Here is a 53,900-nt window from a genome sequence, read left to right as displayed (position 1 = left end):
AGAAATTCTGCGCGGGCCGCCTTGGGATCCCCGATATCGGAAAGCAGAAAGCTTTCCCGATCGCACAGCCGCCCCTGCTGAAAGCGGAACACCTCAAAGCATGCGTTCGACGGCCCCTGTGCCAGCGCGATTACGTCCTGCTCCGGCACGCGCACAGCCACCACCTTCTGGCGCTCCCGGATCTTTTTCACAGCTTCCAGGCGGTCCCGGATCCGAGCGGCTCGCTCAAATTCCAGCGCTTCCGCGGCCTCGTTCATGCGCTCCGTCAAAGTCCGCACGCTGTTTCCGCTGCCGCCGCGCAGAAATTCCACCGCCTCATTTACGATCTCATTATACTCTTTACAGCTGATTTCGCCCCGGCACGGAGCGCAGCACTGCTTGATATAATAATTCAGGCAGGGCCTGGCCTTTTTGATATCCTGCGGAAACCGGCGTGTGCAGGAGGGAAGCCGGAAGATTTTAAGCGTCTCGTCGACGCTCTCCTTGGTCGCCCATGAACTGACATATGGTCCCAGGTAGGTGGCGCCATCGTCAAGCACCTGCTTTGCCTGGGAAATACGCGGCCATTCCTCCCGGGTGATGCGGATATAATGATATCCCTTGTCGTCCTTGAGCAGGATATTATACTTGGGCGTGTGCTGCTTGATCAGGCTGCACTCCAGAACAAGGGCTTCAAACTCGCTGTCAGTAATGATGTATTCAAAATATTCAACATTGGCAACCATCTGCCGCACCTTGCGGTCGTGATGGCGTTCACTGCCGAAATACTGGCTCACACGGTTTTTCAGCGCCTTTGCCTTGCCAATGTAAATAATCTTCCCTGTTTTGTCATGCATCAGATAGACGCCGGGAAGCAGCGGCAGGCGCATCGCGCGGGCCCGCAGCTCGCGGATATGGCGGCGGTGCTCATCCATGGGCTTTCCTCCTTTCTCACAGAACAGCAAAAAGGCCGTCCCCTTCCGCGCGCGGCCCGCACCGGCGCGCACTGAGAGACAGCCTTATACTTCACAGGGATTTTTGCCGCTGTGCGCCAAATTACTCAGCAAAGCCGGACTTGACCAGCTCCACCAGACTGCTGACAGCTTCCTCTTCATCGGAACCGTCCGCAATGATGCGGATATTGGTGCCCCCCACAATACCGAGAGACAGGACACCCAGAAGGCTCTTCGCGTTGACGCGGCGCTCTTCCTTTTCCACCCAGATGGAGGATTTAAACTCGTTCGCCTTCTGGATGAAGAACGTTGCCGGACGGGCATGGAGGCCCACCTGATTCTGAACCATAACCTCTTTGACACACATTTTAAATCCACTCCTAGCTTATCAAGATTCTTTCCGCACATCCAAATGCTGCTGTTGAGAGCAATCACTTTTATGATTTAAGGCTATTATATCACAATTCATTGCCTCGTCAACAGCCCGGAGGAAAGTTTGGCTTACTCACCGAATCGGCCGCTTTATGGAAAGTTTTGCTTTGTGCATATTGTGGTGATTGTTGAAAACTTTATATATTGTTTGACAACTCTCTGCGTTTTTTCCATGGGAAAATTTGGTGAACGAAGACGAAAAACAGGGAAATTTTAACTGGAAGTTTCGCTTTCCGAAAGCAGGGAAAACCCCTGTTTTATCAGAAAATCCAGATCCTCCTGGGGCAATTCGGCAGTTTTGAGCAATTCGGGTCTTTTTTCCGCTGTCCGCAGGAGAGACTGCTCATGCCGCCAGCGCCGGATGTTGGCATGATGGCCTGTCAGAAGGACAGGAGGAACCTCTCTGCCGCGCCACACAGCGGGGCGCGTATACTGCGGATACTCCAAAAGGCCGGAAAAGTGGCTTTCCTCCTCAAAGCATTCGTCCGCGGAAAGGACACCGGGAATCATCCGGCTGACGGCATCCGCCAGAGCCAGAGCCGGGATCTCCCCGCCTGTCAGGACAAAGTCGCCCAGGGAAACCTCTTCGTCGACATAAGCCTCCAGCACCCGCTCGTCTACCCCCTCGTAATGGCCGCACAGGATAATCAGGTTTTCCTCCTGCGCCAGCTCACGCACACGCTGCTGGGTGAGAGTTTTTCCCTGCGGGGACATATACAGAATATGCGGGCGCTTGCCGAGCTGTTCCATCACGTCGTCCAGACAGGCGGCGATCGGCTCCGCCATCAGAAGCATGCCCATGCCGCCCCCAAAAAGGTTGTCGTCGACACGATTATGCTTGTTGCCGGAAAAATCCCGGAATTGATGGCAGCAGACCTGGAGCACACCTTTCCGGCGTGCGCGGCCTACAATGCTCTCCGCCATGACGGTTTCGCACATTTCAGGAAACAGAGTGAGCAAATCAATCCGCATCGTCAAAAATCCCCCTCATCGGCCGCAGTTCCATGACGCCCGCGTCCACATCCACGCGCACCACTACACCCCGAATAGCCGGAACCAGATAGTTTTTCCCATCCTCATCCGTGACCTGATACACATCGTTGGAGCCTGTCGGAAAAACATCCGTCACCTTCCCGTACACGCGGCCGTCATCCGCATCCACGGCGGAAAGCCCGATCAGGTCCTGCACAAAAAAGCGGCCCTCGGGCAGCTTCACATCCTTCCGGTTCAGAAAGAGGACACGGCCGCGCAGCGCGTCCCCCTGCTCCACGGTATCAATCCCTTCCAGCTTGAGCAGAAGAAGATTTTTGTGCGGGCGGGAAGACGCCACCTTCACCTTTTCTTTGCCGCCATCCCAGTAAAACTCGGAAAAACCTGTCAGGAAGCGGGCGGAATCACACCAAGGCTCCACACGCAGCTCGCCGCGGATGCCATGCGTCCCAACAACGCGCCCCGCTTCAAGAAACGGGTTCTTCATTTCATTTCCCCCTTTTTACCGAAATCATACATGAAAAAAGCACAAAAGGGCCGGCGCTTGTGCGCCCGCCCTTTTTTCCAAGGCCGGCAGACGGATCCGCGGCCCCGGATTCAGTCGATTTCCACGGAAACCTTGTCGTTTGTACGGGTAGCGGCCGCGCGCATAACAACGCGGATCGCTTTGGCAATGCGTCCCTGCTTCCCGATCACACGCCCCATATCGTTTTCCGCGACATGCAGGTGGTAAACGACGGCGCCTTCCTCGTCGGGCTCGTCAACCGTCACGGAGACAGCGTCCGGATCCTCGACAAGGCCGCGGGCAATCGCAGTCAACAATTCCTTCATTGCTTCCTCCCGATTACAGGACGCCGTGCTTCTTGAACAGAGCCTTCACGGTATCCGTCGGCTGAGCGCCGTTGGCAATCCACTTCTTGGCCTTCTCGGGGTCAACCTTCACAACGGAAGGCTCCTGCATCGGATCATAGGTACCGATCTCCTCGATGAAACGGCCGTCGCGCGGGAAACGGGAATCAGCCACAACGATACGGTAGAACGGAGCCTTCTTGGCGCCCATTCTGCGCAGTCTGATTTTAACGGACATGGGATTCACCTCCACTATACGAATCTTAATTTATTCCAACCGGGATTTCCCGGATGAATACGAATTCAGAACGGCAGGCGCATTTTGCGCTTCATGTTTTTGCCGCCCATCTGCTTGACGACTTTCTGCATCTGCTCGAGCTGCTTGAGCAGGCGGTTCACATCCTCCACCTGCATCCCGGAGCCAGCTGCAATGCGGCGTTTGCGGGAAGGGTTGATGAGAGAGGGCTTCTCCCTCTCCTCCGGCGTCATGGACAGGATGATAGCGGCTGTGCGATCCATAATGCGATCGTCAATCTCAACGTCCTTGAGCTGCTTTTCCATCCCCGGAAATTTATTGAGAATATTCTTGATCGGCCCCATTTTCTTGACCTGCGCGAACTGTGCCAGAAGGTCGTTGAAATCCAGCTTGTTCTGCATGATCCGGCGGGACATCTTTTCGGCTTCCTTCTGGTCAATCTTCAGCTGTGCTTCCTCAATCAGAGAGAGCACGTCACCCATGCCCAGAATACGCGAAGCCATGCGATCCGGATGGAAAACCTCCAGATCCTCCATCTTTTCGCCCACACCGGCGAACTTGATCGGCTTGCCGGTCACGGAGCGCACAGAAAGCGCCGCGCCGCCGCGCGTGTCGCCGTCCAGCTTGGTCAGAATCACACCGGTGATGTTCAGTTTCTCGTCAAAGGTTTTCGCCACGTTGACGGCTTCCTGGCCGGTCATGGCGTCCACCGTCAGCAGGATCTCATGGGGACCGATCTTTTCCTTGATCTCCTGGAGCTCCTCCATCAGCGCCTCATCAATCTGCAAACGGCCGGCGGTATCAATCAGCACAAAATCATTGCCGTAATCCTTCGCGCGGCGAATCGCTGCCCGGCAGATTTCCACCGGCTTCTCCGTTCCCATCTCAAAAACGGGAACCCCGGCCTTCGAGCCGAGCACCTGAAGCTGCTTGATAGCGGCAGGGCGATAAATATCGGCGGCGACGAGCATCGGGCGGTGGCCCTTGCTCTTGAGCATCGCGGCAAGCTTGGCGCAATGCGTCGTCTTACCGGCGCCCTGCAGGCCGCAGAGCATCACAATCGTCGGCGGGGACGGCGGGGACGCCAAACGCGATTCGCCGCCGCCCATGAGCGCCGTCAATTCCTCATTGACAATCTTGACCACCATTTGTGCGGGGGTCAGGCTCTCCATCACCTCGGCGCCCACGGCACGCTCGCTGACCTTTGCCGTAAATTCCTTGGCGACCTTATAGTTGACGTCGGCTTCGAGAAGTGCCAAACGGACTTCCCGCATCGCTTCCTTGATATCGCTTTCACTCAGCTTACCCTTGGATTTCAGCCGCTTGAACGCAGCCGAAAGCTTGTCTGCAAGGCCTTCAAATGCCAACGGAATCTCTCCTTTTCTTTCTTACTGATTCAAACGGCCGGCCAAATCGCGGATCAGCACGGCCCGCTGGTAAATATCACGCGAATAGGCAAAGCTCTCATTGCAGGCGATAATCTCCCTGGCTGCCTTCTGGATTTGCTCCAGCCCTGCCTGCATCTCACGGAACCGCCGGGCCAGGCCGAGCCGCTCCTCCATCTCCAAGAGCTGCGCCTCGGCGCGTTTGATGGAGTCGCGCACCCCCTGCCGCGTGATCCCCTCGTTATCGGCAATCTCCGCAAGGGACAAATCATCATTATAATAGTATTCAATCACTTCCCGCTGCTTCTGCGTGAGCATTTCCCCATAAAAATCCAGCAGGAAGGAGATTTCCAGATTCTTGGCCACGTTGGCGGCCTCCTCGCGCATTACTGTAAAGCATTTCTCTTTACAGTTGTGAATTATACCGCATTCCCACTCCCCTGTCAAGGGAAAAACCTTGCTCTTTTTCGTTTTTGCACACTTTCCCGCAATTTCTGTGATTTCCACAAAAGCGGTTGTCTGGACAGGCGCAATGTGATAAAATGATCAAAAAACAAACAGCCGGGCGAAGCACGTCTTGCAGACAGGCAGACGCCCTTCTCCGCGGCAGAGGCCGGGAGAGCCGGCCAAAGGGGGAAACTCGCGATGGAAAAGGTTATCATCAGCGCCGACAGCACCTGCGATATCGGGCCGGAGCTGCAAAAGCGCTATCATATCCAGCTGCTCAACTGGAGAATCCTGCTGGACGGAAAAGAATACCTCGATAACGTGAACATCACGCCGGACGATCTGTACCGTGCCTGGCGCGAGCGCGGCATCCTGCCGAAATCGACCGGGGCCACCTGTGAGGAATACAAGCAGCATTTCCAGCCGCTGATCGATCAGGGCTACAAGATCGTTCACATCGGCCTGGGGTCCGGGATCTCATGCTCTTACCAAAATGCCGTACAGGCAGCGCGCGAGACAGGGCATGTTGTCACCATTGATTCGCAAAACCTCTCTTCCGGTTTCGGTCTGCTGGTGGTGGAAGCCGCCGAGCTGGCGCAGAAGGGACTCTCCGCACAGGAAATCCAAAAGCGGATCGAGGAGCTTCGGCCACGTTCGCACGCCAGCTTTCTGCTTGACACACTCGAATTCATGAAAGCGGGCGGACGGTGCAGCGCGCTGGCAGCCTTCGGAGCCTCCATCCTCCAGCTCAAGCCATGCATCGAGGTTGACAACAGCGACGGAAGCCGGATGCATGTGGGAAAAAAGTACCGTGGAAAAATGGATCAATGCCTGGTTCAGTATGTCCACAACAAACTCGAGGGGCGCTCCGACCTGGATCTGCGCCGCGTCTTTATCACCCACTCCGGTTCCCCGGAAAGCGATATTCTGGCCGTAAAAAAAGAAGTGCAGCGCTGTGCGAATTTCAAAGAAATTTATATCACTCGCGCCAACTGCACCATCTCCACTCATTGCGGCCCGAGAACGCTCGGTGTGCTTTTCCTGACAAAATAAGGTACCATCGCAAAAACGGACCTCTCGCAGGGTTTCCCCCTGCAAGAGGTCCGTTCTGTTTTCCGCAAAACAGCAAGCTACTGATTCAGCGTTATGGTGACCACTGTTTCATGTCCCGCAAGATCCCGGGCATAAAAGCTGTAGGTATCCGATTCTTTAGCGAAAAAAATGTTGGATCCTCCGCCGTCCACTACAAACGGAATACCGTTCGCTCCGCCCTGGAATTGCTCAGCGGTCAGCGCTCCTTTATTGTAAACTGTTGTGCACAGATCCCCATCCGCATCCGTAACCCGAATGGCAATCATAACTGTTTCGCCCATATTCAGCTGCGAGGTGACAATCTGGGGCGCGTTCGGACCGGAAGGAAGCTGAAAGGCCGCACCGGTCATCTGCTCGCGAGGTACAGACAAGGCGGCCGCCAAATCCAGCATCCCGCCGGTTGCCGTCTTGCCCTGCAAAGCGGGAAGCGGAGCCGTCGTGGAAAGAAGCGTCCGCTTCACATCCGCCGGAGAGCTCGTATCATAATAAGTGTAGACCATAGCCGCGGCAGCCGTCACCATGGGGGCCGCCATGGAAGTACCGGACATGAAGCCATAGCTTCCCGGCACCGTGCTGAGAATGTAGGTCCCGGGAGCCGCCAGGTCCACCGACACCACGCCGTAATTGGACGTGGTGTGCAGCATCCCATTGCTGGTCAGATTGCCCACGGAGATCACATTGTCCAGATTGTAGGAGGCAGGATAGCACGGTGTAACGTCCGTATCCATTCCATTATTGCCCGACGCCGCCACAAACAGCATGGAGGATTTCGCAATCGTCTCATACAGAGCCGGATCGTTCGAGAGCGTCCCCAGACTCAAATTGCAGATAGTCGCACCATTCGCCTCGGCGTACCGGATGGCCTGGATCACGGACAGGCTGCTTCCAAGCCCACTGTTTCCGCCCAGGGCCTTGAGAACCATCACCTTGACACGTCCCGCGCGTGCTATCCCGGAAATGCCAATCCCGTTCCCGGACTGCGCCGCGATCGTTCCGGCCGCGTGGGTCCCGTGGCTGTCCTCTGTACCGGCATACAGCTGATTGTTGTTCGCGTAAAAGTTCCATCCGTTCGTATCGTCTATGTAGCCGTTCCCGTCATCGTCGATGCCGTTCCCCGGAATTTCGTCTGCATTGACCCAAAGAGAGCCCTGCAAATCCGGATGACTGGTATCAACACCGGTATCGATCAGCGCTACCACCACATCACGGCTGCCGTTTCCGTAAATGGACCATGCCTCCTGCGCACCAATATCCACTCCCGCCATCGAAGGCAGCTCCGACGCGAGCGGCATCGGCGTGGAAGCTCCCGCTATATCCTGAATTCCTGAAATGGTCCAGGGAGAGCCGTAAACCGGATAGGAAGCCGCATCCTCCATGGAAAAGCCTCCGTCATTGGAAAGTGCCCACTGCAAGGAAGAAAGTGTGTCGCCGGTGGAAAGAGCTGTGCTTTCATACGTATAGTTGGGCTGGATCAGGGATACCTCCCCGCTGTCCGCCCATTCTTTCAGAGCGGTCTCCAGTTCTGTCTGCCCGTCAAACGTCTTGACCTCAAAGGTTCCATCGCGATACTGCACCAGCACGTCGCCGCCGCTGTAATCCTCCGGATCCATGGAGACCACAAGAGCCGGAGCCGTTTCCCCGGATTGGACATTTCCCTGTGCCTGCACCGTCTGCGCACCCATTCCTATCACGGTCACACAGGCCAGCAGCAGGGAAAGCACACTTCTCCGCTTTTTCATCCTCTGCACCCTCCTTTTCCCACTTTTTTGGGTATCTTTTAAGAACAGTATAAATCATTTTTCTCAAAAAGCAGAGGAAAATAAGGATAAATTTACAAATTATTCACAATCAAAAAGAGGAAAGATCGGTGAAACCAAGCAAATTTTCGAGCCAATCCTTTCCTTCTTCCAGCAGAGAAGAGGTTCCGTCTGCGTTAACCGCAAGGGCAAAATCCACTCCATCCGCTGTCAGGGACAGCTCCCGCACCTCCAACGATGCCAATGGACGGTCATCCCCCAGCGCGATCACCGAGAGCTCAGCCGGAACGCTGAGCACATTCCCTTCCAGCTGCACTCCGGCAGGCAGGTGATCCGCAATCCGCTCCAGCACCCAATCTACCGGAACAGGAATCCTTCCCACCGTCAGCGACAGCACCTGTGCCTCCAGGCGCTTTTCCACTGCGTCGCGCCGGACCTCCAGCTCCGCTGTGAGATAGAGCGTCCTTCCGTTCCACACAGCCGGCACATACAGTGTCAACTGCTGGCTGTCCTGCGTGCGGATACGCATCCCATCCGCTCCCAGCCAGGAAACAGGGTTCTCCTTTGCCGCTGAGACAAGCAAGCCGCACAGCTCCGCCGTTTCGAGATGAAACGAATCTCCCGTTATCAGAGATTCCGTCACCCGGGCTTTCGCATCCTCCGGCATCGGCGACGGTTCCGGACCATCAAAACCAGGATCGGAAAACAACAGAACAACAGCGGTTATCACAAGCAGCACCAGCGTACCCAAAACCGCACCGGCGGCGACCCATCCCTTTTTGCGCATAGGCTCCCCCTTTTTCCACTATTATTTCAGTTCGACCACCGTGACGCCCGCTTCACCTTCCCCGTACGCTCCCAACCGGAAGCTTTTCACCATCGGGTGGTGGCGCAGGTGCGCCTGCACAGCGGCACGCAGACGGCCTGTTCCCTTGCCGTGAATGATCGTCACCTGGTGGACGCCCGCCATGGAAGCGCTGTCCAGGAAACGGTCCACGTTGAGGATTCCCTCCTCCACCATCTGACCGCGCAGATCGATCTCCATGGCGCCGCGTCCTGCGGAGGAAAGCTGCTTCGTCACATTGCGGGAGCGGGCACGGGGATCCTTTTTCTCCTTTTCCGGTTCCGAAAGGCGCAGATTTTCCTGCGGCACCCGCATCCGGATGATTCCCGCCTGCACCAGCACCGGCCCTTTCCCATCCGGCGGTACCTCCAGCACGGAGGCTTTCTTGTTGATGTCGTAGATCAACACCGTATCTCCGGCACGCAGCGGGCGGGGCAGAATGTACTCCCCTTCCTCCTGACGGCGGCGGCGGATGGGATCGGCTTCCTCCTCCAAACGCTTCATGCCGCTTTTCAGCTTGGCTTTCTGTTCGGCGGTGAGCAGCTTATTCTGCTTTTTGCGCAGCTCCTCCACCTCGTTGAGCATGGAATCCACCTGGGCGCGTGTGCGGGAAATCAGCTCCGAAGCCCGCTGGCGCGCCTGCTCCATCTCCTTTTCCGCCTGCTCCTCCAGCTGCTCCAGCTTGTGGGCAGCTTCTTCATTGGCGCGGCGGGCGGCAAGTTTTTGCTCCTCAGCCTGTGCGCGCTCGGATTCCAGGCGCTGGCGGCTCTCTTCCAGGCTTTGAACGATATCCTCAAAGCGCGTGTTTTCGCTGGAAACCAATTCCCGCGCGCGCTCCACAATCGCTTCCTCCATGCCCAAACGCAGCGAAATCGCAAACGCGTTTGAGCGGCCTGGCACGCCGATCAGAAGGCGATAAGTGGGCTTGAGCGTCGCCACGTCAAATTCACAGCAGCCGTTCTCCACGCCCTCGGTTTGCAGCGCGTAGGCTTTCAGCTCTGCATAGTGCGTCGTGGAAGCAATCCGCGCGCCGCGGCGGCGCAAAGCCTCCAGAATCGCTGTGGCAAGCGCCGCGCCCTCGACGGGATCCGTACCCGCGCCCAGCTCGTCAAGCAGCACCAGGCTGGAGCTGTCCGTCTCGCTGAGAATGCGGATGATGTTCGTCATATGTGCGGAGAAGGTGGAAAGGGACTGCTCGATGCTCTGCTCGTCCCCAATATCCGACAGCACCTTTCCGAACACAGAAACTCGGCTGCCGTCCGCCACAGGCAGCAGCAGGCCGCACATCGCCATAAGCGTCATCAGGCCGATCGTCTTGATCGAAACCGTCTTGCCGCCCGTGTTCGGACCGGTGATCACAAGCGTATCAAAATCCAGGCCGAGTTGGATGTCTGTCGGCACCACCTTTTCCTTCGCAATCAGCGGATGGCGGGCGCGCTTGAGTTCGATCTTCCCCTCGTCGTTGACCTCCGGGACGGTCGCTTTCATCTTATAGCCCAGGTTCGCCTTTGCAAAAATCAGGTTGAGCTGCACAGCAGCCTCATAACTGCTGACAATGCCGGACGCAAAGCCGCCCGCTTCCGCGGAAAGCTCTGCCAGGATGCGCTCGATCTCCGCCTGTTCTTTGGAGAGGAGAACGCGGATTTCGTTGTTCGCCTCCACCACAGCCATCGGCTCCACAAAGACGGTCGCACCGCTGGACGAGGTATCATGCACAAGGCCCGGCACATCACCGCGGCACTCCGCCTTGACCGGCACCACAAAGCGCCCGCCGCGCATGGTGACGATCGGATCCTGCAAATACTTCTGATACATCGGGGAGCGGATCATTTTGTCCAGCTGCTCCCTGGCACGGGCGGAGGCATTGCGGATCTTGCGGCGAATGGAAGCCAGCTCCGGGGAAGCCTCGCTGGCCATTTCCTCCTCCGAAATGATGGAGGTGTTGATCCGATCCTCCAGGTATTTGTTGGGCATCAGTGCGTCAAAGCGCCAGTCCAGCACCGTTTTGACACCCTCGCTCCGCGCGCGCCATTCGACAATTCCCCGCAGCGTGCGCAGAACGCCCGCCACACGCAGCAGCTCACCCATCGTGAGCAGGCCGCCCGCCTCCGCGCGGCGCAGGGAGGCCGTTACATTGCGCAGGCCACTGAAGGACGGCGAGCCAAACCGCGCCATCATGCCGTGTGCTTCAAAGGTATCCGCCAAAAGGCGTTTGACCTCCTTGAGCGAAGAGGAGGGCTCCAACGTGCGCGCCAACTCCGCGGCGTCTTCGCAGGCCGTCTCCTCCGCGAGAAGAGACAAAATTTTATCCAGCTCCAAAGAGCGGATATTGCGTTTCATCATATCTGTCATAGGTTTCCTCCAAACAGGCCGCGCCCTTATGTCGCAAGCCCGTGAAAAAAGTCAAGTGTCCGGAAGCTGCGATCCAAGGTGCAGAGCATGTATCGCTCACTTGCCGCCGCCAGAGCCTTTTGGCCCGCGGGCGGCAGCGTAAAGGAAAACAGCTTCTCAAAATCCGCATAAATGGTATGGCGCAGCGCCGTCAAAACGCCGGGCCCCAGCGGCATTGGCGCGCCGCCGTGCTCCCGCGCACATTCCGGGCAGCAAATCGCGCCTTCACGCGGGTAAAAAAGCATCGGATCCGCCTCATAACAGCCGCAGCCGCAGCATCCCACCAGATCCGGCATGTATCCCGCAAACGAGAGCATCCGCATTTCCACCACCGCCTTGAGCAGCAGCGGAGGGCGCGTCCCCTTGCTCAAAAAGTGGAAGGAATTGAGCAGCAGGCGTAAAAAATCCCCGGCCGGTGCTTCCTGCGGAGCCAGCGATCGGGCCAGTTCGCAAAAGTACTGGGCCAGGGCCAAGCGCTCAATATCCCGGCGCAGATCGAAAAACAGCTCGATCGGCCGCGCGTCATCAATGATGTATTTGTCCCGCCCCTTATACAGCGTGAGGCGGGAATAGCAGAACAGCTGCGTCGCGGAAACCTTTGTGCTACCCGTCCGCTTCGCCTGCCGGGCAAAGGCGCGCACCACACCCTCATCACGGGTGAGCACGGTGACAAGGCGGTCGCTCTCCCCCACACTCTGCTCCCCGATCATCAGCCCATCCGTTTCCATCTGCATATGTGTCCTCCCGGGCCAAACGGAACTCCCCGGGCTGCCCCCGGCACTGGACATACCGGAGATAATCGCCCACACGCCCCGTCTGCGCAAACCGTTCCCAAGCCGAAATTTCATTCATTTCCCACACATCCCCCTTTCGACGGAAACTACCTTTTTCAGTATTCTCCGCCATGCATGGAGTATGTCAGGGAAAATCTGTCTTAGCGATTATAAATTAAAGTCCGTTTTATCATAACCCAGGCTGCGGAGCACGGCTTCACGGTTGCGCCAGTCCTCCTTCACCTTCACCCAAAGCTTCAGATTGATTTTGCAGTCAAAAAAACGCTCCATATCAGCGCGGGCATAGCTTCCAATTTTTTTCAGCATCGAGCCGCCCTTGCCGATGATGATCGCCTTGTGATTTTCCTTCTCACAGAAAATCGTGGCGTCCACGTCGGTGATCCCGCTGCCATCGTCGCGTTCCCGCATGCGCTCCACCGCCACGGCCGCGCCGTGCGGAATCTCCTTGTCCAAGAGACGGAGCAGCTTTTCGCGGATCATTTCCCCTGCCAGAACGCGCTCCGGCTGATCCGTGAGCGTATCAGCATCGAAAAAGTGTCCGCCCGGCTGGCAAAGCTTTTTCAGCTCCGGGATCAAATCACTCTGGATCCCGCTGCCGTCCTGCGCCGAAACAGGGACAACCGCTTCAAAAGGATACAGCGTGTTCCATTCCGCAATCTGCGCCATGAGGGCCGATTTATCCTTCAGGGTATCAATCTTGTTGATCGCCAGCACGGCGGGAAGCTGCTGCGCACGGCAGCGCTCGAGCAGATCGCGGTCCGCGTGAGAAACCGGCGCGCCCGCCTCCGTGACCAGCAGGCAGACGTCAACGCCCGCCACCGATTCTGTCACCGAGCGGGCCATATATTCGTCCAAACGGCTGTGAGGCTTATTCAAGCCCGGAGTATCGAGGAACACCAGCTGATCCTCCCCCTCCGTCAGCACGCCCATGATGCGGGTGCGCGTCGTCTGCGGCTTGCTGCTCACAATGGCCACCTTCTGGCCCAGCATCCGGTTAAGCAGGGAGGATTTCCCCACATTTGGGCGGCCTACAATGGCCAAAAATACCGACCGGCCCTCCCGGTTCGGTTCCAACATATTCCAGTCCTGCGGCAAAGCTTCCATTCCTTTCTGCATTTCACTTTTCCGTCCCGCCGTTTTTTGAGCTTTCCCAATCCTCTCCCGGCTTTTCCGGTTTATCCCCGCGTCCGGGCAATACGACAAACAAAGCTGCCGCCAGGAGAGAAGCAGCCAGAAGCGCCAAACGCCACGGCGCATCCAAAAACCATGCCGTGATTACAGAAAAGCGCTCCGGTCTCCAGAACAGAACGACTCCCACACCCACAGCAGCCATTGCGCTCAGCAGAACAGCGCCCGCCGCCAGATCCTTGACGGAACCGATCCGCCGGGCAAAGCCGGGGGACACATAATCGCACAGATCCTCCGCGGCCGTATTGAACACCTCCGCTGAGAGGACCGCACCGATCGTCACAAACAGAACGGCAAGCTCGGCGCGGCTCAGACCGAAAAAGCCCGAGAAAAACAGGACGTACAGCGCCGCCATCGTATGGAAGCGCATATTTCTTTCGTTTCTCAGGCAGCGCACAATCCCTCGGATCGCACACCGAAGGCTCTTATGAAACGGAAAATTCATTCGTCGCCCAAAACATAGCTGCTGGTGCTGGGCAGGCCCAGCTGAGACATGACCTGCTCCTCCTTCTCGCGCATCCGCACGCGATCCAGGCCTGATTTCTCGTGATCATACCCCAGCAGATGCAGCATGGAATGGGCCGTCAGATAGCCGACCTCTCGCTCCAGCGAATGGCCGTAGCGCGATGCCTGCTCCACTGCCTTCTCCATTGAAATCACAATATCTCCAAGGATCTTTGCACCCGTATCGTGATTGACGTCGTACTCCCCATTTTCTCCCATCGGGAAGGAGAGCACGTCCGTCGGCATATCCTTGTCCCGGTACTGGCGGTTCAGCTCATGGATCTGCTCGTTGTTCACAAACGTCACGCTGATCTCCGCAGGGCCCTGAAAATTCTCCATGCGCAGCACGGCGTTGCAGCAGCGGCGCACCAGCATGCGCAGGCCTGTTGGGATTTTCACATTTTTCTGCTTGTTGTCGATGACCACTCTGATTTTTTCCATTTTCCGCGTCCTCCGTTTACTCCTCCCCGCCCGGTGCTTTTCTACTTTTGCATTCCCGGCAAAGGGTATTCCTTTTCATTTACTCTGATTTTACTGCAATTTTATGAAGAAATGAAGAGAATTTGTTAAACAAATCTAAAAATCAGCGTCTTTCTTCCACCTTCTCATACGCCTTGATGATATCCTGCACCAGACGGTGACGAACCACATCGCGGCCGTCAAAACGCACCTGCGCGATGTCATCAATATCCCGCAGGATCCGCATAACCTCCTTGAGGCCTGATTTGCGCCCGTCCGGCAAATCAATCTGCGTCACGTCGCCGGTGATCACCATCTTCGAGCCAAAGCCCAAACGGGTAAGGAACATTTTCATCTGCTCCTGCGTGGTATTCTGCGCCTCATCCAGAATGATGAAGCTGTCATCCAGCGTCCGGCCACGCATGTAGGCCAGCGGCGCGACCTCGATGTTCCCGCGCTCCACATATTTCTGGTACGTTTCCGCGCCCAGCATATCAAACAGGGCGTCATAGAGCGGGCGCAGGTAGGGGTCTACCTTCTGCTGCAAATCGCCCGGCAGAAATCCCAGCTTTTCTCCCGCCTCCACCGCCGGGCGCGTGAGGATGATACGGTTTACCTCCTGCGCACGGAAAGCGGTTACCGCCATCGCCACAGCCAGATACGTCTTACCTGTGCCGGCAGGGCCTACGCCGATGGTGATGGTGTGCTCACGGATGGCGGTGCAGTACCGCTTCTGTCCCAGTGTTTTGGGTTTCACGGGCTTTCCCTTGCTGGTAATGCAGATACAGTCTCCCGCGAGCGCTGTGATCTTTTCTTCTCCGCCCTCGCGCACCAGGGAAATACAGTAGCGGATGTTCTGTTCCGTCAGCCCTTCGCCCCGGTTGATCAGGCCCAGAAGGCTTTCGATCGCCCGCACAGCCAGCGCCACGTTTTCCGGCTCACCGGACACCTTGATTTCCGCGTCCCGCGCCACAATCGAAACCTGAAACTCCGCGCTCAGCAGCCGCACGTTTTCATCCATACTGCCAAAAAGGGCGGCCGCTTGATCCATTCTTTCTATATTGATCCTTTGTTCAAACATTCCATCGCTCCCATAGATCCTGACAATCTATCCAAACATCCGTCCGTGCCGTTTCTGTTTTTTAGGCAAATCAGGACGCAGGAATTATTGTATAGTGTTCACATAAATTTAATAAATTATTATTCAATTTGTTCGTAATGATTATAGCACATTTTCTTCCTTCCGTCATCTGCTTTCCCGTTAAAAAAGTGATGAAATACACGCCTTCAATTTGGTGAATTTACAAGGATTTCCGTCTCCACCGCAATATCTTCCTCACACTGGGCATGAAGCGTATAATACAGCACGCCGTTTTCCTGTGAAATGCTCTCCTTTCCGTTGAGAACCGTGAGACCCTTCAGAGCGCTTTTCTGTCTCTCCACCTCGGCCCGCGCTGCCTCCAGGGCTTCCTCCGGCGTAAGCAGCCGTTCCCGGACAGACACCTCCCTCCAGGTTTCCTCCAGCCACGAAACAGGAAGCTCCACACCGTTGGCGCGAAGCACGGTCCTCACCGATTCCTTTTCCCAGCCCTCGCCCGGTTCCTCTGTGAGCGTCAGGGGCAGCCGCAAATCGAAAAAGGATGCGCTTCTTCTGCTGATTATCTGTCCCGACGGTTCCTCAATCGTCTCCGTCATCGGGATCTGTGCGGAAAACTCCCGAACGGTGGAAGCGATCACACGGCCCGAAGCGTGCCGCAGGGAGACGTTTCCATAGGGATCCTCCATCACCCCGCTGATCAGAAGCTGATCTGCCGTCACCGCGTCTCCCACATTGACCACGGGCGTTCCGGCATACACCTCCAGGCGCACGATTTGGCCCGATGCGGCAGCTTTTACGTTGCCGGGCTGCTTCCAGGTGTCCATGTCCGGTTTCTCCACGCCTTCAGAAAGCTCGATATAGACCGCGCTGCCCTGTGTATTCACCGTCAGCCAGGTCACATGCGGAAAACGGAGCATCAGCTGCTGCTCCGCCTGCAAGGGATCCACACTGCTGCGCCACGCACCCGGTACAAGCCCAATCTCCCGGCAGGCCGCCTGCAATTCCTCCTGTGTGATGCTTTCCAGCCCCTGCGCCTGCACACACCAGACCTGCTGCGAGAGGATCGTCAAAATCACCGCGCCCAGTACAGCTCCTGTCACAAGCCCTTTTCTCCGGCGGAGCCAGTAGGTGCGGAAAGGAAGCCCTCTTTTCTCCTCTACCCGAAGGCGGCAATGCGCGCTGCGGGCACACCCCAGGAGCTGGGAATACTGCCCCGCGCGAATCCACGCACCCGGCGTTTCTCCTGCCTGCATTCCCCACAGAACAATCCCACACCGTGCGCAATGATTGAAAAAACGCTCCGCCGAACCCTCGATCCGAAACCGCACCGATCCCCAAAACCAGCGCGTGAACTGTACGAGCATACCGGCGCCCCCTTATATCATAAATTCCATTCCCAGCAAAAAGCCTTCCACCACCAGGGAATCCGCCGTCATACAGCGGATTTTCAGGCCTCGCCCCGTAAAGCGCACCACAAGCCTTCCGGCCCGCACGCGAACCACACCGTCATCGTATTCCAGAATTCCCTGGCAGCCCTCCACCACCGCTTCCCGGTTGCCCAGAAGCTCAATATGCGGGCCGCTGACCGCACGGTGCAGCAGCGTCAGCCCTCCCTTTTGTGCGCCGCTCTGTTCCCCCAAAGCGTTTCCGCCTCCTTTATGCCGTATCCGCCGCCCATGGCGGGCCGCTGCCTCATTCCTATGCACCGTGCTTGTCATGTATGCCGCCCTGTCCGCATAGGATCCGGTAAACGGCTATTTCAAAGAGGAGGAAAATCTATGAAAAAAAAGACGGAGCTGCTGCGCTGCACCATCCTGCTTCTGATCTCGCTGGGGGCGGGACTGGCCCTCTCACTTTTTCCGGACACAGCGGCGCGCGGTGCGGCTCGTGGGCTGAACGTCTGTCTGTCCGTTCTGGTTCCTTCGCTGTTCCCTTTCCTGGTGCTCAGCGTCTTTCTGGTCCGCTCCGGTGCGGCTGCCCTGCTGGGGAAGCTGCTGGAAGGACCCATGCGCTTCCTGTTTCGCCTGCCCGGATGCTGTGCTCCCGTGATCCTGATGGGAATGGCAGGCGGCTACCCCGTCGGTGCGCGGGGGACCGCCGCTCTCCTGCAAGCGGGAGAGATCGATGAAAAACAAGCCCGGCGAATGACCCTATTCTGCGTCAACGCCGGTCCCGCGTTTGTGCTGAGCGCCGTGGGAGCCGGTTTTCTCCACAGCCCCAGAGCGGGAGGGATCCTTCTGGCTTCCAGCCTTTCCGCGGGTCTTGTACTTGGCGTTCTGCTGCGCGGTCATGACCCTCTCACGGTACAATCCCGCTCTATCTCCCGTGCGCCCGCAAAAGCCGGAGACGCTTTGGTCGCTTCCGCGTTTGACGCCTGCCGTTCTCTCGCCGCGATGTGCTGCTTTGTCATCCTGTTCGCCGTTATTCTGGAGTTTCTCTCCATTTTGATTGCCCCGGGAATGATGCTGGCCTGCCTGTCCGCAGTTCTGGAGATCACAGGCGGCTGCCGCGATCTCACCGCACAAGGGGCGCCTTTATGGCTCTTTGCCGCCGCACTTGGCTGGGGCGGTCTGAGTGTCCAGCTTCAAATCCTCTCTCTGCCCGGCGCACCCCGTCTTTCCTACCCACGCTTTGCGCTGGCGCGCCTTGCACATGCCGTTCTGGCTGTTCCGTTCGCCGTTGTGCTCAATGCCATTTTCCCGCCTGAAATCACCGCACAGGAGGTTTTTTCCAACACCTCTTCCCAGCCTGCCGCCGATTTGGGAGGCTCACCCATCGCAGCAGGAGCACTGCTTGTCTGCTGCGCCGTTTTTCTGGCGGCCTGCTATTCTCCCCGTTTTGGGGCAGGACGCGGCAAAAAAGAAGCCCATGGAAGATTATGAAACAAAAAGGACGTGCTTGCAGGCGAAAAGCCTGCAAGCACGTCCCATTCATCTATGAGAGTCAGAAGAATTTCCGAATCAGCGCGACCGCGAAGTCCCTGATGGTAATTCTTCTCTTGCGAACAATAAAGAGCGTCGTGGTCAGCAATGCACCGAACAGCACAACCGCAAAGGCAATCACACCGTTTCCGATGTCATCCGTCTGCCCGGCCTGCTGATCCTTCGTGGCAGCATGAACCGTCTGCACGAAAATACCGTTCGTCACCTCTGCGGCAGAGGAAACACTCCCCACCACCTTGGCGGCGGCTGCTTCTGCCGGATCGTCGGAAGAAGCGGAGCGGGCGGCAGTGTTTTCGCCGTCATCGGTCGTGGCGGCAGCTGCGGCAACCTTGTCTTCACTCTCGGAAGCCGCTGTATCCTCCACAGGCTCTTCCTCCGTCTCCTCGGGCTCTTCGGCCTTCGGAGCGGGGATGGCATCATCGGAGAAGATGACATTCTGCTCATCCATCGTCAGGATTCCATCCGGCTCCATCCCGGCAGCCGTCTGGTAAGCCAGAACCGCTTCCTTGGTGGTATCGCCGTAGAAGAAGGACGTTTCACCCTCCATATAGCCCAGCTCGATCAGGCGTTCCTGAAGCTGACGAATGATGCTGCTGTGGTAACCGGGATACACGGTGCCGGGCTCCTCGTTCAGCGGAGCGCTGGAGGAGAACAGACTCTCCTGCGTCGCCACATCCGCGATACCGGTCACTTCCAGGCCCGCGGCCTTCTGATACAGGGAAACGGCATCCTTGACCATCTGGTCATAGTAGTCGTTGATCATCTCATAGTAATAGTCCAGCTCGCTCAGACGGGTTTGCAGGCGGGTTACAGCCGCGCCCTTGCTGTCCAGTCCCAGATCCACATACGTTACCGTCTCGGTCTGTGTGGAGCCGCCGGAATTGGACGAGCCGGTGCTGGTGGACGGCGCCGTATAGCTGTTGCCCGAGGAAGGCTGCTGAACGGGAGCTTCCACCTGCGGGGCCTGCACAGCATTTTCCGGAGCGCTGCCCGCAATGCGGCCGCTTGCGTCAAAGGTATAGGAAACACCGTCAATCTCTTTGGTGCAGCTCACCACATACTGTCCGTTTTCATAATAATAATCCGCGCCGTTGAAGGTCACCCAACCGGTTGTCGGATAGGAAACACCGGGAACCTTATACCATTTCTGCCAGCCGTGAGCGCTTGCGGCTTCATAGACCGTGTTGCTGCTCGTATCCCGGCAGTCAACCGCCATGCCGCCGCCAACATACACGCCAACGTGACCCGGCTGCCACAGCCCCAGCCCATGGATGCGGGGCAGCGAAGAGAAGGAGCCGGATTCCGCCGCGCTGCTGATCTGCATGCCGCTGCTTCTGGCCGTGCCGCTGTAGGAATAAATCAGACCGGAGCAGTCGCTGTACACCCGGCCGCCCGAGGTCTGGCCGCTCGCGCCGTAGCGGTAGAGCCATCCATTCGAATACGCGGCAAGCGCATGCTCCGCCAGACCGACGCCCGTTCCCGCCGCCGAAACCTGCGGGGTGGGAAGCTTTCCTACTATCATCATGGCTACCAGAGCCAGCATCATCACAAACGAAATCCATTGCTTTCTTTTCATCCGTTTTCAGCCTCCTGTGCTATGTAGATCCTTTTCTATCTTATTATTATCCGCATACCCATTCTTCGCGGAGAAATCTCGCAAAAAGATTACAATTAGTAACAAACTGGTTACAGTTTAGCACAGCTTGGTTACAACTTCAACCCCTAAAAAGCGGAAAGACGTAAAAATTCATAATTTAGACAAATATTTTTGCTTTTTTCACAGAAAAGAAGCGCAAGAAAAAAAGACCGGTGTTTCTTCGAGCCTGATTTGCTCTTCGAAACACCGGATTTTCATCTGGATTTCAATTCTTATGACACTATTTCGAACTTACAGCAAACCCTTTACGATCTCATCGGTATGCATGCCGCGCGATCCTTTGACAAGAACCACATCCCCGGGCTGCAGATGGGCGCGCAGGAAAGCAAGGGCTTCCTCATTGGTGCGGAAGCTGTGGCAGGCCGGAGGCGCGGCATACGACCGCGCTCCCGCCGCGATCCATCTGGCCCGCTCGCCAACCGTCACCAGAAGGCTGACACCGCCGCGCGCCGCGCAGAGACCTACCTCCTCATGCGCTTTTTTCTCGATCGCGCCCAGCTCCAGCATATCCGCCAGAACCGCCACATGGCGTCCCGGGATGCCGCCGAGCACCTCTAAGCTGCTGTAGATGGCGTCCGGGCTGGCATTATACGAATCGTCGATCACCGTCAGGCCATGTGCGGTGCGGTGGATCTGCTGGCGCATCGCCAGCGGGGCGTATCCGGCCAGAGCATCCGCCGCCTCCTGCAAATCGCCGCCCAGCTCCTTCGTGACAGCCAGCGCAGCCAGCGCGTTGCGCACGTTGTGCGCGCCGGGAACCGGAAGCTCCACGGTTACGCTGCCCCATGGAGAGTGGGCTGTAAACTTTGTCCCATCGCCCTGGCGCTCGATCTGCTCCGGACGGTAATCACACCATGGAGCCATACCGAACCAGACCTTCCGCACCGCCGGCATCCGATGGCGCAGCCCGGCCAGATGCGGGTCGTCACCGTTGAGAAACAGAATTGAGCCAGGTAAAAAGGCGTCCGTAATATGCAGCTTTTCCGAAAGAATATTTTCCTGCGAGCCAAGCTGCTGGATGTGGGACACACCGATGTTCGTCATCACCGCATACTGCGGGCGCGCAACCTGTGCCAGACGTGCCATTTCCCCGAAATCGCTCATACCCATCTCAATCACTGCCACCTCATGCTCAGGAAGCAGGCGAAACATGGTAAGGGGAAGGCCGACCTGGCTGTTCTGATTTCCCTCGGTTTTCATGGTGTTCCAACGGGAGGAAAGGGCAAGAGCCACCATTTCTTTTGTGGTGGTTTTACCCACACTGCCTGTAATGCCGATCACGGGCAGTGTAAAGCGGGAGCGGTAAGCCGCCGCAATCCGGCGCAAAGCCTCCACCGTGTCCGGCACGGCAATCCACACGTGATTATCCTGTTTTTCCGTGTCGTTCTGCGTCAGCGTTGCGGCGGCTCCCGCCGCGAATGTCGCGGAAATGTAGGCGTGCGCATCCGTTCTCTCTCCCCGGATCGGCACAAACAGGGCTCCGGGTGAAATCTTTCTGCTGTCCGTACTCACGGAGGTAATCATAGTCTGCGGATCGCCGCAAAGGATTCGCCCCCCGCAGGCCTCGGCAATTTCCAGCGCTGTCATTTGCATGCTGCTTCCCCCTTTTCCCCGCCAGCCAGAATCGCGGCAATCACTTCGCGCTCATCGTAGTGATGGCGCTCGCCCCGGATCTCCTGATAATCCTCATGACCCTTGCCCGCCAGCACCACAATATCTCCCTCCTGCGCATTCTCAATGCACCAGCGGATTGCGTCCGTCCGGTTGGGGATCACGATATATTCTCCGTCTGTTTTGTCGAGTCCTGTGCGGATATCCGCAATGATGTCCATCACATCCTCAAAACGGGAATTGTCCTCCGTCACCACGGAGAGATCCGCCAGCCGCCCGCTGGCCTCTCCCATCTCATAGCGCCGGGCACGCGGCCGGTTGCCGCCCGCACCGAACAGACAGATCAGGCGGTGCGGGTGGTATTCCCGCAGCGTCGTCAGAATGCTCTCCATGCTCACAGCGTTGTGTGCATAGTCGATCAGCAGCGTATAGTTCCCCGGCACCGGAACAGGCTCCACGCGCCCCTTGACCTTGACGCGCGCCAATCCGCGCCGGATCGCCTCATCCGGCACATCAAAAAGCGTACAGACAGCCGCCGCTGCCAGTGCGTTATAGACGTTGAAATGGCCTGGAATGTCTACCTCCACATCCAGATCGCGCCGGCCCTTCATCGTGAACCCGACGCCAAGGAATCCCGGACGTGTGACAAGATGTTCGTTTTCCGCGTAAAGCTCCGCCTGCCGGGAAAAACCGAAGGTCTGGAGACGGCAGGTGTGCCCCTGTGTCACGCCCTCCCAGGCGGGATCGTCAAGGTTGACAACGCCCGTTTCGCAACGGGTGAAGAGCATGCTCTTGCAAGCGAGGTATTCCTCCATGTCCTTGTGCTCCTCCCCGCCGATATGATCCTCCGAAAAATTCGTGAACACACCAGCAAAAAAGGGCAGCGAATCGAGACGGTGATCACGCAGGCCGATCGAGGAGGCCTCCAAAACAGCAGCTGTGCAGCCCGCGTCAATCATCTGACGCAGCGCCCGCTGGATCTCATAGGATTCCGGTGTGGTGTTTACCGTGTGGATGTGTTCTTTTCCAATCTCAATACCCACCGTGCCGATCATGCCCGTGGCAATTCCCGCTTCCTCCAAAATGGCGCGCACCATATGGGCTGTCGTGGTTTTCCCCTTGGTACCGGTGATCCCCACCACGCGCATATGCTCAGCAGGGCGGCCAAACAGGGCGGCGCTCATCTCCGCGAGAGCCGGACGGGTCTTTTCCACCAGAACAAGCGGCACGCCATCCGTTTCCACTTCACGCTCCGCAATCACGGCGCAGCAGCCCGCCTTTACAGCCTGGGCAGCATAGCTGTGCCCGTCGGCGCGTGTGCCGCCCAGGCAGACAAAAGCCTTACCCGGCCCGGCCTTGCGCGAATCATAGACCAGATCGGAAATCTCCGTATCCAGATCGCCGTGAGCGGTATACGTCAGGTTTGTCAGCAAATCTTTCAGTTTCATGAAACGCCTCCTGTCCGCGCGTCGGATCGTGGGATCCCACCGCATGGATCATAATCTATAGATAAATGGATCTGAAACAAAATAGATAAAGCGCATACTGTTTACCAGATGGTACTCAGGGCAAACAGAAAGACGGCAGGCTCATACAGGTGCATAATCACATGATCCCGCAGACGCGACTGCTTCTCATGAACAACGCCATCTCCCAGCACCATATCCGACACACAGAAGCACGCGGCCCCCAGCGCGAGACAGACAGACGAGGGACCGGGCCGCAAAAACGGAAGGGCAACCGCAAGAGAAAACATGCCGAACAGAAAAGCCGGATACAGACACATTGGCACAGCGCGTTTGCCAAGCGTGGGAATTTCCTTTCCATAATAAAGCCAGAGCAAGCCATACAGCACCGCCCAGGGCAAAAGGCTCCACAGCGTAGGCGGCGCCTGGCGCACAAGATACACCATCAGCAGAATATGGGCGGTGAGGAACGAAAGCACACCGGAAACAAAATGGACCCCAATCAGGACATCGGAAATCAGGCAGACGCACAGAGCCGCCAACAGCAGATAGTGCTCTCCCCCGCTGCGCAAAGAGCCGGACAAGCACAGAAGCACCGGCATCAGCGTCGCACAGGCTTTCCAGAACAGACTGCCCCGTTTCGGGCTGTCCAGGTACAGATACAGACAAGCTTCCATGCCAAGAAACAGAACAACAGCGAGCACAATCTCCGTCACAGCCATTCAGCCCCTTTCTCAGTCACCGGGAAACGGCGTCCCATCGATCAGCGCATACAGCTTTTCGATCTCCTTTTCGTTGGTATAGTCCTGCGCCGCAAGGGCAGCGGTAAAACGATCCCGCAGCTTCGTATCGGAAAGCAGACGCTGCAGCCCCTCCGCGATCCCCTCCGGCGTCATGGGAACAATCAGCCCGTTTTTCTCCGAATCAATCTGATCGGCCGCCGTGGAAAAGTCGGTGAGCAAAATCGGACGCGCCATCACCATCGCCTCGTCCACCGCAATACTCTTTCCCTCAAAACGCGAGGTCTGCGCGTAGATATCGCAGGCACGGAGGAAGGGATACGGGTTGGCCTGCTCCCCCAAGAAGAAAACGGTATCCTCCAGACGGAGCTGCTCCCTCTGCATGCGCAGATCCTCCTCCTCCGGACCAACGCCGATGATATACCAGCGGAACGAATAGCCCCGCTTTTTCATAAGCATGGCGGCCAGAAGCGCCAAATCCAGCCCCTTTTGGTGCGAAAGCCGGGCAATGGTCAGGATTCGCGGACCGGAAAAATCGTCTCCAAAATCAGCCGGCTCCTGCGCCATCTGCTTCATAAAACCCGCCGAAATGATGTTGTAAATCACATGAAACCGGTTTTCCCTGCCCGGGAAAGCCTCGCACAGCGCGTCCCGGCAGGATTCCGAAACCGTACAGAGAGCGTGAAGGCGATCGACATAGCGCCGGTCGAGATCCGCGTTCAGGCCCATGGCTCCATAATCTCCATGGATAAATCCAATCTTTCGCTTGGCCTTCACCCTTGAAACGGCATAATAAATCGGCTGGCCCTCCATAAAGGCCACCACCGCGTCATACTCCTTCTGCGAAGCACGGATAAAATGCTTTTCAATCCGCCACATGCGGAACAGGCGGTCGCCCATCCCGCCCTGCGTTTTTCCCGCAAAGGTGACAAGCAGGCGGCACAGCGCGATCAGAGGATGCTTCTGCCGGATCAGAGCGGGGAATGCTTCCCGGATGTTTTTGCGGTATACGCCGGGAAAGAGCGATGGCAGATGGTTCACCTGCTCCGGCACACGGCCGAGAAATAACCCCTCGTCCGCGAAAAGCTGCAAATCCACCTCATAGCGATCATAATCAAACAACCCCAGCAGAGTGACCAGGCTTTTTTCGATCCCCCCGCTGTGCAAGCTGAAATTAACAAACAGGACCTTCTTTTTCTCCACAGAGCATCCCCCTTATTTTTTTCCCGCGTCGCGCCGAAGGGAGCGGGAATAAGCGCTGTAAAACACATAGGCCGGCAGCGTCATCCCCGTGCGGATCACCAGGCGGATCAGGCGATCCGCCTTTGTGCACGCCTTGAGATATCCGGACGCGGCCGCTCTGCGCACAAGCGGCTGGCGCAGGATACCGTGCACTTCTTTCCAGCGCCCCGGGAAGGAAGCCGGATTGTTTGGAGAAAACACATTCACCAGCGCGCTGTGGGCGCCGCTGCGCAGCAGCCACGCGAGATGGCGTTCCCCATACTCCTCCTGCAGGCCCTGCGACACCAGAAAATGCTCCACCACCTCATAGCAGCGAAGCAGCATCTCCATTTTCCCCGGGCGGTAGCGCGTGCTCAAAGAGTCCGGGTTATAGCGGTAGTGGTAGTATGCCCCATCCACAAAGAGAACACGCCCTGCCAGCACATGCGCCTGAATGGAAACCGGCAGATCCTCCAGCATAATCTCCTGCTCTTTATAATAGGAAAGGTGGTTCCTCATAAACCATTCCCGGCGGTACAGCCTGCGCCACGCGCAGCCGAGCATTTCCACGCTCCTCCAAACGCCGGAATCCGGACCGGGTCCGATCAGCTCCGCCAGTACACGGTGCGCGGTTTCCTCCTGTGAGGCTGCCGGATCGATGGGGAGGGAGCAGACGCGGCTCACACCATCCGTCACATTTTCGCGGACAAACTGAAACACGGTGAGATCCGCCCCATTCGCGTCCGCCGCGGCGGACAGTTTTTCAAAAGCGTCCTCCTCCAGCCAGTCGTCCGAATCCACAAAGGCGAGATATTCACCAGTTGCTTCCCGCGCACCCCAGTTCCGTGTATCGCCCAGCCCGCCATGCGGCTTGTCGATCACCCGCACCCGCGGATCGCTCTCAAAGCGGCGGGCAATCTCAAGGGAACGGTCGGGAGACGCATCGTTCACCAGCAAAATCTCCAGATCGGTGAGTGTCTGCCGCAAAAGGCTGTTCACGCACTGCTCCAGATACTGCTCCACCCGATAGATCGGGACCACTACACTGACCTTTGCCAAATCAAAATCCTCCCCTCTGATTCTCCTAAATTATAGCATCCCGCTTTTGCGAATACAAGCAAAAGCGCACTTCCCGGAAAATCGACAGGAATCTTTAAGATTTGATATTTTTAATAATTTATGAACTCAAATACTGTCATATCCACTGATCTCCTGAAATAGAATTGACAAGGGAAATAAAATCAGGTAAGATGGATTTGTTTCCGATCCGTGAACAAGGATCAGAATAATTGAAGGAGGGTCTTTTTCAACATGGATAACGCAAAGAATATGTCTATCGCGGCTCTGATTTGCGGAATTCTGGGCATTGTCGGTTCCTTTATCCCGGTTGTCCAGTATTTCACTCTGATCCTGGCCATTCTGGGCATCGTGTTCGGTGTGAAGGGCCGTAAGATGGCTGCCGACAACGAGAAGGGTCTTGCCACTGCGGGTCTTGTGCTCGGCATCATCGGCACCGCTTTCGCCGCTATCGGCGTGATCTGCGTGGTCTGCGCTGCCGGCATTTTTGCTGCTGCTGGTATGGCTGCCTGATTTTATCACGACATCCGTTGAAAATGCGATGCGTCCGCGGGCGCATCGCATTTTTTCTTGACCTGTAAAAAGGAAGGTGCTTCTTTGATTCCACCGTTTGAGATTTTCGGCAAAACCTTTGCCATCTATCCCCTGATCGCGCTGGCAGGCTTCTTTGTCAGCGGGATCTTTGCCTGCGTCCAGATCAAAAAGCGCGGCTTCGATGAGAATGACATGATTTGCGTGCTTCTTTTCTGCGGTGTGGGAGCCCTGATCGGCGGCCATATGCTGTACGGTCTGACAAATCCCACGCTTTTTTTCCAGACCTTTTCCATGCTGCCGCAAACCGGCTTTTCCGAGGCCTTCTGGCAGTCGGCGGCCGCTACCTTCGGCGGTTCCGTCTTTTACGGCGGCCTTCTCGGCGGGATGGCCACAGGCGGACTGTACTATCGGAAAAAGCGCTTCCCCAACGATTTTGTGGATGTGATGGCGGTCAGCGTGCCGCTGTTTCACACCTTTGGCCGGATCGGCTGCTTTCTGGGCGGCTGCTGCTATGGAATCGAATGCTCCGTTGGTTTCACCTACACCCAGAATCCCATTACTATCGCCAACGGCGTGCGCCGTTTCCCGGTTCAGCTTCTGGAAGCGTTGTTCTGCTTTGCGCTGTTCCTCGTACTGTTTTCCCTGCTGCGCCGCGGGCTGTACAAGGGGCGTCTGCTCGCCGTCTATCTCTGCGTCTACGCCGTCGGACGGTTTTTCCTGGAATTTCTGCGCGGCGACTCCTATCGCGGATTCCTGTTTGGCCTGTCCACCTCGCAGATCATCAGCATCCTGCTGCTGATCGGAACCGTTGTATTTCTTTTGACCGATCAAAAAAGGAGAAAGCGGCCCGCTGCATCGTGACCCTTTCCCCCTGCTCCCCTGTCTTCTGTGAGAGACAGGGGAATTTTTCTTTTTCCGTTTTCCTGACAAATGCAAAAATCCCAGTCGCAAATGCAACCGGGATGCATGGAGCGAACGACGAGGCTCGAACTCGCTACCTCCACCTTGGCAAGGTGGCGCTCTACCAGATGAGCTACGTTCGCATATCAACTTTTTCTTCCGTGTCGCTTTCTCTCTCGGCGACGTGTGTTATTATATTACACGTTTTCAAAAATGTCAACACCTTTTTTCAAATTTTTTCTGATTTTTTTCGGGGCATTGAGCTTACCCCCGCAATGTGCTACAATAAACGTTAGAGAAACACCGCTTTGCGCGGCTCTGTGTTTTGGATCACAATGGAGGAGGCCCCGTTTTGAGCTATCTGTTAAATCTCGGCGCATGGAATTCTGTATTCGCCGTTCCTACCGAGCTGGTTGACCGGCACCTGAAGCTGGCCGGATCCGTCCAGCTCAAAGCCCTGCTGTGGCTGCTGCGCCATGGAGGCGAAAACATCGGGGAGGACGCCCTCTCCGACGCGCTTGGCGTGTCAAAAGCCGACGTGGCGGACGCCATGCTGTATTGGCAGGAGTGCGGCCTGCTTGTTCGGGATGAGGACGGCCGTTTCACCCCGCCCGCCCCCACTGCCCGGACAAGCTCTGTTGAGACACCTGCTCCAACGCCGGTCTCCTCAAAGCCTTTGACAGTGCAGACGGCGCAAGTGCCGTCCCCGCAGGAGACTGCCGCACACAAGCCTGCTCCCTTGCTGCCTACTCGTCCGCAAAAGCCGGACAACGCCTTTGTGGCCCAGCGCATTGCGGAAAGCCCGGAGATCGCCATGCTCATGCAGGAATCCCAGGTAATCCTCGGCCGTCTAATCAACAATGGGGACTCTTCCACCCTGCTGATGATGCACGATTACCTTGGCCTTCCCACCGACGTGATTCTGATGCTCCTGCAATATACCGTCAGTATAGGAAAATCCAATATGAGGTATATTGAAAAGGCTGCGATGAACTGGGCGGACGAAGAAATCAACACTCACGAAAAGGCAGAGGAGAAAATCCGCCGCCTGAGCGAAAGCTCCCGGGCCTGGGGTGTGGTCGAGCAGACGCTTGGCATTTCCAGACGTTCTCCCACCAAGCAGGAAACCGAGCTGGCCTCCCGCTGGATCAACGAGTGGCGCTTTTCTCCCGATATGATCCGGGAAGCCTATGAGCGCTGTGTGAACCAGACGGGCAAGCTGAGTCTGCGGTATATGAACAAGATTCTGGAACGCTGGCAGCGCGAGGGGATTCTGTCGCTGGATCAGGCGCGCCGGGAGCAGGAGCAGAAAGCTGCCGCACGCCAGGAACAGGAGGAAAACCGTATCTCTTACGACATCGATTCCTTTGAGCGTTCCGGCGCATTCGACAGCTTTACATCCTGAGAGGAGGGGCGCACTTGGGTTACAGCAAAGAGGTTTACCGCAATGCCGCCGCAAAACTCGCGGATCAGCGCGCCAAAGCGGAGCGCGAGGCGGAAGAACGCCGTTCTGCCTTTTTCAGCGCCTGTCCCCGCGCCGCGGAGATTGAACGCCAGCTTTCCCGTACGGCGCTGGCGGCTGCCCGCGCCGTTCTGGGGGGCGGAAATGTGCGCGAAAACCTTTCCCGGCTGAAAGAAAGCAACCAGGCTTTGCAGCGGGAACAGCAGGAGCTCCTGCAAAAAGCAGGGCTGCCAGGCGATTTTCTTACCGTGCATTACTCCTGCCCCAAATGCGAAGATACCGGCTATGTGGACGGGATCCTGTGCTCCTGTCTGCGCCAGGCTCTGCGGGAGGAAGCCTGCCGCCAGCTGAACGCTCTCACGCCGCTGTCTTTGTCCACCTTTGAAAGCTTTTCGCTGGACTATTATCCGGAGCAGACCCGCGCCTCCATGGAAAAAATCCTCTTCAACTGTATGGACTACGCAAAGAATTTTTCCTTTTCCTCCCCCAATATTATTATGATGGGGAGCACCGGCCTGGGAAAAACTCATCTTTCCCTCGCCATCGCCCGCGCCGTCATTGAAAAAGGCTTCGGCGTGGTGTACGGCTCCGTCAACAACCTGATTGAAAAGCTCGAGCGCGAGCATTTCGGCCGCGATGAGGAAACCTCCACCCGGCAAAGCCTGATGGACTGTGATCTCCTCATTCTCGACGACCTTGGAACGGAATTCCGCACCGCCTTCTCGGTGGCGGAAGTTTACAACCTGATCAATACACGTCAGATGACGCGGCGTCCCACCATCATCAGCACCAATCTGACCATGAAGGAGCTGGAAGCGGCCTATACCAACCGTTTTACTTCCCGCATCATCGCGGACTATGTCCGCTGCCTCTTTCAGGGAGACGACATCCGCCAGAAGAAGCGCATGCAGGCCTCCCAGCCCCGGCGGGCATAGCATCCATAGAACGGATCCGGCGGCATTTTTCAAATGCCCGGATCCGTTTTCTGCGGAAACACACGGGCGTTTTCCCCTTGCCCTTTGCGCCTGAATTTGAATGACAGGGAGATCTCCATGAACTACGAAGCACTTCGGCAGCAAATCAATCAATCCGATGAATACTCCACCAAGATCGGCCTGGTGGTCACAGAGCTTAGCGCGGACGGCGCACAGACAGAAATGCCCATCACGCCCGAATATCACAACCCCTTTCACACGGTACACGGTGGAATCCTCTTTACTGTGGCGGATGTAACAGGCGGAGTGGCAGCCTTCGCGCAAGGCTCTGCCGTCTGTACGGTGGACAGCAGCTTTCACTATCTCAATGCGGGCCTGGATACAAAATGCCTGCATGCCTGCGCCAAGGCATTGAAAATCGGCAAACGCCTGATGGTATACGATGTATTCGTTCGCGATGACCAGGGAACGCTGTTATGCAAGGGAACCTTCACATACTCCAAACTGAAGATCCCTGCTTCCTTCCCCAACTAAACCGGTTTTTGTGGAATCTTGGATTTTACTTTTTGTTGTATTTTTAATTATTTATCCAATTTGTATTTTAAATCGGCGGTGGTTTGATAAACCTCCGCCAGAAAGGTCGGAAAATTCCATGAAACTCTTCAAAAAGATTTGTTCTCTGTTCCTTGCCGCAGCATTTACCGTGTCAGCGGCTTCCTGCTCAGCAGGAACCTCCTCCTCTTCCTCCCCGTCCTCGTCCGACACTTCCTCGTCAGAGGCTGCCGTTTCACAGGCCGCCGAAAGCACTTTGGAAGATTCTTCGGATGCTGTGACGATTCGGATCGGCGCTTTGAAGGGGCCAACCGGTTTGGGGATGCTGCAGCTCATGCAGGAAGCAGCCGACGGTGAAAAGCCGTATACCTTTACTCTCGCGGGCGCGGCTGACGAACTGACCGGAAAAATCACAACAGGTGAGCTGGACGCTGTGGCTCTCCCCACTAACTCTGCCGCAGCCCTCTACAACAAGACAGGCGGCGAAATCCAGATCGCCATGGTAAATACGCTTGGCGTGCTCTATCTTGTCACCGCCGGTGACGAATCCATTTCCACTGTCTCCGATCTTGCGGGAAAAACCGTTTATTCCTCGGGTCAGGGAACCGTAGCCCAATATGCCTTTGAGTATATTCTGTTCGCCAATGGTCTGGAACCCGGCAAGGATGTCACCGTTGAATACAAGACGGAGCATTCTGAAATCGCCACACTGATGGCCTCCGGGCAAGCAGAAATCGCTGTTCTGCCGCAGCCCTTTGTCACACAGGCCACAAGCCAGAACAGCGATCTGAAAATTGCACTTGACCTGACCGAGGAGTGGGACAAGGCCGCCGGAGGAACAAGTATTCTGACAATGGGATGCCTGGCGGTGCGCCGTGAATTTGCGCAGGAGCACAAGGAAGCTCTCGACGCATTTCTGGAGGATTATCAGGCTTCTGTGGAATTTGTGAACGCAAACCCGAAAGAGGCTGCCGCAATCTCCGGTGAAATGGATCTGATTCCTGCCGCTGTGGCGGAAAAAGCTATTCCGGAATGTAATATCGTATACCTCGATGGAAACGACATGAAAGAAAAGCTTCCAGGTTTTCTTCAGATTCTCTTTGATGCCAATCCCAAATCCGTAGGCGGCGCCATGCCTGAGGATGACTTCTATTATGAAAAATAAGCCGAAGCTCCGCCGATTTCTCTTTTCCGCTCTGGCCGTGCTGTTCTGGCTTATGGTGTGGGAGATAGCCAGTCTCCTGGTTCATCTGGAACTCCTTCTTCCCTCCCCGGTACGGGTGGCGGAACGCTTGCTCACCCTTGCGGGAGAAACGGACTTCTGGGCAGCCGCGGGGGGCTCCATGCTGCGAGTCCTCTGCGGCTTTTTTCTTGCCCTGCTCACAGGGCTCTGTGGGGCGGGGCTTGCGTTCCGCTTTCCCGCCGTCGCCGCACTGCTCCGCCCGCTGCTGAGTATCATCAAAGCGGCCCCGGTAGCCTCATTTATTCTTCTGGCGTTGGTTTGGATCGCCTCTCCTGGCGTACCGGTATTTACTTCCTTTTTGATGGTATTTCCGATCGTGTTTGAAAATGTTCTGGGCGGTATCCGCAGTGCCGATCGGAATCTGGTGGAAATGGGACGGATGTTCCATCTTTCTCCCGTTTCGATGTTTCGATACATCTATTTGCCCTCCGCCGCCCCCTATCTCTCGACCGCCTGTACCTCCGGGCTTGGTCTGGCCTGGAAAGCGGGAGTGGCAGCGGAAGTTCTGGCAAACACCCGCTTATCGCTCGGTGGGCAAATCTATGCTTCAAAAATTTATCTGGAAACGCCCGATCTTTTTGCCTGGACCGCCGTTGTCATTGCCATGAGCGTGGCGCTGGAAAAGCTGGTGCTTTTGCTGATGCGGCGGCTTTTGACACTGCTTCACCTGGAGGCTGCTCATGCTGACCATTCAACACTTGACAAAAAGCTTTAACGGCATACAGGTTCTCCAAGACTTTTCCTGTTCCTTCCCAGAAACAGGCATTGTCAGCCTCGTCGGTCCATCCGGCTGCGGAAAAACGACGCTTCTTCGCTGTATAGCCGGACTGGAGCACCCGGACAGCGGCATTGTGTCCGGCATACCGGAGCGCATCGCTTACTGTTTTCAGGAGGATCGGCTTCTTCCCTGGCGGACAGCGCTCGGCAACCTGGAAGCTGTACTGGGCAAGCGTGCCAGACGGGAAGCCCTTCGATGGCTTTCACTTGTTGGATTGGAGGAGGCTCAGCGGAAATACCCTGGAGAACTATCAGGAGGAATGCGCTCCCGCGTCGCTTTTGCCCGAGCGCTGGCTTTCGACGCTCCTCTTCTTCTTCTCGACGAACCGTTTCATGCGCTGGATTCCGGCACACGCGCCCAAATGGAACATCTGCTGGAGCAAGAAACCAAAAACCGCCTTGCTCTGCTTGTGACTCATCACACGCCGCCTGAGGGCTCAAGGATTATTCAGATGGGATTATAAGGCTTCCTGCGCTTCCTGTTCCCCTTTGCTGAACATGAGCAGAAAGCCGATCAGCAACAGAACAGCGGCGATCCAAATGGCCCCCCGCCCCAGAGCGATGGTAAGCACAGCTCCCAGCGCGGCGCCCACAGCAAACACCAGGATAATCACATAATAATGGATGCTGCGCCGTTTCTGCTCCGGATCATGGGTACGAAGGTAATGATAAAGATGCTCCGTAGCGCTGCGCATGTTTCCGATACACATCGTTGTGGCGCATGGGATACCCCGAAATTTGCGGAAGCTCTCGACCTGCATGGCGCAGGCAAAGGAAAGCAAAACGTTCGCGAACGTTGCCATGGTGTCCGGAAACAATCCGGCAAACACCAGCAGAATAATTTCTCCCAGCAGAATCACCTGACGCCAGTGCAGCACACGCACGCGCTCACAAAGGCTGCGGATCCATTCCGCGGCAAACACACCGAGCAAAAAGGATAACAGGGGAAACAGATAATGGAGAGCGGTTTCCCATCGTCCCATCGCCAAATTTTGCCCCAACAGAACGATATTTCCTGTCTGTGCATTCGCAAACACACCGCCTCGCCCATTATAAGAATAGGCATCCTGAAAACCTCCCGCGAGTGTCAGCACAATCCCAAGGATCATAGATTCCGACATTTGTCTTTTCTGCTGCAAAATAAAACACCTCTGTCAAACAAACGCACGCTCACGCCGCCTGCATAAGCGCTGGAATATTTGTCCATACTGTTTGCATAAGATTTACCGAAAGGCGGAGGATACGATGGAAAACGTACTCAAGCTGATCGTGCGCGGCAATCCGGAAACAGTGCGGGCAAGCCAGGAAACGAAAGCTGGAGAACAACGGCGCAAAGAGCTTCTGGATGAGCTTCGCGAGGTCCACAGAAGGCTGGCCTGCAACGAAGCATGGTTCCAGCTGGAAACCGATGAAGATTTGGTGGAAGCCTGCGTTTATGAGCGGCAGTCCCTGCTTGCACAGGGACGCAGTCTCTTTGAACGCGCAAAAAGAGAGCATGTGCAATGCGCGCCCTTTCTTTGAAAAAGGAAAGGGCCTGTGTACGCAATCGCACAGGAAATGGAGGAATATTCTATGCCGCAGGAGCTTGTGCCATGGCTGATTGCTTTGGGGATTTTTGGACTTTTGGTGATAATCCAAGTGGCTGTAAAAGCCAAAAAACCAGTGCAGAGGGCTGCCGGAGGAGTTTTAGTTGGGCTCTGTGCTCTGCTCGCTGTCAACGTGACAGGCGCATTCACCGGCGTGTCTCTCCCCCTGAGCCCCTTAGCCATTGGAGTTGCCGGAACGGCTGGGCTGCCTGGTGTCACATTGCTGCTGCTGATGAATCTCCTCTTGGGGGCATGATCTATGAAAAGCCGCACCCAAAAAACGCAGAGGAAGGCGCCGCAAAAGCGGCGCCTTCCCTATTTTGTTGCCTTTTTGATGACAGCAGGAATCTGCTCCACCTGTCCTGTCATTAACAGCAGCATCACCTGATAAACCAACTCCGGAGAGCGATGAAAATTTTGCTTGATCATATGCGCCTGGTTCTGATCAGGTGCATAGAGGCTAAAGCTCATCAATTCCACCTCGCCCCCTGAAACATGGCATGTCACTGTATAACCAGCGGCATTTTTCACGATCTCGACCTTGTTCTCCTGCTCCCTTTTGGCACGAGCCAAAAGACTCAGCGCAGCGGCAACCGCTTTTTCCCTTACGGAAAGCGGTACAGCCGTATCAAGCTGTTTGGAGATCATACGCCCCTGTGGAGCTGCCGTATACAACGGCGGCTGATCGCCGGAACAAACAAGATTTCCATTTTCGGTAAGTTCTGCAAGAGAATCTGTCACCTCAAAATAATTGGCGAAACCATTTTCCTGCATAATGGAGAGAATATCTTCCCGCGAAAGAGGAACCGAAACGCTCGAAAGCAGGTAGCAAATCAGAATACGGATTTCATCCTTGCTGCGCAGCCCACCGGGCTCAATCCCGCCTGTAAATACATCAAACGCCATTCCGGCTTCCCCCTTTGCTGTAGGATGCAAACCATCCTGCGCTTTATTGTATCACAAGCCGGAATCGGTTTCAAGCGTGCCCTTTGTTTTCCTTCTTCTCACAGTTTACATTTTGGGCAAAGCGCAGAAGCTCCTCCTTTTCCTGACTGGAGGCAGCACGAAAATACCCAATCAGCAGCATTTCATCCGCGCTCAGTTCATAAATATGACTGCTGTTTTTTCGATCCATGGACAGCTTGCCTGAGTCGGAAAGAACAGTCGCACTGCCCTCCTCCGCCAAAAGCGATTCAATTGACACATTATAGATTTTGGAAAGCGTGACAAGAGTGGAAAGATCCGGCGAAGACTTTCCCGTTTCATAATAGGTATAAGTCGATCGGGAGCAATTCAAAATCTTCGCTACCTGGCTCTGTGTATAACCACTGTTTTCTCTCAGCTTTCTCAGCTTTTCCCGAAGTTGCAGCTTTGGCTGAATGATCGTTCCTCTCCTTTCCCTAAAGACTCTGACCTAACGGCTGTTTATAGTCTCTATATCCATTACAATCAAGATATCAAATATATCTTAATGAAAGCGGGGCGATTCCGATCTATTTTGTGAAGAATATTCACAGCAAAAGGCTTTCCAAAAAATATCGCAATATTCCCCCTTCACCCCCTTGACAAGCTGTTCATGTTTCGATATAATAATCAAGTCATTTGACAGATGCTGGCATAGCTCAGTCGGTAGAGCAGCTGATTCGTAATCAGCAGGTCGAAGCAGGCCCAAAAGCCCGCAAACCCGCATGAAATCAGCGTTTTCCCGTTTGCCACTCGGCTCGTTCCGGTCGGTTTGGTGTTTATTTGGTGCTTATTCTCAAAAACAAGGTTTTTGCCTTCATTATGCTGGTGTAGCTCAGTCGGTAGAGCAGCGCACTCGTAATGCGCAGGTCAGGTGTTCGAGTCACCCCACCAGCTCCAGCCTGCCCCGCCTTTTGGCGGGGCTTTTTCTTTTGCCTGTTGCCTGACAATCCTCGGGAGTGGTCACAACGTCGGCAAACTTCTCGGCGATCTGTGCGGCCTTCTCGTCGGCCGACGCTATGGCGTGGGCGTAAATATTGGCCGTGGTGCTGACCTGTGCATGGCCCAGTCTGCGAGAGACCACGGGGAGCGGAGTGCCGTCGGCGATCATCAGGCTCGCGTAGGTGTGGCGCAGGCTGTGAATGTGGACGTCCGGCAGCCCGCTCCGCTTCACGAAGGCGGCAAACCATTTTGTCAGAGAGTCGGGGAACACCGGGGCGCCGTCGTCTCCGGTGAATACGCGGCCGACCGTGTCCTTCCAATAATCGCCGCAGGCGTCGCGCTGGTCGTCCTGCCACCGCTTGTACTCGAGGAGCATCGAGAAGGCGGTCGGTGAGAGCTTCAGCGGCCGGGCCGACGTGGTGTTCTTCGGCGTGTCGACATAGACGCCGGCGCCGGGCGCATAGTTCAGCGTGTTCACGATCGTGATGGTCTGGTTTTCAAAGTCCACATCCTGCCAGCGCAACCCGAGCAGCTCGCCGCGTCGCAGGCCAGAGAGAAGGTCGAAGGTTATCATCGCCCGGTACTTGATGGGCTCCTGATGCAGAAGCACCAAAAGCTGACGGGCCTCCGCTTCGTCCAGATATGCCGCCTCCTGTTTCGGCATCTTCGGCAGCTCGGCGTTGACGGCCGGATTGTAGGGGATGTAGCCCCACTTGACCGCCTTCCCGAGGCACGAGCTGATGATCCGGTGGTAGGAGCGGACGGTATTGGAGGACAGCAGCCGATCGGGCTGCTCCAGCCTGAAGGCGTCCGAGAGCTTCAGACCGAGCTCCTCGCTGATCGCCGTGGCCGTTTCCTTGCTGACCCTCTTGCCGGAGATGGCGATCCGCAGCGTGTTCCCCGCGACTCCGGCCGCCTTCCCGAAGGCCGTGCGCGTGACACCTGCCTGCTCGATGGCCGCGCCGATGTCGATCTTGCTGGTGTACTTCAGGTCGGCCCGGATCCCGGTCTCCTCGAGGTTTCTGTAAAACTCGTTGAGGTGGCCGGTGCGCAGATCTTTGAGCTTGATGTGGCCGATGGCCTGATTGATCCGCACGAGGCTTTTCTCGTAGCCCGTGTAGGTCTTGACCTTGAGCTGCTTCTGAGCGAAGTCCTTCATCCAGATCGCGGCGAAGTCCTCGAACCGGATGTTCCCGTCCTTTGTAGTGCCGGAGTTCACCCGCTCCTCGAATAATACCTTCTGGCGCTCCAGCTCCTTCGCGATCTGGCGGGGAGTCATCCCGGCCGGCGGCGTCCATGTGGTGTGCTTGCGGATCTGCTTGCCGGAGATGTCGTAGCCGCATGAGGCCGTGATCTTGTAGCTATCTCCTCGTTTTACTGCTGTTGCCATGGCGTTCCCCTCCTTTTGTCGGCTTCGTGGATGTACTGAGGTCGGCGGCCGCCGTCAGCTCCTCGCATAGCTCATCCAGCGCCCTGTCGAGCAGCTTCCTTTTGTAGCTGGTGAGCATCTCCAGAGCGACATGATCAGCCGAGGCGCTCCTGTTTATGTGGTCGGCCATCGGCAGCAGCTCGGCCAGATCCTCGGGCCCGGGGCTGCACGCCATGACATAGGCGCGAAGATCCTCGAAAAACTCCGTCGCGGCCGACGCCGAGAGCACTGAGCTAATTGTGGATAGTTCCGCGGCGTCATATCCTCGCAGGGCATCAATGGCGTCATCGGATAGCGGGATGACTTTCCCGACTGCGTCGTACTCTGCTGTCTGGTGTTCGCTGATACCGATCAGATAGTCGGATGTGACGCCGAAATACTCCGCGATCCTCCTGATCGTTTCGATATTTGGCTCTCGCGCATTTCTCTCATACGCCGATAGCGTTCCCTGCTTAATTCCGAAAGCGGGATCCTGAGCAATTTGCTGCTGCGTCAATCCTTTGGCCTCTCGCAGTAGTTTAATCTTGTCGCCGATCATAGCGTCGCCTCCTTTACTATAAACATACACCTTTATACTACAAAATGCAAGAACAAAAATAAAAATTAAAATATTTGCACAAATTGTTGACAATCTGGCATAGAGGTGATATATTACAGTAAAGCCCGATAATGAATCGGGCGCATGGATAAACGGGAATTAGTAGCCCAGACCCTACACCACCAACTATCTGTTAAAACCGGATGACATCACCACACACCACGTCGGTGACTGTGTGGCCGAAATCAGCCGCCCAAACAGACAGACCCCAACATGGGAAAAGTGCGTCTGTTTGGAAAGTGTATCGTTAAGATGCGGCTGAAGCCAAGAATTTTCTGGCTCCGCATACGGAGCACCGGAACTCGGGCACCACCATCGCAAGCCGATGGTCGAAGAGACCGCCGAGAAGACCATTTTCCACCTCGGGAGAATGAGTCCGCTCGGCGGTCTCTTTCCGTCTCCCGACACCTGAGAAAGGAGCAAAAAAATGATTAAGGCAAAGGCCGAAGCGCTCAGAGCGTCTCGAATCGAGCGCGGGTGGGACATGACCAAGCTCGCTCATGAGGCGAAGGTCACACAGGCGACGATCAGCCGTGTGGAGCGGGGCAACTCAACATCCCCCTCGACCGCAAAAAAGGTAGCCGATGCACTCGGCAGACCCGTCGCCGAGCTGTTCACCATATTGTAAGGGAGGCGGCAGCATGAATACGATGACAGCCGAGCGGGCTCCCGCAAAGGCGCCGCGCATGAGATACCCGGAGCAGGCTCTCGCCGAGCTCAAGCTGGAAGATCCCAACACGCCGGTCACGGTTTACATGATCCGCAGGCTGGTCGCTGCCGGCACGATCCCCTCGATCAAAATGGGCCGCCGGCGGTTGCTTAACTACGACTCGCTGCTGGAGTACCTCGCGCACCCTGTTTCTGAGGAGACCGAGGCGCGGCCGACCGGGATCCGCAGGATAGGCGTTTGATAGCCGGCGGCTTCATGGAGAAAGGAGGCGATGCTATGGCGTGGATCGAAAGCCACCAAGAGTTATGGCGACACCCCAAGACGAAAAAACTTGCCCGGCTGCTGGGGGTGTCAGTTCCAACCGTGGTAGGCCACCTTCACGGGATCTGGTACTGGGCCCTCGACTTTGCGCAGGATGGAGACCTTCATCAATACGATCCCGAGGAAATCGCTGATGCTGCTCTGTGGGAGGGAGATCCCGGGCAGTTCATCGAGGCCCTCGTGGCGGCTGGCTACCTCGACCAAACCGACGACGGCCTCTCGCTTCACGACTGGTATGATTATGCCGGCCGGCTGATAGAGCAGCGAGAGGCACGCAGAGAGCAGGACAGGGCTCGGAAGCAGAGACAGCGGGAGAGGAAAAAGGCAAGGGCACACGAAGGTCACGGAGAAGTCACGGAGGAGTCACGCGGGACGCCTGACGATGTCACGCCCCTACCGTACCTAACCCAACCAAACCAGACAGAACAGGACAATACAGAGACCACTACTCCCCCTTCCCCCTCGAGCGAGGGGAGCGACGGGGCGAAGAAGTCACCCGTCGAGCTCAGGTTTGACGAGTTCTGGAACGCCTACCCCAAGAAGGTCGGCAAGCAGTACGCCCTCAAGGCGTGGAGGAAGATCAAGCCGACGGCCGAGCTGCATGAGGCTATCATGCAGGCCGTCAACGCTCAGAAGCACTCCGAACAGTGGCGTCGGGACAATGGCCGCTTTATCCCCAACCCGGCCACATGGCTCAACGGCGGGTACTGGGATAACGGTGAGGAGGTGAGCATGGATGCAGGCGATCAGCGAGAACATGGGCGCGATCCAGACGCCGGCCGAGACTGGGGCAGGGGCTTCAAGCCGGCCGATGATGGATGGGTATAACGAGCTGACACAGTGGGCGAATGACGCGATAAACGCCAATAGCTGGAGGATCAGCCCGGATCAGGTGCTTTCTGGAGAGAGCGAACGGCTCCTCCTCGAGCTCGCAGCTGAAAATAACCGGCGCCTCCGGGAGATCCAGCAGGAAGTCGCCAAGAACAACACCGAGAGACTTCTGAAGCGGCACAGGCTCGAGACGCTGGAGGTCATCGCTGCATACCTCAAGCTCAGGCTGGAACAAAACCGAAAAGGATCCTCGGAGACGATCGAGTGGCCGGACTGGAGCGACGCAGCCATCCAAGGCGCCAGCATCCCGACGTCGGAGATCGGCAGGCCGCGCGGGCGCGGGATCCCGTTCCCGTCGATCAGCTGCAAGACGATCGGGCAGTCGAGCGCCGGCCGGACGGTCATCGGCAAGGCCGGTATGGTCAATAGGAAGCCGGTCGTCCTCTGCCGCTGCTCATGCGGCCGCCGATTCCTTGCCTTCGAGCTCGACGTCATCCGAGGAGGAGCTGAGCGCTGCGGGCCAGACTGCCCGGACGGGAAGCCCAAGCCTCCCGCTCACAAGCTCCTCGAGGTGTTCCGAAATATGCACGACCGATGCAGCAATCCGCGGCACAAAAACTTTGACAGATACGGGGGACGCGGGATCCGCGTCTGCCCCGAGTGGAGCAGCTTCGACGCCTTCGCGAAGTGGGCCACTGGCAGCGGCTACGCTGAAGGCTTAACCATAGACCGCATAGACAACGACGGAGACTACACCCCGGAAAACTGCCGATGGGCCACCAGATCGGAGCAGAACAACAACCGGAGCACCTGCATCATGGTCGAATATGACGGAAAGAAAATGACCCTGAAGCAGGCAGCGGCGGCGGCCGGCCTCCCATATCAGGCGCTGCGGCAGCGTTATCGGGCCAAAGGGGAGCAGGATCTGTTCAGACCGATACAGAAGCGGAAGGGGGTGAACAGAAAATGAGCTATTACCATGTTTGCCCAAACTGCGGCAGCCACCTCGACCCCGGTGAGCGCTGTGACTGTAAAACTTCCGAGAAGCCAAGCGATCATCGGCAGCCTATCCAGTGGGCCCGGGACTCCCCTGTCCCCGACTTCCGCACCGTGATAGGAAAGCGGCAGAGTATTCCGGTAAGACCAAAAGCCAAAGTATAGAAAAACAGGACAAAACCAAAGGAGGCAACACCATGAGAATTATTAAAGCCAATACTCCCGGCGATGAGTTGATCGACGCTAAAGCCGGCGAGAATGTCATCGAGAAGCTCGGGTATGAGAGATTGAGCTGGATCCGCGTGGTCACGGAAGGCCCCGTAGACCTGACGATCAAAACGCAGGCGGGAGATGACCGCCGCACGACCAGAAAGGATCCCGATTACAACTGTTTCGCAACAGAAAAAACCGCGAAGTATTCTAACCCGTCCGGAACGTTCGGCAGCATTACCGGCCTTGTGTTCGACGAGGACACCCGTGCGCGCATTTACTACCAAGGGTAAGGAGGAGATACCATGCAGGAATTGAGCAGGCTGGAACACATGAGCAAAGAGCAGCGTGAGGCGTACATCCTTGCCATGAAGCCTCCGGCCACCGCCACCGAGGAAGAGCGTCAGCGCTTCGAGCTGCTGCGCCAGATTGCACTCGGCAGGAAGCTGACCGACGCAGAAAGGGAGGCTATTGACGCGGCCGCCCTCTACAAGCAAATGCAAAAAGGCGCCCAAAACCGTCGATGAGGGGGCTGCTGCATCATGAAAATATCTAAAATCCAGCGAGGAGAACACTTCAGCTTTTCTGGCTTCAGATGGCTCGCCATTGAGCCGACGGGCAGCGGAACCTATGCGCTGCTGGACAGCGTGCCGGAGTTACTCAAGCGTCGGCCGTTTGCCAATCTCAGCACTCGCCGGGGAAAAGACCTTTCCGACTGGAAAAATAGCCTTGCCCGCTATGTGCTCCGGCACACCTTCCTTCCGGAGCTTTTAAGTCAGAACGACCAGCACGCGGAGCTCCTCGAGATGACCGTGGATCTGACCGCCCTCGACGGCACCGGCAGCTCGACCTTTGAGGACACCATCGCGCTCCTGAGCCTCAGCCAGTACCAGAAGCACTCGGACGTTATAGGCGAGACTCACGCGGAGTTCTGGACGCTGACGAGGGCCAGCAAAAAGATCCTTGACGAAATGCTCACGATCAAGAGCGACGGCACTGTCAGGGTAAACGCCGACCCCAAGTTCTCGGCATCCGAGCTTCGTCCCGTCATCCTTCTGGCGCCTGAGTCTGAAGTAGAGAAGGAAGTCCAGACGGAGGACGCGCAGGCATAAGGGGCGAAACAGCATCAAAAAAGTGGAACGGAGGGCGGCCCGATCGCGGGCCCTCTCCTGTTCTGCTATCTTCGAGGAGGTGAAGGGATGGGGCCTGAAGAAACAGAAAAGAGCATCGAGGAGATCGTCGGCATGATAAAGCAGGGCGACCTCTCTCTGGCGCCGAAGCTATACGAGCAGACCAAAGGGATCATCTGCTATGTTGTTTGGCGAGAGTGGCGGCGCGAGCACATCAGACGCGGAGCCAAAGCGCGTGGCATGGAAGTCGAGGATCTCCTGCAAGAGGGCTACTTCATGATGATCCAATCCGCGCAGCTATACGACAGCAGCATCGGCGCGAGTTTCAAGGCATACCTGTTCGCCCATATCCGGGGCCGGCTCAAAGCCATGACCGCTTTCCGGAAAGTGGACAACACCCGCAGCCTATCCGAGCCCTTCGGCGCTGGCGATGACGCCGGCCCGCTGGAGGAGATTGTTGAGGATCCGACCGCTCTCCGAGACTTCGCCGCAGTCGAGGATCGCGACTATCTTGATCGCCTTCGCTCGGATTTGAATGACAGCATCGAGGAGCTCAGCAGCGAGCAGGCCGAAGTGATCCGCGGGAAGTACATCGAGAGCCGGCTGGTGAAGGATCTCGCCTCCGACCTGAAGATCGCGGAGAAAAAGATCGCCCTCATAGAGGAGCGGGCCCTCCGAGAGCTCAGGAAAAGCGAGAGGCTCCAGATATACCGCGAGGACATCATTTCGCGGTACAGCCTGCGGGGCACGTTCTCAGCCTTCAAAAACAGCAGAGTGAGCGCCGTGGAGCTGGCGGTCATAAAACTCGACGAGCTGGAGCGAAAAGAGCTGCGACACCTTGAGCGCAAAGAGTGGAGTGCCGAGGCGCACCGCCAAAAGCGGGCAGCGTGGGCAGACGTGATCCTGAACACGAAAGGAAGGGAAGAACATGGCGAAGATCAATAAAGTCGGCAGAGCAGCTCACCAGCTCCACAACCCCGCCCGGGATCTGCTCTATGAATACGCAGACCTGCAACGGGAGCTTGACCTTCAGATCAACGAGGTGGAGGAGCTGGAGGGAATGGAGCCGGACAGACTACGCGACGAGCTGATCGCTCGCATCCAAAAGAGGATCGAGTGCGGCATCGAGCGGGAGCGCCTTCTCCGCGAAAAGGTCGACGCCATGCTGGCCGGGATTAAAATGCCGAAGCACCGCGAAGCCCTGACCCGCCGATACATCGACGGAGAGGACTGGCCGGAGATCCTTGAGGCTCTCGGCATAAAAGAAAAGCGGAAGGCGCCCGCCCTTCACAAGTGCGCGCTGAGGGCGGCAAACAGAAGCCTCGAAAGACTGGGGGGATCCTGCCGTGAATAGAAACCCGATATTTGTGACAACCGGCAGAGCTGCCGGCCATAGCTACCCGGCGCACGAGCTCCTCGAAGGCTACGCCGTCACGCTTTACGACCTCGATGTGAGCCGCGAGCGGCAGCTCCGGGCCGCCACATCTTCGACAGAGCAGGCCAACCGGGCGCGAAATGCGGGGCGGCTCCAGATCCTCGAGGAAAAAGAACGCGATCTCCGGGAAAAGGCTGAGGCGCTGATCCTGAAGTGCCAGACGCCGGACGAGCGGGAGATGCTGCGCATGAGATACCTGATGCTGATGGACTGGGCGACGATCGCCCGCGTACTCTATGGCGATGAACCGGACTTCTACGACGGCAAAGCGTACCGGCATCGCGCCCTCTGTTTGCATCAAAACACCATGATCTGGCTCGAGAAGGAGCTGCGGACAGAGGAGGAGCGTGAAGATGAAAACACATGAAGCGAAAAACTGGGGCGAGCTCGCCATGATCCTGACCGCGCGGCTCCGGCTTCAGTATATCTGCACTGGAGCGGCCGATAAGCGGCGCGCTGCGTTCTTGATGGAGATCATGCAGCGCAGCGGAGAAGCGGATCCGGCGGCCGCACTTTCCTACATGGTCATGGCAGACAGCGCCGCAGGCGACGACGTTCTTCGGTATTGGACGGCCCTGTACGAGCGGGGGCGCATAACCGAGGATGGCGCCCTCGAAGCTGCTTGCCGGCATGGGATTTTTACCGAAAGTGAGGGGGCAATATGCTCGGAAGAATTGACGTAAAAGTTGCAGGTTTCACCGTCTATTCCAAAGAAATCGGATTTAAGAGCGTAGACCGGGCAATAAAAAATTTCACTGACAACATCGAGAAGATCAAGTCCGTCGCTGATGGGAGTGCGTTCGATCCCGAAAAAATCGCAAAAAAAGCAAAGTCCCGCGCGATCAGCTCCTTCCGTGCAAAATTGCCGAAGGGCTCCTTGAAGGTGTACGACGATTTTGTCGGGCTGAGCAAAAGCGTAAAAAAAGCCAGAAACGACACAATAAACGACTCCCGGCGAAGGATCCCTGGAAAACTGGCGACCATCGTCACGCAATACTACGGGATAAAAAAGAGCGAAATAATGCCCAACAAGGGCGCAAAGGCGGCAGCCAATATCTCGAACGCATACGAAAAAGGCATTGTTTACACTGGCAGGCTCTTGACGCCGACCCATTTCAAAATGAAGGCCAAAACGTCTATTGTGCCATTCCAAAGGGCCGACGGATCGACCGGGCGCCGCAAAGTTCAAACTATCAGCGCCGAGATCATAAAGGGGCAGCGGAAAATACTCGGGAGCAGCCTATTCCTTGCAAAGTCTGGAGCTGCCGAGGGCGCGCCAATGATCCCGTTCCAGCGGAGAGGAAAGGCAAGAACGCCGATCGACGTCTTTAAGACCTTGAGCGTCCCGCAAATGCTGACCGGAGATCTGGCACGGCCCGAGCTCGAGGCGTGCATCGTCGAGGTCATGAACGAGAGATACACACACAACCTCAACCGGCACATGAGCCGATACGTCAAAGGCAAGGTGGGGCTGTGAGCATGGAAGGAAACGATCGCATCATTCTGAAAAGCTGGGCCGAGCTGGCCATGGTTGTCACGATCGAGCTGAGAGCTCAAGCCGCTGAGGGGCAGCCAGTAGACGACAGCCGGTTTGCTTTTCTCCTGAGCTTGACAATATGCGCGGGCGCTGCCGGATCCGTCGAGGCGCTCCTCGCCTTTGTATTTGACGACGAGCTCGACGTCGGGGACGTGTGTGAGTTTTGGAGCCTGTTGCACGACGCCACCACTCTGAGCGAGGAGGACGCGGTAAAGATTGCCGAACAATACGGGATTTTGCAAAAAGGAGGAGAACATGAGCAAGAGAGTGAACCCTAAGAACAAGGGCTACGGAGACGCCGGCGCGAGCTGGCATAAGCGGGCGACCAAGGGCTTCAGGGCCTTCAGCGGCAGCCCCAAGGAGGACATCGACGCCCACAACTGGACGCTCAGGCAGAGAGCTCGGATGCTCTACATGGCCGCACCGATCGCCACCTCAGCCATCCGAACCAACCGCACCAACGTGATCGGCATCGGCCTCCAGCTCAAGAGCCGGATCGACCGCGAGGCGCTCGGGATGACTCAGGAGGCAGCGGACGCATGGCAGGCGCAGGCTGAGCGGGAGTTCTCCCTGTGGGCCAACAACAAGCGGGCGTGCGACGCCACCGGCGTCAACAACTTCGCAGCCATGCAGCAGCTCGCCCTCGCCTCGTGGCTGGTCAGCGGCGACGTGTTCGCAGTCGTCAAGCAGTACGACCCGACGCCCCTCATGCCCTACTCGCTGCGCATCCACCTGATCGAGGCCGACCGCGTGGCAACCCCGACGAGCTCCGGCATCGTCACCCCCATGCTGCTGACCACCGGCAAGGCGGCCAACGGCAACACCATCTTCGACGGCGTCGAGGTGGATGGCAACGGCCAGATCGTCGCCTACCACATCCGCAGCACCTACCCCTTCGAGCTGGGCGCAGCGGCGACCAAGTGGGCCCGCGTGGAGGCATACGGCCGACGCACAGGGCTCTCGAACATCCTGCACATCATGGAGAGCGAGCGCCCGGATCAGTACAGAGGCGTCAGCTACCTCGCGCAGGTCATCGAGCCCCTGCTCCAGCTCCGGCGCTACACCGAGAGCGAGCTGACCGCGGCCGTCGTGGAGAGCTTTTTCACGGCCTTCATCAAGACCGAGGCCGGCGCCGGCGACAACCCGTTCAACGAGGTGGGGAGCAGCCTGCCGGAAGTGAGCCGGGATCCCAACGAGTACGAGATGGGCCCGGGGCAGATCAACATCATGGAGCCCGGCGAGGATGTCACCTTTGCCGACCCCAAGCGACCGGCCAGCGGCTTCGACAGCTTCCTGCGCGCAATCTGCGAGCAGGTGGGCGCAGCCCTCGAGATCCCGGCCGACCTGCTTCTCAAGGCGTTCAACAGCTCATACAGCGCCAGCCGGGCCGCTCTGATGGAGGCGTGGAAAGCCTTCCGCATGAGGCGCAAGTGGTTTGCCGACGACTTCTGCACCCCGATCTATGAGACATTCATCGCCGAGGCCGTGGCCCGCGGGCGCATCGTTGCCCCGGGATTTTTCTCGGATCCGGTGCTCCGGGCGGCATACCTCGGAGCCGAGTGGATCGGCCCGTCTCAGGGCCAGCTCGACCCCACGAAGGAGATCACGGCCGAGATCCTCGCCATCGGCGAAGGCATCACCACCCGCGAGCAGGCCACGATCCGGCTCAACGGCGGCAAATGGGACGCCAACGTCGACCAGATCGCTCGGGAGAATAGGAAGCTCCGGGAAGCTCTGGAGACACCTACACAGAGCAGGGGCCCGAGATGAACCAAAAGGACGCAGTCAACGACATCAAGGAGCGGCTCGGGGAGTACACCCGACTGCTCAGAGAGATCGACAACCAGTACGAGCGCCTCGGCCTCATGGAGATGACCATGGCCGCGCCGCCCGGGCTAAGCATGACGGGTATGCCCCGGGGCTCTGGCGCTCCGTCTGACCGCACCGGCCTGATGGTCATGCGGAAGATGGAGCTCGAGGAGCAGATCAAGGAGACGATCGCGGAGGAACAGAAGGAGCGCGCATCCATCGAGGCCATGATCCAGCGGGTGAAACACCCCGACGAGCGCGCCGTGCTGCGGCTGCGCTACTTCGACCGGGCAGACTGGGACGGGATCTGCGCCGCCCTGTACGGAGATCGGCAGGACTACCTCGACAGGCTGGACAGCTACCAGAACAGGACATACAAAGCCCACGGGCGGGCCCTGCTGCGGCTGGCCGAGATCCTCAAAGAGAGCCGGGAAAACGATGGAGACGACCGAGGGGCAACCGACTGACGACCGGACAGAGCCGGGCCGACAAACGGCGGCAGACCGAAGGACAACCGAAGAACGACCGGAGAAAGAAGGCCGTCGAGCGGATAACGCCCGGCGGCCATTTCTCGCCATGAAGGAGGCAGCGCGCAGCTCCAGATCGAGAGCCTCCGGTAGATCCACCGGAAACCCTCGGCAGCAGCGCAGGCCAACAGCGAGGCAGCCAGATGGACAGACCGCCACATCAAGAGGGCGCCCGGTCTATAAGCCGAGGAAGGCCACCACGTCCAGCAGGGCCGCCGCCACGGCAGCCGAACGAAGCGGCGAGTCCAACGACACACAGAAAAAGAAAGCGCAGCACGCGGCCTCACAGGGCCTCCTACGGGGGCCCACGGCACGGCCGAAGGTACTGTGACGCGACCGAAACGCCTGCGGTGCTGGCGAGCCCAAAAAACGCGCAGACAGCAAAAATTTTTTTCGGGCCGTTTCGCTTCGCCCGGGGCCTGCGTCGATCATTTTCCTGACCTCACGAAAATGGTGGGGCGGCACGGCAGCACGAAAGAAAGGAGGGGACGCCATGCCGAACACCAACACCAAGCTCGTCGACAGCAAGACCATCGCGGCCCTGTTCGAGCTGACGCCCCGCCGCATCCAGCAGCTCACCAAGGAGGGCGTCATCGCGGCCACCAAGGAGGGCAACGCCAACCGCTACGACCTGCTGCCGACGATCCAGAAGTACATCAGATACCTGACGGCAAAGGCCAACGGCCGGGAGCCGTCCAAAAAGGACGCCGAGACCGAAGGGCGCCGCCTCGAGGCCGAGGCAGACCTCAAGCGCAGCAAGGCAGACATCGCCGCCCTCCAGCTCAAGGAGCTCGAGGGCACCATGCACCGCAGCGAGGATGTCGAGGCCGTCATGACCGATCTTGTGTATAGCATCAGGTCAATGCTCGTGGCTCTGCCCGGGCGTCTGGCCGTGGATGTCTCCAGCGCGGCCACCGCTGCGGAAGCGTCCGACATCATCCGCGCCGAGGTCTACAAGATCCTCGAGGAGCTGGCCGCCTACAAATACGATCCCGAGGTCTATGCGCGGCGGGTAAGGGATCGGGAGGGATGGAGCGAGCTCTCCGATGACGCGGACGACTAAAAAGGCCGCCGCCTCGCAGGTCGGCAAGTCGGAGCTCGAGCTCAACATCATCGGCTACATCATCGACCAAGACCCGGGCAGCATCCTCTATGTTCACCCGACCATCGACGACGCCCGGAAGTTCAGCCGGCTGCGCGTGGCCCCTATGATCCGGGACAGCAAGCCGCTGAAGGCAAAGGTGCATGATGTCAAGGCCAAGGACAGCGGCAACACCATCCTCCAGAAGTCTTTCCCGGGCGGTATGCTCACGCTGACCGGCTCCAACAGCGCCTCGGCGCTGGCATCCACCCCCGCCGCTACATCATCGGCGACGAGCGTGACCGCTGGGCCACGAGCGCCGGCACCGAGGGCGACCCGTGGGCGCTGGCCGAGGCCCGGCAGGCGACCTTCTACAACGCCAAGGCCGTCGAGGTCTCCACTCCGACCATCAAGGGCGCCAGCAACATCGAGACCAGCTTCTACCAAGGCACGCAGGAGCGCTGGTGCCACCGCTGCCCCGAGTGTGGGGAGTACAGCGAGATCGTGTTCGACGCCATCCACTTCGAGCCCGAGGCCAAGCACGTGCGCGGCAAGAAGGTCTGAAGCCTGAAGGGCGGCGTCTCGTGGGCCTGTCCTGCTTGCGGCTGCCTGATCCCCGAGGAGACCATGCGCCGGCAGCCGGCCAAGTGGATCGCGGAAAACCCCGACGCCTACAAGAAGGGCGTCCGCTCGTTCTGGCTCAACGCCTTCAGCTCCCCGTGGACGCCATGGGAGAAGATCGTCCTCAAGTTCCTCGACGCCAAGAATGACCCGCAGCGGCTCAAGGTGGTCTACAACTCCGCAGCCGAGCGTCAAACCTGGCGCGACCGCTCCTGAAAAAGCGAGAGGCCGGAGGGAGACTGGCGGATGACCGGCAAACAGCCGAGCGCGGCATACAGGCGCAGCCAAGCAACTGACCACATAAAAGCACAAGGGCCCCGGGATCTCCGGGGGCCCTCCGCGTTTGTACCGGCGCGGCTGTGCTTAGTAGTTCAGTATCTGGATGTTGAAATAGATCTTGCCGGTATATGTGCCGGCGGCAGTTTGAGCGCCAACGGTTGACACCTTCACAGCTCCGAACAGATCCGGCGTGGTGCCGGCGATATTGTTAAAGACTGCGACGGATGAATTATCCGATCCTGTGATTGTCTCCCAGTAGACCCCGGAGGAGTACCCCTTCGAGATTGTGCAGGGGATCGTCAGGTAAAGGTTTTCGACGTTCGCGAGGTAAAAATAGCCGTCAGGCCCAAAGGTACGGTCATAGTCGACCATGACGTGCAGCTCCTGCTTTTCTTCGAGCTCCATTTTTGAGGCGGTGATCTCAAAAAATTCGGCGCTATCCATCGAGAAGGACGCCGGTATGCTGATCTCGTAGCTGCTCTCATTCGATGGCCCGGCGCTTGAGCCTACATCCGGCGCCGGTGGGGCCTCGACCGTTTTGGTGACTGTTGTGCTGGCCTCTGTAATATCTGCTGCGAAGGCGCTGGCCGACATCGTGAACACGAGAGCGATGCAGAGCATCAGGGAAAACCCCTTTTTCTTCATGGCAATACCTCCAAAATACAAGACGTGTCTGCGCCATTGAGCTCCCGCTCTGCTTCGTCGAGACTGAAGCAGGAATAGCGCAGCGTCGTCGCTTCGTAGATGGCCGCGGGCAGGGCTGCGTCGATCTCTATCTGCTCCAGCTTCTCGCCGGGCAGAAGCCGGCCGGAGTGAAAAATCTCTTTTCCGGACGGCAAAATGATCGAGATCTCGAAGGCGCAGGTGTTTCCCTCTGGATTGTAGAAGGCGACATTCTGAGCCGTTTGGCCCGCCTTGAAGCTCAGGCGGGAAAAGCCCGGGATCGAGATTGCCCCAACAGTGCCGACGACCATGTCCTGCTGCTCAACCCGATCGCTGGCCGAGATGTCGCGCGGCTGCGCCGGAGACTGGCCGACCATGTAACCGCCGATGCCGGCAAAGGCCAAGGCAGCAACAGCGCACAGCGAAGCGATGACGTTCTTCGTTTTTCCGTTCATGTAGTTTCCTCCTCCGCGCCGGTACCATTCAAGCATACAGGCCGAGCCTCTGGAGGAACAGGCGAACCGGGTAGCTGTTTTGCGTTTTTCCATCGTCTTATCGTTGAGTCGTCGGCGGGGCAGCTCTCGCCGCCCCCGGCCTGCACATCTCGGATCACGTCGATCCCGTAGTGCCTGCGCGGGGCCATGAAGTCGGGCAGCTCGAGGTGGACGCTTTGACATGCCGGGCAGCGCCACCGGCGCAGCTCGAACCAACGCGAAGTGCCCGAGGAGTCGATCGCGTGGCGCCGCCGGATCCCGTGGCCGGCCATAACGGCCCCGCACTTCGGGCAGATCGGCACCTCCTCACTCTGGATCTTGTAAACCTCCCGGACAGCGTCGTAAGTGATGGCGTACTGCCGCGTCACGATCATGACGGCCACCTCCCCGATCAGGGAGCGGCTGCGCAGCACACGCGGCCGCCGGCGCGATGATGACAGCCGGCAGCCGGCAGATCTCTGGCCCGCCGCCTCAGACTCGCGAGCTGCCGCCGGTTATCCCCTCCGCGATCTCCGACGCCTTCGGCTGGCGCCGACATAGCGCCCGTTCCAGATCCGGCCGTCCTCTGGCTTCGGGGCATCGTCGGGGATCAGCCAGATCCCGCCGATCTTGCCAGCGCCCGGGACTCGTCCCTGCTTGCAGAGCTGACTCACCCACATCGAACAGACGCCCCATCGCGCGCCGGCCTCCTTCGTTGTTTCGTACCCTCTCCAGCTCACGGCACTACCTCCCTCTCAGTACTCGTCAGGGAAAAGAACGGTCGTAGCAGATCGCCGGCCGTTGTCGTCTGCCGCCTCTGTGATGATCCAGATCTTCCCGCCTTGCTTCGTGGTGTATGCGCCCATGATCCGGGCGCCCGTCTTGAGCGCCTCCGCGTTGAGCTGCACATCCTCGGGGCAAAGATCGCCCCAGTCGCCGGTCTGGTATCTGCGGATGCTCTCGAGCAGCTCAGACGCAAAGCCGGCGCTTTCATGAACGGCCTGAGCGATGCCAGCCGTGACGAAAAGTGGCCCGAAGTTCATGCGCGGCGCCTCCCTATGTTTTAATGACTTAATCATAGCGCCGAGATGCTCAGAGAAACAGGCAAACCGGGTAGAGCTGGCGAAGCACAAAAAAGCCCCGCCCCTCATAAGAGGGACGAGGCGCGGTTTGTTCGTTTTTCGTGGCCTTAAAGATCCAGCTCCATGTAGACGATCCGGCGAGTCGCTGGATCTGCTTTGCGCAGCTTATAGCGTAGCTCCTCACGAGCCTCAACGTGCTCCTCGACGTCGTAGGGGCTGACCACACAGCGCAGCCGCTCGCCGCTGTTTGCGCCGCCTTCATCAAGCTCGGAGAAAACAGGATCCGAGAGGGACAGGAGATCAACCTCGTGCTCTTTTTTGTGCCTCATCAGCCCGGCAAAGTAGATCGAGCGCTTTATATATGCCCGGAGCGCTGTTTCCGTTTCTTCCTCCTTCTCCGGCTTCCTGAAATCGACCAGAGCCTTGAAAAACACCTCGAGCGCTTCGCTGAAGCCTTCGTCGAAATCGCCGTCCCATAGAGACAGGTAGGAGTTTACGAAAAACCTCACGAGCCCGATGTTGTTCTCGGCGTAGCTCCTCCGATCTTCTTCCGTCAGCTTTCTGGCTTCGCGGGATGAAAAATGCAGCCTTGCCGCTTCATAATTATCGAACAGCTCAGAGACCTCGCACCGGAGCGCAAGGGCAACCTTGCAGGCGTTTGATCCGCTGATCGTTTTAGTTGCTCCCCGCTCGTAGCCGTTGTATGTCCCGTCGCGGATCTGCGCTCTCCTCGCGGTTTCTCCCTGCGAGATCCGAAGGCGCTCACGGGCGGCCTTGAGCTTTTCGGAAGAATAGGTAAAATAAAAATCTGTCCTCACTTTTGACATGGCGCTTTCTCCTTCCTCTACACTACCACGCAAGGCAAACCGGGTAGAAAATTGCCCTTTGATGTCCCTCTTGCGTGGTGCTTGTTTGGTGCTTATTTGGTGCTTATGAACACCAAAACAGACTTTTGCACCTGTTTGTAGACTTTCGGGAAAACGCCGCAAACCCGCATGAAATAAGGATTTTTTAGCGTAGCCGCTCGTAGACTTTTCGAGCGTATTTTAATTCGTAATCAGCAGGTCGTGTGTTCAAGTCACATTGCCAGCTCCAAGCAAAAACCGCACAGGAAAGCCATTTGAAAGCTTTCTGTGCGGTTTTTCTTTTTGTCTCAAATGAGAATTTGTTAGTAACGTGTTAGTAACCGCAAAAATTAAAAATTACAAGCATAGTTATAATCTTTTGCGGATACTTTGAAAAAATCGAGAATTTTTGTCACTCTTTTGTCTTTTCAGACGTCTTTTTCGCCAGCGCATCATAAGCCCCGTTCGCGCTGAAGGAAACCAGAACGGCATTGAGCGGAATGATCGCCCAGCCTGTCCAATCTGTAGCGCCGCCGGTGGCCGCTGTGGCCGCTGCGAGAATAATCAGTGCCACGATGTAAGACAGGAACCGCGCCGGAATCTTCTGGAAAATCGGCACGTCTTTGACGAACTGCGTAATAATCCCTGTTCCGGTTGCCGCGCCCACAAAAGTCGCAAGCAATTCCCATGTGAAAAACTGATCCATTATGTACCCTCCATTTCTCTGCGCCTGTATTCATCTTTCAAAAGCTCGTACTTTGCCTTGATTGCGCCGTTCCAGCCCCGGGCAACGTATTTTTCCCCGGCTTCCAAGCGAACCTCCAGCGGCATTTCCTCGCTCATGATTTGGATTTGCAGGATGTTTTTATAGTCTGCTTCCGCGTGTGCTTCCACGGTTTCCAGCCGCTTGTCAACGCTATTGATAGCACTTTGCAGGCTTGCAAATGCTTCCTGCTGCTTTTCGGCGGCTTTTTCCTGCTGCTCCCGAGATTTTTTCCCGTTGGAAAAGATCGCAAGCACAATCGGCGTAGCTGCCGCAATGAGCGAAACCAGAAGGGGAACAATGCGTTCTACGATTTCCACCGGCATCACCCCGCAATCCGTGCCACAAAGATCCGATCCCCGCCACCAACTGGATAGATCCCGGCTTCCTGCCCCGGTTCTCCGACGGGGATGACGTGCCAGAGAGTAGCGTTTCCGTCGCGTCTGCACCGCACAAGCTTGAACGCCGCAGGCTTTCCGCCAGATTCTCCGCACACAAGGCCAATATCCTGCCCGGTGATCTTCACCGTGTAAAGCGCATCCGGTGCGATGATGACAGGATTTTCCGGGCCGT

Annotated in this window: 67 protein-coding genes, 2 tRNA genes and 1 pseudogene (1 of these 70 running past the window's edge); 31 read left to right on the top strand and 39 right to left on the bottom strand. The window is 57.3% G+C overall.

Annotated features, from left to right (window positions below; genetic code table 11):
- From uvrC to ylxM, 8 genes are all read right to left on the bottom strand, one after another.
- A protein-coding gene (uvrC, locus tag B5F35_RS09590; protein ID WP_087240426.1) for an excinuclease ABC subunit UvrC crosses the window boundary here: on the bottom strand, positions 1-914 show its beginning. The gene continues 967 nt to the left of window position 1, outside the view; 914 of the gene's 1,881 nt are visible here — the first part of the coding sequence; the start codon lies at positions 912-914; the stop codon falls past the left edge of the window.
- 121 nt (positions 915-1,035) lie between these two features.
- Positions 1,036-1,299, bottom strand: coding sequence for an HPr family phosphocarrier protein (locus B5F35_RS09585; protein WP_087240379.1), 264 nt, complete (start codon positions 1,297-1,299; stop codon positions 1,036-1,038).
- Positions 1,300-1,577: 278 nt separating this feature from the next.
- The gene (gene trmD / locus B5F35_RS09580; RefSeq protein WP_087240377.1) at positions 1,578-2,336 is read right to left on the bottom strand and encodes a tRNA (guanosine(37)-N1)-methyltransferase TrmD; all 759 of its coding nucleotides are present in this window, start codon (positions 2,334-2,336) and stop codon (positions 1,578-1,580) included.
- The gene (rimM, locus tag B5F35_RS09575; protein WP_087240375.1) at positions 2,326-2,841 is read right to left on the bottom strand and encodes a ribosome maturation factor RimM; all 516 of its coding nucleotides are present in this window, start codon (positions 2,839-2,841) and stop codon (positions 2,326-2,328) included. Before rimM ends, trmD begins: the two co-directional genes overlap by 11 nt.
- A gap of 110 nt (positions 2,842-2,951) precedes the next feature.
- On the bottom strand, positions 2,952-3,185 hold the full coding sequence (locus B5F35_RS09570; RefSeq protein WP_087240373.1) for a KH domain-containing protein: 234 nt from the start codon (positions 3,183-3,185) through the stop codon (positions 2,952-2,954).
- Positions 3,186-3,198: 13 nt separating this feature from the next.
- The gene (gene rpsP, locus B5F35_RS09565) at positions 3,199-3,441 is read right to left on the bottom strand and encodes a 30S ribosomal protein S16 (RefSeq protein ID WP_087240371.1); all 243 of its coding nucleotides are present in this window, start codon (positions 3,439-3,441) and stop codon (positions 3,199-3,201) included.
- 65 nt (positions 3,442-3,506) lie between these two features.
- The gene (gene ffh, locus B5F35_RS09560; protein ID WP_087240369.1) at positions 3,507-4,826 is read right to left on the bottom strand and encodes a signal recognition particle protein; all 1,320 of its coding nucleotides are present in this window, start codon (positions 4,824-4,826) and stop codon (positions 3,507-3,509) included.
- Positions 4,827-4,847: 21 nt separating this feature from the next.
- Positions 4,848-5,210, bottom strand: a complete 363-nt coding sequence (ylxM, locus tag B5F35_RS09555; protein ID WP_087240424.1) for a YlxM family DNA-binding protein — start codon at positions 5,208-5,210, stop codon at positions 4,848-4,850.
- Positions 5,211-5,489: 279 nt separating this feature from the next.
- Here ylxM and B5F35_RS09550 point away from each other — a divergent pair, with 279 nt between their 5' ends.
- Entirely contained in the window at positions 5,490-6,344 is an 855-nt protein-coding gene (locus B5F35_RS09550) for a DegV family protein (RefSeq protein WP_087240367.1), read from the top strand.
- A gap of 77 nt (positions 6,345-6,421) precedes the next feature.
- Here the strand turns inward: B5F35_RS09550 and B5F35_RS09545 are convergent, their stop codons facing one another.
- The 10 genes from B5F35_RS09545 to B5F35_RS09500 form a co-directional block, all read right to left on the bottom strand.
- Positions 6,422-8,122, bottom strand: coding sequence for a S8 family peptidase (locus B5F35_RS09545; RefSeq protein WP_087240365.1), 1,701 nt, complete (start codon positions 8,120-8,122; stop codon positions 6,422-6,424).
- 109 nt (positions 8,123-8,231) lie between these two features.
- Positions 8,232-8,927, bottom strand: coding sequence for a hypothetical protein (locus B5F35_RS09540; RefSeq protein WP_087240363.1), 696 nt, complete (start codon positions 8,925-8,927; stop codon positions 8,232-8,234).
- Between the two features lie 21 nt (positions 8,928-8,948).
- Positions 8,949-11,324 carry an endonuclease MutS2 gene (locus B5F35_RS09535; RefSeq protein WP_164488515.1) on the bottom strand — a complete coding sequence of 792 codons (2,376 nt, stop codon included), beginning with the start codon at positions 11,322-11,324 and terminating at the stop codon, positions 8,949-8,951.
- A gap of 38 nt (positions 11,325-11,362) precedes the next feature.
- Positions 11,363-12,109: a DNA repair protein RecO gene (recO, locus tag B5F35_RS09530; protein ID WP_087240359.1), complete on the bottom strand. Its 747-nt coding sequence runs from the start codon at positions 12,107-12,109 to the stop codon at positions 11,363-11,365.
- 207 nt (positions 12,110-12,316) lie between these two features.
- Positions 12,317-13,285: a GTPase Era gene (era, locus tag B5F35_RS09525; RefSeq protein WP_242969462.1), complete on the bottom strand. Its 969-nt coding sequence runs from the start codon at positions 13,283-13,285 to the stop codon at positions 12,317-12,319.
- Position 13,286: 1 nt separating this feature from the next.
- Positions 13,287-13,802 carry a diacylglycerol kinase family protein gene (locus B5F35_RS09520; protein WP_087240357.1) on the bottom strand — a complete coding sequence of 172 codons (516 nt, stop codon included), beginning with the start codon at positions 13,800-13,802 and terminating at the stop codon, positions 13,287-13,289.
- The gene (gene ybeY, locus B5F35_RS09515) at positions 13,799-14,302 is read right to left on the bottom strand and encodes an rRNA maturation RNase YbeY (protein WP_087240355.1); all 504 of its coding nucleotides are present in this window, start codon (positions 14,300-14,302) and stop codon (positions 13,799-13,801) included. Before ybeY ends, B5F35_RS09520 begins: the two co-directional genes overlap by 4 nt.
- Before the next feature lie 142 nt (positions 14,303-14,444).
- Entirely contained in the window at positions 14,445-15,401 is a 957-nt protein-coding gene (locus tag B5F35_RS09510; RefSeq protein WP_087240353.1) for a PhoH family protein, read from the bottom strand.
- Positions 15,402-15,607: 206 nt separating this feature from the next.
- The gene (locus B5F35_RS09505) at positions 15,608-16,783 is read right to left on the bottom strand and encodes a sporulation protein YqfD (protein WP_087240351.1); all 1,176 of its coding nucleotides are present in this window, start codon (positions 16,781-16,783) and stop codon (positions 15,608-15,610) included.
- A gap of 12 nt (positions 16,784-16,795) precedes the next feature.
- Complete coding sequence (locus B5F35_RS09500; RefSeq protein ID WP_242969460.1) at positions 16,796-17,059, bottom strand: YabP/YqfC family sporulation protein; 264 nt, start codon at positions 17,057-17,059, stop codon at positions 16,796-16,798.
- Positions 17,060-17,197: 138 nt separating this feature from the next.
- Here B5F35_RS09500 and B5F35_RS09495 point away from each other — a divergent pair, with 138 nt between their 5' ends.
- The gene (locus B5F35_RS09495; RefSeq protein WP_087240347.1) at positions 17,198-18,301 is read left to right on the top strand and encodes a nucleoside recognition domain-containing protein; all 1,104 of its coding nucleotides are present in this window, start codon (positions 17,198-17,200) and stop codon (positions 18,299-18,301) included.
- A gap of 61 nt (positions 18,302-18,362) precedes the next feature.
- Here the strand turns inward: B5F35_RS09495 and B5F35_RS09490 are convergent, their stop codons facing one another.
- The 6 genes from B5F35_RS09490 to B5F35_RS09465 all read right to left on the bottom strand — a co-directional run bounded on the left by B5F35_RS09490 (position 18,363) and on the right by B5F35_RS09465 (position 26,115).
- Entirely contained in the window at positions 18,363-19,937 is a 1,575-nt protein-coding gene (locus B5F35_RS09490; protein WP_087240346.1) for a peptidoglycan-binding domain-containing protein, read from the bottom strand.
- Between the two features lie 312 nt (positions 19,938-20,249).
- Positions 20,250-21,611 (bottom strand): UDP-N-acetylmuramoyl-tripeptide--D-alanyl-D-alanine ligase, encoded by a 1,362-nt coding sequence (locus B5F35_RS09485; RefSeq protein WP_087240344.1) that lies wholly within the window; start codon positions 21,609-21,611, stop codon positions 20,250-20,252.
- Positions 21,602-23,077: a UDP-N-acetylmuramoyl-L-alanyl-D-glutamate--2,6-diaminopimelate ligase gene (locus B5F35_RS09480; RefSeq protein ID WP_087240342.1), complete on the bottom strand. Its 1,476-nt coding sequence runs from the start codon at positions 23,075-23,077 to the stop codon at positions 21,602-21,604. The genes B5F35_RS09485 and B5F35_RS09480 overlap by 10 nt, the downstream gene beginning before the upstream one ends.
- A 101-nt stretch (positions 23,078-23,178) precedes the next feature.
- Positions 23,179-23,817: a lysoplasmalogenase family protein gene (locus tag B5F35_RS09475; RefSeq protein ID WP_087240340.1), complete on the bottom strand. Its 639-nt coding sequence runs from the start codon at positions 23,815-23,817 to the stop codon at positions 23,179-23,181.
- A gap of 12 nt (positions 23,818-23,829) precedes the next feature.
- Positions 23,830-25,038, bottom strand: coding sequence for a glycosyltransferase (locus B5F35_RS09470; protein ID WP_087240338.1), 1,209 nt, complete (start codon positions 25,036-25,038; stop codon positions 23,830-23,832).
- 12 nt (positions 25,039-25,050) lie between these two features.
- Positions 25,051-26,115, bottom strand: coding sequence for a glycosyltransferase family 2 protein (locus B5F35_RS09465; RefSeq protein WP_162611394.1), 1,065 nt, complete (start codon positions 26,113-26,115; stop codon positions 25,051-25,053).
- 252 nt (positions 26,116-26,367) lie between these two features.
- Here B5F35_RS09465 and B5F35_RS09460 point away from each other — a divergent pair, with 252 nt between their 5' ends.
- Complete coding sequence (locus B5F35_RS09460) at positions 26,368-26,646, top strand: DUF4190 domain-containing protein (protein WP_087240334.1); 279 nt, start codon at positions 26,368-26,370, stop codon at positions 26,644-26,646.
- 84 nt (positions 26,647-26,730) lie between these two features.
- Positions 26,731-27,528: a prolipoprotein diacylglyceryl transferase gene (locus B5F35_RS09455; RefSeq protein ID WP_162611393.1), complete on the top strand. Its 798-nt coding sequence runs from the start codon at positions 26,731-26,733 to the stop codon at positions 27,526-27,528.
- Between the two features lie 106 nt (positions 27,529-27,634).
- Here the strand turns inward: B5F35_RS09455 and B5F35_RS09450 are convergent.
- A tRNA-Gly gene (locus tag B5F35_RS09450) sits at positions 27,635-27,710 on the bottom strand.
- A gap of 209 nt (positions 27,711-27,919) precedes the next feature.
- Between B5F35_RS09450 and B5F35_RS09445 the strand changes: the two genes are divergently transcribed.
- The 6 genes from B5F35_RS09445 to B5F35_RS09420 all read left to right on the top strand — a co-directional run bounded on the left by B5F35_RS09445 (position 27,920) and on the right by B5F35_RS09420 (position 33,000).
- A complete protein-coding gene (locus B5F35_RS09445; RefSeq protein ID WP_087240330.1) occupies positions 27,920-28,972 on the top strand; it encodes a DnaD domain protein in 1,053 nt (350 codons plus the stop codon).
- 14 nt (positions 28,973-28,986) lie between these two features.
- Positions 28,987-29,964, top strand: coding sequence for an ATP-binding protein (locus B5F35_RS09440; protein WP_087240328.1), 978 nt, complete (start codon positions 28,987-28,989; stop codon positions 29,962-29,964).
- A 117-nt stretch (positions 29,965-30,081) separates the two neighbouring features.
- On the top strand, positions 30,082-30,498 hold the full coding sequence (locus tag B5F35_RS09435; protein WP_162611392.1) for a PaaI family thioesterase: 417 nt from the start codon (positions 30,082-30,084) through the stop codon (positions 30,496-30,498).
- Positions 30,499-30,616: 118 nt separating this feature from the next.
- The gene (locus B5F35_RS09430) at positions 30,617-31,681 is read left to right on the top strand and encodes an ABC transporter substrate-binding protein (RefSeq protein WP_087240324.1); all 1,065 of its coding nucleotides are present in this window, start codon (positions 30,617-30,619) and stop codon (positions 31,679-31,681) included.
- Positions 31,671-32,474: an ABC transporter permease gene (locus tag B5F35_RS09425; RefSeq protein ID WP_087240322.1), complete on the top strand. Its 804-nt coding sequence runs from the start codon at positions 31,671-31,673 to the stop codon at positions 32,472-32,474. Before B5F35_RS09430 ends, B5F35_RS09425 begins: the two co-directional genes overlap by 11 nt.
- Positions 32,440-33,000, top strand: a complete 561-nt coding sequence (locus B5F35_RS09420) for an ABC transporter ATP-binding protein (RefSeq protein ID WP_087240320.1) — start codon at positions 32,440-32,442, stop codon at positions 32,998-33,000. The genes B5F35_RS09425 and B5F35_RS09420 overlap by 35 nt, the downstream gene beginning before the upstream one ends.
- On the opposite strand, the gene B5F35_RS09415 is transcribed toward B5F35_RS09420, so the two are convergent.
- Positions 32,995-33,657, bottom strand: coding sequence for a YoaK family protein (locus B5F35_RS09415; RefSeq protein WP_087240318.1), 663 nt, complete (start codon positions 33,655-33,657; stop codon positions 32,995-32,997). The genes B5F35_RS09420 and B5F35_RS09415 overlap by 6 nt on opposite strands.
- Positions 33,658-33,781: 124 nt before the next feature.
- Between B5F35_RS09415 and B5F35_RS09410 the strand changes: the two genes are divergently transcribed.
- Together B5F35_RS09410 and B5F35_RS09405 are read left to right on the top strand one after the other, a co-directional pair.
- On the top strand, positions 33,782-34,057 hold the full coding sequence (locus B5F35_RS09410) for a hypothetical protein (protein WP_087240316.1): 276 nt from the start codon (positions 33,782-33,784) through the stop codon (positions 34,055-34,057).
- Between the two features lie 51 nt (positions 34,058-34,108).
- Positions 34,109-34,378, top strand: a complete 270-nt coding sequence (locus tag B5F35_RS09405; protein ID WP_087240420.1) for a pro-sigmaK processing inhibitor BofA family protein — start codon at positions 34,109-34,111, stop codon at positions 34,376-34,378.
- Between the two features lie 59 nt (positions 34,379-34,437).
- Here B5F35_RS09405 and B5F35_RS09400 read toward each other — a convergent pair whose 3' ends face one another.
- From B5F35_RS09400 to B5F35_RS19440, 3 genes are all read right to left on the bottom strand, one after another.
- Positions 34,438-35,028, bottom strand: coding sequence for a DUF4364 family protein (locus B5F35_RS09400; protein ID WP_087240313.1), 591 nt, complete (start codon positions 35,026-35,028; stop codon positions 34,438-34,440).
- A 70-nt stretch (positions 35,029-35,098) separates the two neighbouring features.
- Positions 35,099-35,491 carry a helix-turn-helix domain-containing protein gene (locus B5F35_RS09395; RefSeq protein WP_087240311.1) on the bottom strand — a complete coding sequence of 131 codons (393 nt, stop codon included), beginning with the start codon at positions 35,489-35,491 and terminating at the stop codon, positions 35,099-35,101.
- A gap of 224 nt (positions 35,492-35,715) precedes the next feature.
- A complete protein-coding gene (locus tag B5F35_RS19440; protein WP_275532256.1) occupies positions 35,716-35,838 on the bottom strand; it encodes a hypothetical protein in 123 nt (40 codons plus the stop codon).
- A gap of 71 nt (positions 35,839-35,909) precedes the next feature.
- On the opposite strand from B5F35_RS19440, the gene B5F35_RS09390 reads away from it, so the two are divergent.
- Positions 35,910-35,985, top strand: a tRNA-Thr gene (locus B5F35_RS09390).
- Here B5F35_RS09390 and B5F35_RS09385 read toward each other — a convergent pair.
- Entirely contained in the window at positions 35,969-37,417 is a 1,449-nt protein-coding gene (locus B5F35_RS09385; protein ID WP_087240309.1) for a tyrosine-type recombinase/integrase, read from the bottom strand. The two genes, B5F35_RS09390 and B5F35_RS09385, sit on opposite strands and share 17 nt — an antisense overlap.
- The gene (relB, locus tag B5F35_RS09380) at positions 37,389-37,994 is read right to left on the bottom strand and encodes a type II toxin-antitoxin system RelB family anti-toxin (RefSeq protein ID WP_087240418.1); all 606 of its coding nucleotides are present in this window, start codon (positions 37,992-37,994) and stop codon (positions 37,389-37,391) included. The genes B5F35_RS09385 and relB overlap by 29 nt, the downstream gene beginning before the upstream one ends.
- Before the next feature lie 487 nt (positions 37,995-38,481).
- Here relB and B5F35_RS09375 point away from each other — a divergent pair, with 487 nt between their 5' ends.
- The 18 genes and pseudogenes from B5F35_RS09375 (at position 38,482) to B5F35_RS19515 (ending at position 49,438) form a co-directional block, all read left to right on the top strand.
- Positions 38,482-38,682, top strand: coding sequence for a helix-turn-helix transcriptional regulator (locus B5F35_RS09375; protein WP_087240308.1), 201 nt, complete (start codon positions 38,482-38,484; stop codon positions 38,680-38,682).
- Between the two features lie 13 nt (positions 38,683-38,695).
- Positions 38,696-38,965 (top strand): MerR family transcriptional regulator, encoded by a 270-nt coding sequence (locus B5F35_RS09370; RefSeq protein ID WP_087240306.1) that lies wholly within the window; start codon positions 38,696-38,698, stop codon positions 38,963-38,965.
- A 35-nt stretch (positions 38,966-39,000) separates the two neighbouring features.
- Positions 39,001-39,873 (top strand): LvrA C-terminal domain-related protein, encoded by an 873-nt coding sequence (locus B5F35_RS09365; RefSeq protein WP_087240304.1) that lies wholly within the window; start codon positions 39,001-39,003, stop codon positions 39,871-39,873.
- Complete coding sequence (locus B5F35_RS09360; RefSeq protein ID WP_087240302.1) at positions 39,782-40,846, top strand: hypothetical protein; 1,065 nt, start codon at positions 39,782-39,784, stop codon at positions 40,844-40,846. The genes B5F35_RS09365 and B5F35_RS09360 overlap by 92 nt, the downstream gene beginning before the upstream one ends.
- A gap of 223 nt (positions 40,847-41,069) precedes the next feature.
- Positions 41,070-41,375, top strand: coding sequence for a hypothetical protein (locus B5F35_RS09355; protein WP_087240300.1), 306 nt, complete (start codon positions 41,070-41,072; stop codon positions 41,373-41,375).
- Between the two features lie 12 nt (positions 41,376-41,387).
- Positions 41,388-41,609 (top strand): hypothetical protein, encoded by a 222-nt coding sequence (locus B5F35_RS09350; protein ID WP_087240298.1) that lies wholly within the window; start codon positions 41,388-41,390, stop codon positions 41,607-41,609.
- Between the two features lie 15 nt (positions 41,610-41,624).
- Complete coding sequence (locus B5F35_RS09345) at positions 41,625-42,194, top strand: hypothetical protein (protein ID WP_087240296.1); 570 nt, start codon at positions 41,625-41,627, stop codon at positions 42,192-42,194.
- Positions 42,195-42,281: 87 nt separating this feature from the next.
- Positions 42,282-43,157 (top strand): sigma-70 family RNA polymerase sigma factor, encoded by an 876-nt coding sequence (locus tag B5F35_RS09340; RefSeq protein ID WP_087240295.1) that lies wholly within the window; start codon positions 42,282-42,284, stop codon positions 43,155-43,157.
- Positions 43,141-43,566 carry a hypothetical protein gene (locus B5F35_RS09335; RefSeq protein WP_087240293.1) on the top strand — a complete coding sequence of 142 codons (426 nt, stop codon included), beginning with the start codon at positions 43,141-43,143 and terminating at the stop codon, positions 43,564-43,566. Before B5F35_RS09340 ends, B5F35_RS09335 begins: the two co-directional genes overlap by 17 nt.
- The gene (locus tag B5F35_RS09330) at positions 43,559-44,014 is read left to right on the top strand and encodes a hypothetical protein (RefSeq protein WP_087240291.1); all 456 of its coding nucleotides are present in this window, start codon (positions 43,559-43,561) and stop codon (positions 44,012-44,014) included. The genes B5F35_RS09335 and B5F35_RS09330 overlap by 8 nt, the downstream gene beginning before the upstream one ends.
- A complete protein-coding gene (locus B5F35_RS09325) occupies positions 44,001-44,330 on the top strand; it encodes a hypothetical protein (RefSeq protein WP_087240290.1) in 330 nt (109 codons plus the stop codon). The genes B5F35_RS09330 and B5F35_RS09325 overlap by 14 nt, the downstream gene beginning before the upstream one ends.
- A complete protein-coding gene (locus B5F35_RS09320) occupies positions 44,309-45,124 on the top strand; it encodes a hypothetical protein (RefSeq protein WP_087240288.1) in 816 nt (271 codons plus the stop codon). The genes B5F35_RS09325 and B5F35_RS09320 overlap by 22 nt, the downstream gene beginning before the upstream one ends.
- A gap of 2 nt (positions 45,125-45,126) precedes the next feature.
- Positions 45,127-45,462, top strand: a complete 336-nt coding sequence (locus B5F35_RS09315; protein WP_087240286.1) for a hypothetical protein — start codon at positions 45,127-45,129, stop codon at positions 45,460-45,462.
- Complete coding sequence (locus tag B5F35_RS09310) at positions 45,440-46,954, top strand: phage portal protein (RefSeq protein WP_242969459.1); 1,515 nt, start codon at positions 45,440-45,442, stop codon at positions 46,952-46,954. Before B5F35_RS09315 ends, B5F35_RS09310 begins: the two co-directional genes overlap by 23 nt.
- Positions 46,955-47,094: 140 nt before the next feature.
- The gene (locus B5F35_RS09305) at positions 47,095-47,460 is read left to right on the top strand and encodes a DUF1492 domain-containing protein (RefSeq protein ID WP_242969458.1); all 366 of its coding nucleotides are present in this window, start codon (positions 47,095-47,097) and stop codon (positions 47,458-47,460) included.
- Positions 47,461-48,013: 553 nt separating this feature from the next.
- On the top strand, positions 48,014-48,583 hold the full coding sequence (locus B5F35_RS09295; protein WP_087240280.1) for a protoporphyrinogen oxidase: 570 nt from the start codon (positions 48,014-48,016) through the stop codon (positions 48,581-48,583).
- Positions 48,567-49,165, top strand: a pseudogene (locus tag B5F35_RS19620) (phage terminase large subunit family protein). Before B5F35_RS09295 ends, B5F35_RS19620 begins: the two are co-directional and overlap by 17 nt.
- 63 nt (positions 49,166-49,228) lie before the next feature.
- Entirely contained in the window at positions 49,229-49,438 is a 210-nt protein-coding gene (locus B5F35_RS19515; RefSeq protein ID WP_330396266.1) for a terminase gpA endonuclease subunit, read from the top strand.
- A 147-nt stretch (positions 49,439-49,585) separates the two neighbouring features.
- Here the strand turns inward: B5F35_RS19515 and B5F35_RS09285 are convergent, their stop codons facing one another.
- The 8 genes from B5F35_RS09285 to B5F35_RS18710 all read right to left on the bottom strand — a co-directional run.
- On the bottom strand, positions 49,586-50,146 hold the full coding sequence (locus B5F35_RS09285) for a hypothetical protein (RefSeq protein ID WP_087240278.1): 561 nt from the start codon (positions 50,144-50,146) through the stop codon (positions 49,586-49,588).
- Positions 50,143-50,619: a hypothetical protein gene (locus B5F35_RS09280; RefSeq protein ID WP_087240277.1), complete on the bottom strand. Its 477-nt coding sequence runs from the start codon at positions 50,617-50,619 to the stop codon at positions 50,143-50,145. Before B5F35_RS09280 ends, B5F35_RS09285 begins: the two co-directional genes overlap by 4 nt.
- Entirely contained in the window at positions 50,616-51,071 is a 456-nt protein-coding gene (locus B5F35_RS09275; protein ID WP_140401191.1) for a DUF6431 domain-containing protein, read from the bottom strand. The genes B5F35_RS09280 and B5F35_RS09275 overlap by 4 nt, the downstream gene beginning before the upstream one ends.
- Before the next feature lie 321 nt (positions 51,072-51,392).
- Positions 51,393-51,680 (bottom strand): hypothetical protein, encoded by a 288-nt coding sequence (locus tag B5F35_RS09265; protein WP_087240272.1) that lies wholly within the window; start codon positions 51,678-51,680, stop codon positions 51,393-51,395.
- A 146-nt stretch (positions 51,681-51,826) separates the two neighbouring features.
- Entirely contained in the window at positions 51,827-52,546 is a 720-nt protein-coding gene (locus B5F35_RS09260) for a helix-turn-helix domain-containing protein (protein WP_087240270.1), read from the bottom strand.
- Between the two features lie 430 nt (positions 52,547-52,976).
- Positions 52,977-53,270: a hypothetical protein gene (locus B5F35_RS09255; RefSeq protein ID WP_087240268.1), complete on the bottom strand. Its 294-nt coding sequence runs from the start codon at positions 53,268-53,270 to the stop codon at positions 52,977-52,979.
- Positions 53,270-53,653 carry a hypothetical protein gene (locus B5F35_RS09250; protein WP_087240265.1) on the bottom strand — a complete coding sequence of 128 codons (384 nt, stop codon included), beginning with the start codon at positions 53,651-53,653 and terminating at the stop codon, positions 53,270-53,272. The genes B5F35_RS09255 and B5F35_RS09250 overlap by 1 nt, the downstream gene beginning before the upstream one ends.
- On the bottom strand, positions 53,653-53,900 hold a 248-nt coding region (locus tag B5F35_RS18710; protein WP_162611391.1), incomplete at its 5' end, for a hypothetical protein. The genes B5F35_RS09250 and B5F35_RS18710, both read right to left, overlap by 1 nt.

This window comes from Anaeromassilibacillus sp. An200 (assembly GCF_002160025.1).
GTDB classification, from domain to species: Bacteria; Bacillota; Clostridia; order Oscillospirales; family Acutalibacteraceae; genus Caccousia; species Caccousia stercoris.
Note: the sequence above shows the minus strand (reverse complement) of the source record. Positions and strands in the feature narration are given on the sequence as shown.

Excerpts from the sequence above, each read along its gene's own strand:
- B5F35_RS09585 (WP_087240379.1), bottom strand. The coding sequence starts at position 1,299 with ATGTGTGTCAAAGAGGTTATGGTTCAGAATCAGGTGGGCCTCCATGCC.
- trmD (WP_087240377.1), bottom strand. The coding sequence starts at position 2,336 with ATGCGGATTGATTTGCTCACTCTGTTTCCTGAAATGTGCGAAACCGTC.
- rimM (WP_087240375.1), bottom strand. The coding sequence starts at position 2,841 with ATGAAGAACCCGTTTCTTGAAGCGGGGCGCGTTGTTGGGACGCATGGC.
- B5F35_RS09570 (WP_087240373.1), bottom strand. The coding sequence starts at position 3,185 with ATGAAGGAATTGTTGACTGCGATTGCCCGCGGCCTTGTCGAGGATCCG.
- rpsP (WP_087240371.1), bottom strand. The coding sequence starts at position 3,441 with ATGTCCGTTAAAATCAGACTGCGCAGAATGGGCGCCAAGAAGGCTCCG.
- B5F35_RS09550 (WP_087240367.1), top strand. The coding sequence starts at position 5,490 with ATGGAAAAGGTTATCATCAGCGCCGACAGCACCTGCGATATCGGGCCG.
- B5F35_RS09545 (WP_087240365.1), bottom strand. The coding sequence starts at position 8,122 with ATGAAAAAGCGGAGAAGTGTGCTTTCCCTGCTGCTGGCCTGTGTGACC.
- B5F35_RS09540 (WP_087240363.1), bottom strand. The coding sequence starts at position 8,927 with ATGCGCAAAAAGGGATGGGTCGCCGCCGGTGCGGTTTTGGGTACGCTG.
- B5F35_RS09535 (WP_164488515.1), bottom strand. The coding sequence starts at position 11,324 with ATGAAACGCAATATCCGCTCTTTGGAGCTGGATAAAATTTTGTCTCTT.
- recO (WP_087240359.1), bottom strand. The coding sequence starts at position 12,109 with ATGCAGATGGAAACGGATGGGCTGATGATCGGGGAGCAGAGTGTGGGG.
- era (WP_242969462.1), bottom strand. The coding sequence starts at position 13,285 with ATGCAGAAAGGAATGGAAGCTTTGCCGCAGGACTGGAATATGTTGGAA.
- B5F35_RS09520 (WP_087240357.1), bottom strand. The coding sequence starts at position 13,802 with ATGAATTTTCCGTTTCATAAGAGCCTTCGGTGTGCGATCCGAGGGATT.
- ybeY (WP_087240355.1), bottom strand. The coding sequence starts at position 14,302 with ATGGAAAAAATCAGAGTGGTCATCGACAACAAGCAGAAAAATGTGAAA.
- B5F35_RS09510 (WP_087240353.1), bottom strand. The coding sequence starts at position 15,401 with ATGTTTGAACAAAGGATCAATATAGAAAGAATGGATCAAGCGGCCGCC.
- B5F35_RS09505 (WP_087240351.1), bottom strand. The coding sequence starts at position 16,783 with ATGCTCGTACAGTTCACGCGCTGGTTTTGGGGATCGGTGCGGTTTCGG.
- B5F35_RS09495 (WP_087240347.1), top strand. The coding sequence starts at position 17,198 with ATGAAAAAAAAGACGGAGCTGCTGCGCTGCACCATCCTGCTTCTGATC.
- B5F35_RS09490 (WP_087240346.1), bottom strand. The coding sequence starts at position 19,937 with ATGAAAAGAAAGCAATGGATTTCGTTTGTGATGATGCTGGCTCTGGTA.
- B5F35_RS09485 (WP_087240344.1), bottom strand. The coding sequence starts at position 21,611 with ATGCAAATGACAGCGCTGGAAATTGCCGAGGCCTGCGGGGGGCGAATC.
- B5F35_RS09480 (WP_087240342.1), bottom strand. The coding sequence starts at position 23,077 with ATGAAACTGAAAGATTTGCTGACAAACCTGACGTATACCGCTCACGGC.
- B5F35_RS09475 (WP_087240340.1), bottom strand. The coding sequence starts at position 23,817 with ATGGCTGTGACGGAGATTGTGCTCGCTGTTGTTCTGTTTCTTGGCATG.
- B5F35_RS09460 (WP_087240334.1), top strand. The coding sequence starts at position 26,368 with ATGGATAACGCAAAGAATATGTCTATCGCGGCTCTGATTTGCGGAATT.
- B5F35_RS09435 (WP_162611392.1), top strand. The coding sequence starts at position 30,082 with ATGAACTACGAAGCACTTCGGCAGCAAATCAATCAATCCGATGAATAC.
- B5F35_RS09430 (WP_087240324.1), top strand. The coding sequence starts at position 30,617 with ATGAAACTCTTCAAAAAGATTTGTTCTCTGTTCCTTGCCGCAGCATTT.
- B5F35_RS09425 (WP_087240322.1), top strand. The coding sequence starts at position 31,671 with ATGAAAAATAAGCCGAAGCTCCGCCGATTTCTCTTTTCCGCTCTGGCC.
- B5F35_RS09420 (WP_087240320.1), top strand. The coding sequence starts at position 32,440 with ATGCTGACCATTCAACACTTGACAAAAAGCTTTAACGGCATACAGGTT.
- B5F35_RS09415 (WP_087240318.1), bottom strand. The coding sequence starts at position 33,657 with ATGTCGGAATCTATGATCCTTGGGATTGTGCTGACACTCGCGGGAGGT.
- B5F35_RS09410 (WP_087240316.1), top strand. The coding sequence starts at position 33,782 with ATGGAAAACGTACTCAAGCTGATCGTGCGCGGCAATCCGGAAACAGTG.
- B5F35_RS09405 (WP_087240420.1), top strand. The coding sequence starts at position 34,109 with ATGCCGCAGGAGCTTGTGCCATGGCTGATTGCTTTGGGGATTTTTGGA.
- B5F35_RS09400 (WP_087240313.1), bottom strand. The coding sequence starts at position 35,028 with ATGGCGTTTGATGTATTTACAGGCGGGATTGAGCCCGGTGGGCTGCGC.
- B5F35_RS09385 (WP_087240309.1), bottom strand. The coding sequence starts at position 37,417 with ATGGCAACAGCAGTAAAACGAGGAGATAGCTACAAGATCACGGCCTCA.
- relB (WP_087240418.1), bottom strand. The coding sequence starts at position 37,994 with ATGATCGGCGACAAGATTAAACTACTGCGAGAGGCCAAAGGATTGACG.
- B5F35_RS09375 (WP_087240308.1), top strand. The coding sequence starts at position 38,482 with ATGATTAAGGCAAAGGCCGAAGCGCTCAGAGCGTCTCGAATCGAGCGC.
- B5F35_RS09370 (WP_087240306.1), top strand. The coding sequence starts at position 38,696 with ATGAATACGATGACAGCCGAGCGGGCTCCCGCAAAGGCGCCGCGCATG.
- B5F35_RS09365 (WP_087240304.1), top strand. The coding sequence starts at position 39,001 with ATGGCGTGGATCGAAAGCCACCAAGAGTTATGGCGACACCCCAAGACG.
- B5F35_RS09360 (WP_087240302.1), top strand. The coding sequence starts at position 39,782 with ATGCAGGCGATCAGCGAGAACATGGGCGCGATCCAGACGCCGGCCGAG.
- B5F35_RS09355 (WP_087240300.1), top strand. The coding sequence starts at position 41,070 with ATGAGAATTATTAAAGCCAATACTCCCGGCGATGAGTTGATCGACGCT.
- B5F35_RS09350 (WP_087240298.1), top strand. The coding sequence starts at position 41,388 with ATGCAGGAATTGAGCAGGCTGGAACACATGAGCAAAGAGCAGCGTGAG.
- B5F35_RS09345 (WP_087240296.1), top strand. The coding sequence starts at position 41,625 with ATGAAAATATCTAAAATCCAGCGAGGAGAACACTTCAGCTTTTCTGGC.
- B5F35_RS09340 (WP_087240295.1), top strand. The coding sequence starts at position 42,282 with ATGGGGCCTGAAGAAACAGAAAAGAGCATCGAGGAGATCGTCGGCATG.
- B5F35_RS09335 (WP_087240293.1), top strand. The coding sequence starts at position 43,141 with ATGGCGAAGATCAATAAAGTCGGCAGAGCAGCTCACCAGCTCCACAAC.
- B5F35_RS09325 (WP_087240290.1), top strand. The coding sequence starts at position 44,001 with ATGAAAACACATGAAGCGAAAAACTGGGGCGAGCTCGCCATGATCCTG.
- B5F35_RS09320 (WP_087240288.1), top strand. The coding sequence starts at position 44,309 with ATGCTCGGAAGAATTGACGTAAAAGTTGCAGGTTTCACCGTCTATTCC.
- B5F35_RS09315 (WP_087240286.1), top strand. The coding sequence starts at position 45,127 with ATGGAAGGAAACGATCGCATCATTCTGAAAAGCTGGGCCGAGCTGGCC.
- B5F35_RS09310 (WP_242969459.1), top strand. The coding sequence starts at position 45,440 with ATGAGCAAGAGAGTGAACCCTAAGAACAAGGGCTACGGAGACGCCGGC.
- B5F35_RS09305 (WP_242969458.1), top strand. The coding sequence starts at position 47,095 with ATGCCCCGGGGCTCTGGCGCTCCGTCTGACCGCACCGGCCTGATGGTC.
- B5F35_RS09295 (WP_087240280.1), top strand. The coding sequence starts at position 48,014 with ATGCCGAACACCAACACCAAGCTCGTCGACAGCAAGACCATCGCGGCC.
- B5F35_RS19515 (WP_330396266.1), top strand. The coding sequence starts at position 49,229 with ATGCGCCGGCAGCCGGCCAAGTGGATCGCGGAAAACCCCGACGCCTAC.
- B5F35_RS09285 (WP_087240278.1), bottom strand. The coding sequence starts at position 50,146 with ATGAAGAAAAAGGGGTTTTCCCTGATGCTCTGCATCGCTCTCGTGTTC.
- B5F35_RS09280 (WP_087240277.1), bottom strand. The coding sequence starts at position 50,619 with ATGAACGGAAAAACGAAGAACGTCATCGCTTCGCTGTGCGCTGTTGCT.
- B5F35_RS09265 (WP_087240272.1), bottom strand. The coding sequence starts at position 51,680 with ATGAACTTCGGGCCACTTTTCGTCACGGCTGGCATCGCTCAGGCCGTT.
- B5F35_RS09260 (WP_087240270.1), bottom strand. The coding sequence starts at position 52,546 with ATGTCAAAAGTGAGGACAGATTTTTATTTTACCTATTCTTCCGAAAAG.
- B5F35_RS09255 (WP_087240268.1), bottom strand. The coding sequence starts at position 53,270 with ATGGATCAGTTTTTCACATGGGAATTGCTTGCGACTTTTGTGGGCGCG.
- B5F35_RS09250 (WP_087240265.1), bottom strand. The coding sequence starts at position 53,653 with ATGCCGGTGGAAATCGTAGAACGCATTGTTCCCCTTCTGGTTTCGCTC.